Annotated in this window: 61 protein-coding genes and 1 tRNA gene (2 of these 62 cut by a window edge); 23 read left to right on the plus strand and 39 right to left on the minus strand. The window is 69.3% G+C overall.

The window, feature by feature from the left end:
- The 6 genes from J2Y58_RS11965 to J2Y58_RS11990 form a co-directional block, all read right to left on the minus strand.
- Positions 1-109 carry the 5' end (the start) of a helicase HerA domain-containing protein gene (locus J2Y58_RS11965; protein ID WP_310103348.1) on the minus strand. Its footprint begins 1565 nt before the window's first position, so only the first 109 of its 1674 coding nucleotides appear in the window; it begins with the start codon at positions 107-109; its stop codon lies off the left edge, out of view.
- 106 nt (positions 110-215) lie between these two features.
- A complete protein-coding gene (locus J2Y58_RS11970; protein ID WP_310103521.1) occupies positions 216-932 on the minus strand; it encodes a TIGR02186 family protein in 717 nt (238 codons plus the stop codon).
- Positions 933-973: 41 nt separating this feature from the next.
- The gene (locus tag J2Y58_RS11975; RefSeq protein ID WP_310103351.1) at positions 974-1888 is read right to left on the minus strand and encodes a sulfite exporter TauE/SafE family protein; all 915 of its coding nucleotides are present in this window, start codon (positions 1886-1888) and stop codon (positions 974-976) included.
- A gap of 204 nt (positions 1889-2092) precedes the next feature.
- Entirely contained in the window at positions 2093-3139 is a 1047-nt protein-coding gene (locus tag J2Y58_RS11980; protein WP_310103354.1) for a hypothetical protein, read from the minus strand.
- Complete coding sequence (locus J2Y58_RS11985) at positions 3136-4497, minus strand: glycosyl transferase family protein (RefSeq protein WP_310103357.1); 1362 nt, start codon at positions 4495-4497, stop codon at positions 3136-3138. The genes J2Y58_RS11980 and J2Y58_RS11985 overlap by 4 nt, the downstream gene beginning before the upstream one ends.
- Positions 4498-4722: 225 nt before the next feature.
- Positions 4723-5190: an outer membrane protein assembly factor BamE gene (locus J2Y58_RS11990; protein ID WP_310103360.1), complete on the minus strand. Its 468-nt coding sequence runs from the start codon at positions 5188-5190 to the stop codon at positions 4723-4725.
- Positions 5191-5310: 120 nt separating this feature from the next.
- Here J2Y58_RS11990 and J2Y58_RS11995 point away from each other — a divergent pair, with 120 nt between their 5' ends.
- Positions 5311-5820, plus strand: coding sequence for a ubiquinol-cytochrome C chaperone family protein (locus J2Y58_RS11995; RefSeq protein WP_310103363.1), 510 nt, complete (start codon positions 5311-5313; stop codon positions 5818-5820).
- Positions 5817-6338 (plus strand): DUF177 domain-containing protein, encoded by a 522-nt coding sequence (locus J2Y58_RS12000; protein ID WP_310103366.1) that lies wholly within the window; start codon positions 5817-5819, stop codon positions 6336-6338. The genes J2Y58_RS11995 and J2Y58_RS12000 overlap by 4 nt, the downstream gene beginning before the upstream one ends.
- A 10-nt stretch (positions 6339-6348) precedes the next feature.
- Here J2Y58_RS12000 and J2Y58_RS12005 read toward each other — a convergent pair whose 3' ends face one another.
- From J2Y58_RS12005 to ftsE, 4 genes are read right to left on the minus strand one after another with little or no spacing between them, the layout of a single operon-like run.
- Positions 6349-7041, minus strand: a complete 693-nt coding sequence (locus tag J2Y58_RS12005) for a lysophospholipid acyltransferase family protein (protein WP_310103368.1) — start codon at positions 7039-7041, stop codon at positions 6349-6351.
- Positions 7038-7574, minus strand: a complete 537-nt coding sequence (locus J2Y58_RS12010) for a YdcF family protein (protein WP_310103371.1) — start codon at positions 7572-7574, stop codon at positions 7038-7040. The genes J2Y58_RS12005 and J2Y58_RS12010 overlap by 4 nt, the downstream gene beginning before the upstream one ends.
- Positions 7571-8443: an FtsX-like permease family protein gene (locus tag J2Y58_RS12015; RefSeq protein ID WP_310103374.1), complete on the minus strand. Its 873-nt coding sequence runs from the start codon at positions 8441-8443 to the stop codon at positions 7571-7573. The genes J2Y58_RS12010 and J2Y58_RS12015 overlap by 4 nt, the downstream gene beginning before the upstream one ends.
- Positions 8440-9123 (minus strand): cell division ATP-binding protein FtsE, encoded by a 684-nt coding sequence (ftsE, locus tag J2Y58_RS12020; protein ID WP_310103522.1) that lies wholly within the window; start codon positions 9121-9123, stop codon positions 8440-8442. The genes J2Y58_RS12015 and ftsE overlap by 4 nt, the downstream gene beginning before the upstream one ends.
- A gap of 114 nt (positions 9124-9237) precedes the next feature.
- Here ftsE and J2Y58_RS12025 point away from each other — a divergent pair, with 114 nt between their 5' ends.
- The 3 genes from J2Y58_RS12025 (at position 9238) to J2Y58_RS12035 (ending at position 12388) form a co-directional block, all read left to right on the plus strand.
- Complete coding sequence (locus J2Y58_RS12025; RefSeq protein ID WP_310103377.1) at positions 9238-9981, plus strand: MJ0042-type zinc finger domain-containing protein; 744 nt, start codon at positions 9238-9240, stop codon at positions 9979-9981.
- An 81-nt stretch (positions 9982-10062) separates the two neighbouring features.
- Positions 10063-10149 (plus strand) — tRNA-Leu (locus J2Y58_RS12030).
- 94 nt (positions 10150-10243) lie between these two features.
- Positions 10244-12388, plus strand: coding sequence for a PBP1A family penicillin-binding protein (locus J2Y58_RS12035; RefSeq protein WP_310103380.1), 2145 nt, complete (start codon positions 10244-10246; stop codon positions 12386-12388).
- Here the strand turns inward: J2Y58_RS12035 and J2Y58_RS12040 are convergent.
- From J2Y58_RS12040 to J2Y58_RS12050, 3 genes are read right to left on the minus strand one after another with little or no spacing between them, the layout of a single operon-like run.
- Positions 12358-13038 (minus strand): YgjP-like metallopeptidase domain-containing protein, encoded by a 681-nt coding sequence (locus J2Y58_RS12040; RefSeq protein ID WP_310103383.1) that lies wholly within the window; start codon positions 13036-13038, stop codon positions 12358-12360. The two genes, J2Y58_RS12035 and J2Y58_RS12040, sit on opposite strands and share 31 nt — an antisense overlap.
- On the minus strand, positions 13035-13478 hold the full coding sequence (locus J2Y58_RS12045; protein ID WP_310103388.1) for a YcgN family cysteine cluster protein: 444 nt from the start codon (positions 13476-13478) through the stop codon (positions 13035-13037). The genes J2Y58_RS12040 and J2Y58_RS12045 overlap by 4 nt, the downstream gene beginning before the upstream one ends.
- A complete protein-coding gene (locus tag J2Y58_RS12050; RefSeq protein ID WP_310103391.1) occupies positions 13466-14053 on the minus strand; it encodes an SCO family protein in 588 nt (195 codons plus the stop codon). The genes J2Y58_RS12045 and J2Y58_RS12050 overlap by 13 nt, the downstream gene beginning before the upstream one ends.
- Positions 14054-14121: 68 nt before the next feature.
- Here J2Y58_RS12050 and J2Y58_RS12055 point away from each other — a divergent pair, with 68 nt between their 5' ends.
- Complete coding sequence (locus J2Y58_RS12055) at positions 14122-14733, plus strand: ankyrin repeat domain-containing protein (protein WP_310103394.1); 612 nt, start codon at positions 14122-14124, stop codon at positions 14731-14733.
- Positions 14734-14740: 7 nt separating this feature from the next.
- Here J2Y58_RS12055 and J2Y58_RS12060 read toward each other — a convergent pair whose 3' ends face one another.
- The 11 genes from J2Y58_RS12060 to J2Y58_RS12110 form a co-directional block, all read right to left on the minus strand.
- Positions 14741-15232: an MmcB family DNA repair protein gene (locus J2Y58_RS12060; RefSeq protein WP_310103397.1), complete on the minus strand. Its 492-nt coding sequence runs from the start codon at positions 15230-15232 to the stop codon at positions 14741-14743.
- A 59-nt stretch (positions 15233-15291) separates the two neighbouring features.
- Positions 15292-15732, minus strand: coding sequence for a cell wall hydrolase (locus J2Y58_RS12065; RefSeq protein ID WP_310103399.1), 441 nt, complete (start codon positions 15730-15732; stop codon positions 15292-15294).
- Positions 15733-16098: 366 nt separating this feature from the next.
- Complete coding sequence (locus J2Y58_RS12070; protein ID WP_310103403.1) at positions 16099-16428, minus strand: DUF1491 family protein; 330 nt, start codon at positions 16426-16428, stop codon at positions 16099-16101.
- Positions 16425-16877 carry a PaaI family thioesterase gene (locus J2Y58_RS12075; RefSeq protein ID WP_310103406.1) on the minus strand — a complete coding sequence of 151 codons (453 nt, stop codon included), beginning with the start codon at positions 16875-16877 and terminating at the stop codon, positions 16425-16427. Before J2Y58_RS12075 ends, J2Y58_RS12070 begins: the two co-directional genes overlap by 4 nt.
- The gene (locus J2Y58_RS12080) at positions 16867-17337 is read right to left on the minus strand and encodes a PTS sugar transporter subunit IIA (RefSeq protein ID WP_310103409.1); all 471 of its coding nucleotides are present in this window, start codon (positions 17335-17337) and stop codon (positions 16867-16869) included. Before J2Y58_RS12080 ends, J2Y58_RS12075 begins: the two co-directional genes overlap by 11 nt.
- Positions 17337-17927, minus strand: a complete 591-nt coding sequence (gene hpf, locus J2Y58_RS12085; RefSeq protein WP_310103411.1) for a ribosome hibernation-promoting factor, HPF/YfiA family — start codon at positions 17925-17927, stop codon at positions 17337-17339. The genes J2Y58_RS12080 and hpf overlap by 1 nt, the downstream gene beginning before the upstream one ends.
- A 55-nt stretch (positions 17928-17982) precedes the next feature.
- The gene (gene dnaQ / locus J2Y58_RS12090) at positions 17983-18672 is read right to left on the minus strand and encodes a DNA polymerase III subunit epsilon (RefSeq protein WP_310103414.1); all 690 of its coding nucleotides are present in this window, start codon (positions 18670-18672) and stop codon (positions 17983-17985) included.
- Between the two features lie 10 nt (positions 18673-18682).
- The gene (gene coaE, locus J2Y58_RS12095) at positions 18683-19276 is read right to left on the minus strand and encodes a dephospho-CoA kinase (protein WP_310103417.1); all 594 of its coding nucleotides are present in this window, start codon (positions 19274-19276) and stop codon (positions 18683-18685) included.
- Positions 19273-20082, minus strand: a complete 810-nt coding sequence (locus J2Y58_RS12100; protein WP_310103420.1) for a shikimate dehydrogenase — start codon at positions 20080-20082, stop codon at positions 19273-19275. Before J2Y58_RS12100 ends, coaE begins: the two co-directional genes overlap by 4 nt.
- A complete protein-coding gene (locus J2Y58_RS12105) occupies positions 20079-20666 on the minus strand; it encodes a nucleoside triphosphate pyrophosphatase (RefSeq protein WP_310103422.1) in 588 nt (195 codons plus the stop codon). Before J2Y58_RS12105 ends, J2Y58_RS12100 begins: the two co-directional genes overlap by 4 nt.
- Before the next feature lie 10 nt (positions 20667-20676).
- A complete protein-coding gene (locus tag J2Y58_RS12110; protein ID WP_310103425.1) occupies positions 20677-21507 on the minus strand; it encodes a pyruvate, water dikinase regulatory protein in 831 nt (276 codons plus the stop codon).
- 323 nt (positions 21508-21830) lie between these two features.
- On the opposite strand from J2Y58_RS12110, the gene hemE reads away from it, so the two are divergent.
- The 7 genes from hemE to ribA all read left to right on the plus strand — a co-directional run bounded on the left by hemE (position 21831) and on the right by ribA (position 28701).
- Positions 21831-22853 carry a uroporphyrinogen decarboxylase gene (hemE, locus tag J2Y58_RS12115; protein WP_310103428.1) on the plus strand — a complete coding sequence of 341 codons (1023 nt, stop codon included), beginning with the start codon at positions 21831-21833 and terminating at the stop codon, positions 22851-22853.
- Positions 22853-23308 (plus strand): CopD family protein, encoded by a 456-nt coding sequence (locus tag J2Y58_RS12120; protein WP_310103431.1) that lies wholly within the window; start codon positions 22853-22855, stop codon positions 23306-23308. The genes hemE and J2Y58_RS12120 overlap by 1 nt, the downstream gene beginning before the upstream one ends.
- 268 nt (positions 23309-23576) lie before the next feature.
- Entirely contained in the window at positions 23577-24833 is a 1257-nt protein-coding gene (rho, locus tag J2Y58_RS12125) for a transcription termination factor Rho (RefSeq protein ID WP_058754510.1), read from the plus strand.
- A gap of 292 nt (positions 24834-25125) precedes the next feature.
- Complete coding sequence (locus J2Y58_RS12130; RefSeq protein WP_310103433.1) at positions 25126-25857, plus strand: TerC family protein; 732 nt, start codon at positions 25126-25128, stop codon at positions 25855-25857.
- Between the two features lie 64 nt (positions 25858-25921).
- Positions 25922-26545: an outer-membrane lipoprotein carrier protein LolA gene (locus tag J2Y58_RS12135; protein ID WP_310103436.1), complete on the plus strand. Its 624-nt coding sequence runs from the start codon at positions 25922-25924 to the stop codon at positions 26543-26545.
- A gap of 306 nt (positions 26546-26851) precedes the next feature.
- Positions 26852-27634 (plus strand): exodeoxyribonuclease III, encoded by a 783-nt coding sequence (locus J2Y58_RS12140; protein WP_310103439.1) that lies wholly within the window; start codon positions 26852-26854, stop codon positions 27632-27634.
- Positions 27635-27678: 44 nt separating this feature from the next.
- On the plus strand, positions 27679-28701 hold the full coding sequence (gene ribA, locus J2Y58_RS12145) for a GTP cyclohydrolase II (protein WP_310103524.1): 1023 nt from the start codon (positions 27679-27681) through the stop codon (positions 28699-28701).
- 2 nt (positions 28702-28703) lie between these two features.
- On the opposite strand, the gene J2Y58_RS12150 is transcribed toward ribA, so the two are convergent.
- Both J2Y58_RS12150 and J2Y58_RS12155 read right to left on the minus strand, forming a co-directional pair.
- Complete coding sequence (locus J2Y58_RS12150) at positions 28704-29369, minus strand: HAD family phosphatase (RefSeq protein WP_310103442.1); 666 nt, start codon at positions 29367-29369, stop codon at positions 28704-28706.
- The gene (locus J2Y58_RS12155) at positions 29366-30025 is read right to left on the minus strand and encodes a YggS family pyridoxal phosphate-dependent enzyme (RefSeq protein ID WP_310103445.1); all 660 of its coding nucleotides are present in this window, start codon (positions 30023-30025) and stop codon (positions 29366-29368) included. The genes J2Y58_RS12150 and J2Y58_RS12155 overlap by 4 nt, the downstream gene beginning before the upstream one ends.
- A gap of 22 nt (positions 30026-30047) precedes the next feature.
- Here J2Y58_RS12155 and J2Y58_RS12160 point away from each other — a divergent pair, with 22 nt between their 5' ends.
- Positions 30048-30560 carry a thiamine phosphate synthase gene (locus J2Y58_RS12160; RefSeq protein WP_310103448.1) on the plus strand — a complete coding sequence of 171 codons (513 nt, stop codon included), beginning with the start codon at positions 30048-30050 and terminating at the stop codon, positions 30558-30560.
- A gap of 73 nt (positions 30561-30633) precedes the next feature.
- Here J2Y58_RS12160 and J2Y58_RS12165 read toward each other — a convergent pair whose 3' ends face one another.
- Positions 30634-31347 (minus strand): hypothetical protein, encoded by a 714-nt coding sequence (locus J2Y58_RS12165; RefSeq protein WP_310103453.1) that lies wholly within the window; start codon positions 31345-31347, stop codon positions 30634-30636.
- Between the two features lie 216 nt (positions 31348-31563).
- Between J2Y58_RS12165 and J2Y58_RS12170 the strand changes: the two genes are divergently transcribed.
- Genes J2Y58_RS12170 through holA form a run of 4 tightly spaced genes read left to right on the plus strand, consistent with a single transcriptional unit; the run spans position 31564 to position 36080 of the window.
- On the plus strand, positions 31564-32010 hold the full coding sequence (locus J2Y58_RS12170; RefSeq protein ID WP_310103456.1) for a DUF3576 domain-containing protein: 447 nt from the start codon (positions 31564-31566) through the stop codon (positions 32008-32010).
- Between the two features lie 16 nt (positions 32011-32026).
- Entirely contained in the window at positions 32027-34567 is a 2541-nt protein-coding gene (leuS, locus tag J2Y58_RS12175; protein ID WP_310103459.1) for a leucine--tRNA ligase, read from the plus strand.
- A gap of 2 nt (positions 34568-34569) precedes the next feature.
- The gene (gene lptE, locus J2Y58_RS12180) at positions 34570-35073 is read left to right on the plus strand and encodes an LPS assembly lipoprotein LptE (protein WP_310103526.1); all 504 of its coding nucleotides are present in this window, start codon (positions 34570-34572) and stop codon (positions 35071-35073) included.
- Positions 35070-36080, plus strand: coding sequence for a DNA polymerase III subunit delta (holA, locus tag J2Y58_RS12185; protein ID WP_310103462.1), 1011 nt, complete (start codon positions 35070-35072; stop codon positions 36078-36080). The genes lptE and holA overlap by 4 nt, the downstream gene beginning before the upstream one ends.
- Here the strand turns inward: holA and J2Y58_RS12190 are convergent.
- Genes J2Y58_RS12190 through J2Y58_RS12215 form a run of 6 tightly spaced genes read right to left on the minus strand, consistent with a single transcriptional unit; the run spans position 36077 to position 41610 of the window.
- Positions 36077-36997 (minus strand): ParB/RepB/Spo0J family partition protein, encoded by a 921-nt coding sequence (locus J2Y58_RS12190; RefSeq protein WP_310103463.1) that lies wholly within the window; start codon positions 36995-36997, stop codon positions 36077-36079. The genes holA and J2Y58_RS12190 overlap by 4 nt on opposite strands.
- Entirely contained in the window at positions 36994-37776 is a 783-nt protein-coding gene (locus J2Y58_RS12195) for an AAA family ATPase (RefSeq protein WP_310103465.1), read from the minus strand. Before J2Y58_RS12195 ends, J2Y58_RS12190 begins: the two co-directional genes overlap by 4 nt.
- Positions 37776-38384: a 16S rRNA (guanine(527)-N(7))-methyltransferase RsmG gene (gene rsmG, locus J2Y58_RS12200; protein WP_310103466.1), complete on the minus strand. Its 609-nt coding sequence runs from the start codon at positions 38382-38384 to the stop codon at positions 37776-37778. Before rsmG ends, J2Y58_RS12195 begins: the two co-directional genes overlap by 1 nt.
- Positions 38381-40093, minus strand: coding sequence for a tRNA uridine-5-carboxymethylaminomethyl(34) synthesis enzyme MnmG (gene mnmG / locus J2Y58_RS12205; RefSeq protein WP_310103468.1), 1713 nt, complete (start codon positions 40091-40093; stop codon positions 38381-38383). The genes rsmG and mnmG overlap by 4 nt, the downstream gene beginning before the upstream one ends.
- Before the next feature lie 9 nt (positions 40094-40102).
- Complete coding sequence (mnmE, locus tag J2Y58_RS12210; protein WP_310103470.1) at positions 40103-41377, minus strand: tRNA uridine-5-carboxymethylaminomethyl(34) synthesis GTPase MnmE; 1275 nt, start codon at positions 41375-41377, stop codon at positions 40103-40105.
- The gene (locus tag J2Y58_RS12215; protein ID WP_310103472.1) at positions 41374-41610 is read right to left on the minus strand and encodes a DUF6489 family protein; all 237 of its coding nucleotides are present in this window, start codon (positions 41608-41610) and stop codon (positions 41374-41376) included. The genes mnmE and J2Y58_RS12215 overlap by 4 nt, the downstream gene beginning before the upstream one ends.
- 143 nt (positions 41611-41753) lie before the next feature.
- On the opposite strand from J2Y58_RS12215, the gene J2Y58_RS12220 reads away from it, so the two are divergent.
- Positions 41754-42446, plus strand: coding sequence for a dienelactone hydrolase family protein (locus J2Y58_RS12220; RefSeq protein ID WP_310103474.1), 693 nt, complete (start codon positions 41754-41756; stop codon positions 42444-42446).
- A gap of 37 nt (positions 42447-42483) precedes the next feature.
- On the opposite strand, the gene J2Y58_RS12225 is transcribed toward J2Y58_RS12220, so the two are convergent.
- Positions 42484-44814 (minus strand): DNA translocase FtsK 4TM domain-containing protein, encoded by a 2331-nt coding sequence (locus J2Y58_RS12225; protein ID WP_310103476.1) that lies wholly within the window; start codon positions 44812-44814, stop codon positions 42484-42486.
- A 131-nt stretch (positions 44815-44945) separates the two neighbouring features.
- Here J2Y58_RS12225 and J2Y58_RS12230 point away from each other — a divergent pair, with 131 nt between their 5' ends.
- Entirely contained in the window at positions 44946-46190 is a 1245-nt protein-coding gene (locus J2Y58_RS12230) for a UbiH/UbiF/VisC/COQ6 family ubiquinone biosynthesis hydroxylase (RefSeq protein ID WP_310103478.1), read from the plus strand.
- Positions 46190-46885: an aspartate/glutamate racemase family protein gene (locus J2Y58_RS12235; protein ID WP_310103480.1), complete on the plus strand. Its 696-nt coding sequence runs from the start codon at positions 46190-46192 to the stop codon at positions 46883-46885. Before J2Y58_RS12230 ends, J2Y58_RS12235 begins: the two co-directional genes overlap by 1 nt.
- A gap of 102 nt (positions 46886-46987) precedes the next feature.
- Here J2Y58_RS12235 and pdeM read toward each other — a convergent pair whose 3' ends face one another.
- The 5 genes from pdeM to J2Y58_RS12260 form a co-directional block, all read right to left on the minus strand.
- Entirely contained in the window at positions 46988-47665 is a 678-nt protein-coding gene (gene pdeM / locus J2Y58_RS12240; protein WP_310103482.1) for a ligase-associated DNA damage response endonuclease PdeM, read from the minus strand.
- Between the two features lie 41 nt (positions 47666-47706).
- Positions 47707-49098 (minus strand): M20/M25/M40 family metallo-hydrolase, encoded by a 1392-nt coding sequence (locus tag J2Y58_RS12245; RefSeq protein WP_310103484.1) that lies wholly within the window; start codon positions 49096-49098, stop codon positions 47707-47709.
- 51 nt (positions 49099-49149) lie between these two features.
- On the minus strand, positions 49150-50076 hold the full coding sequence (locus tag J2Y58_RS12250; RefSeq protein WP_310103486.1) for an aspartyl protease family protein: 927 nt from the start codon (positions 50074-50076) through the stop codon (positions 49150-49152).
- Between the two features lie 32 nt (positions 50077-50108).
- Positions 50109-52517 (minus strand): ligase-associated DNA damage response DEXH box helicase, encoded by a 2409-nt coding sequence (locus tag J2Y58_RS12255; protein ID WP_310103488.1) that lies wholly within the window; start codon positions 52515-52517, stop codon positions 50109-50111.
- 186 nt (positions 52518-52703) lie between these two features.
- Positions 52704-52886, minus strand: a complete 183-nt coding sequence (locus J2Y58_RS12260; RefSeq protein WP_310103490.1) for a hypothetical protein — start codon at positions 52884-52886, stop codon at positions 52704-52706.
- 72 nt (positions 52887-52958) lie between these two features.
- On the opposite strand from J2Y58_RS12260, the gene J2Y58_RS12265 reads away from it, so the two are divergent.
- Together J2Y58_RS12265 and J2Y58_RS12270 are read left to right on the plus strand one after the other, a co-directional pair.
- Positions 52959-53957 carry a ligase-associated DNA damage response exonuclease gene (locus J2Y58_RS12265; RefSeq protein ID WP_310103492.1) on the plus strand — a complete coding sequence of 333 codons (999 nt, stop codon included), beginning with the start codon at positions 52959-52961 and terminating at the stop codon, positions 53955-53957.
- A 199-nt stretch (positions 53958-54156) separates the two neighbouring features.
- Positions 54157-54682 carry the 5' end (the start) of a S10 family serine carboxypeptidase-like protein gene (locus J2Y58_RS12270; protein WP_310103493.1) on the plus strand. It continues 1112 nt past the right edge of the window, so the window shows 526 of its 1638 coding nt (coding positions 1-526); it begins with the start codon at positions 54157-54159; the stop codon falls past the right edge of the window.

Below are 54682 nucleotides of genomic sequence, written 5' to 3' on the forward strand. Positions count from 1 at the left end.
TCTCGCGGACATAGCCGATGGCCAGCGCGGAGTCGTGCCGAGAGGCAGGACCCGCAAAGGCCGCGGCAATCGCGGCGTCGAAGGCGTACGCACCGGTCAGATCGTTCATGACCGACAGCGATAGCGCCGCTTCGTAAAGATCGGGTGCAGCCGCTTGACCGCGCTTCTCGAATGGCGATGCGCGGCCCGCGCCGCCGCGTTCACCGACAATGGCGTCAGCGCCGCGCGAACCGCCCCGCCCCCCAGCCGAGCGCGACCGACAGCAGCACCGCCGCCCCGCCGTAGAGCCATTCGTGCCGATCCGCGGCCTGCGCGACGAATCGCTCGAAGCCGGATTTGCGGATGTCGATCTCGCGCACCGCCACCGCCAACACGCGCCCGTCGCGGATCAGGAACGTCTCCGCGGTGAACCGCCCGACCGGCACCCGCGCCGGGATCGAGATGCGGGCGCGATACAGCACGCCATCGGTGATCTCGACCGCGCGGGGCGCTTCGTAGAACAATCCGGTGCGCGTCCGCTGCTCGACCAGCCCGCGCGTGAAGCGGTTCTGCACTGCCGAGGGAGCGGCGGAGGCGGGCGACAGTTGCAGGCTGTCCAGCCCCAGTTCGTAGATCGCGCGCGTCCGTTCGTCGACCAGCGACGCCAGCGGCCGCGACGAGGCGACCGCATAGAAGGACGGCGCCGAGCGATAGCGCAGCTGCCCCGCATTGACCCAGATGCCGGCGACCTTTTCCTTCTCGCGGATCACGATCGGCTGCGTCGGGCCCTTCACCACCACCACCACGTCGGTGCGCTTGTCGCCGACCGGCAACCGCCCGCCGGGATAGATGATCGCGCCGAACAGCAGCAGCTCGGCACCGGTGAAGCTGTAGGCGATATCGATCCGGCGCTGCGACACGTCGGGCACCAGCACCGGCTTGGCCTGCGCCATCATCACCGGCGCGGCGAGCGCCAGCAGCCACCGCGCCGTCGTCACGACACCTCGACCGTGTAGAGTTCGTCGGGCCGCCAGCCGAGCCCGAGCGCGATCCGCCCCGCGACCAGCAGCACCATGATCGCCAGCGCGAGGCGCAGATATTCCGGCTTGGCCCTCGCCGCGAATCGCGCCCCCACCTGCGCACCCGCCACCGACCCGATCAGCAGCAACCCGGCCAGCACGATATCGACCGCCTTGGTGGTCGTGGCGTGGACCAACGTGGCGGCGGCGGTGACGAACAGGATCTGGAACAGGCTGGTCCCGACCACCACCGTCGTCGACATGCCGAGCAGGAAGATCATCGCCGGCACCAGCACGAACCCGCCGCCGACGCCGAGCAGGATCGTCAGGATGCCGGTGAAGAAGCCGAGCAACAGCGGCGCGAGCGGCGAGATATACAGCCCCGAGGCATAGAAGCGCGTGCGCAGCGGCAGGCTGGCGACGAGCGGATGGTGCCGCCGCCGCCGCGCGCGCGCGGTCCGGCGCCCGCGTGCGACCAGGATCGCCTCGACCGCTTCCTTCAGCATCATCGCCCCGATCGAGCCGAGCAGCAGGACATAGGTGATCGCGATCGTCGTATCGATCTGCCCCCATTGCTGGAGCAGCCGGAACAGCCAGGCGCCGAACAGCGAGCCGAGCACGCCGCCGATCACCAGCACCGTGCCCATCTTGGTATCGACGCCCTTGCGTCGGAAATGCGCGAACACCCCCGACACGCTCGCCCCGGTCACCTGGCTGGCGGCCGAGGCGGCAGCGACGGTCGGCGGAATGCCGTAGACGATCAGCAGCGGCGTGGTCAGGAACCCGCCGCCGACCCCGAACATCCCCGACAGCAGACCGACGCCCGCGCCCAGCGCGATCATCACCAGCGCGTTCACCGACAGGTTCGCGATCGGCAGATAGATGTCCATGACGGCTCCGACCGCTACCCGCTTCGCGCCCGCGATGCCATCGCTAGTCGCGGGCGGAATCGCGCCGTTGGCCATGGCAACCGCCCGCTCCCGCGCAAGCCCGCGGGTTTGATCCGTGGACGTCCCGTGCACTCCCCTGACCGTTCGTGCCGAGCTTGTTGAAGCACGTGCCATGAGGCGTCACCCTCTGCGACGAAGACACCATCAGAAATCGGTCCCGATCGACAGCGCCGGTCCCGATGCCGGCCGCGCATCGCCCGCCACCCGCCTCCGCCATTCCAGCGCGACCCGCACGCGCGGCACAGCGCCGGTCGGCACCTCGATCGTCGCCGACGGCCCGACGTCCAGCCGCGCCGCCCCGCGCTGCGCCGCGCCCCACAGGCCGACGCCCAGCGCGATCGCCACGCCGCCGGACCGGCCGAGCACCGGCCGCGCGACCTGCACCGCGCCATCGGCATAGCCCTCGACGTCATCACGCACGACCGCACCGGCCTGCGCATAGCCGTCGAGGCGGAAGCCGGCCGGCAGCGCCCGGTCGCTCACCCCGCCGACCAGCCCCACCGCCGTGCCGTCGCGCTGGTTCGCCACGCCGAACCGGCGTTCGGCGACGACGCGGACCGGCAATGCCAGCGGCCGCCACTCGATGCCGACCGCCGCCTCCTGCTGGCGCGTACCGAGTGCCGCGGCGAACCGTCCCGCGATCGCGAAGCGTCCCGCCGGGTCGAGCGTTCGCGCGATCCGCACCCCTGCCTGCGCGCCGCCGAGCTGCGGTGTCGCCACCCCCGCCCCGAACTCGGGCACGCCCGACGCACGGACAATCGTCCACGCACTCGCCGACCAGCGGCGCGCGGTCGGCGTCGGCGGCGCGGGCGTGCCGTAGCGGACCATGCCCAGAAGCCCCATCACGAACGCCGGCGTTTCCTCGACTGGCGTGGCAGCAGCGACCGGGACCTCGGGCGAGTCCACGGGAATCGCGCGCATCTGCCCCATCCGGCCACCGTCACCGATCGAGCTTCCGATCGCGGGTGCTGCTTGAGCGGCCGACGCCATCCTCGGCGCGGGTGCCGCGACCGACGCCGCTCTGTCGATGGCTGGCACGGCCGGCGCGCTCGCGTGCGCCATCACCCGTCTGACGGCATCGCGGGCGGCGGGCGGCACCGGCGGCTCGGGCCACAGCTGCCACGTCCGCAGGCCGATCCACGCGCCCAGCACCAGCAACAGGAATCGCAGCGGCCGACCCGCGCCGGTCACCGCGCGGCCGGCAGGATCTCGGGAAAACGGTGCGCGGTCTTGTCCCAGCGCGGCGCCGCGCCCAGCAGCGTCGCGACATAGCGCGTCACCGCCCGGCGTGCGGCGAGCATCGCGATTCCGTTGGCGACCAGCGCACGCGGGACCGACCGGCGTGCCTCGCGCCAGCCATGCTCGGCGGCGGTGTGCATCGCGCGCGCCGCCAGTCGCCAGCACAGCAGACCGGCATTGAGCATCAGGAGCGCGCGCAGCCCCGTTCCCGCCGGCGCCAGGACGCTGCCCCCCCACGCATGCGCCAGCGCCGACACGCTCCACCCCACCAGCGCGGCATAGGCGGCGAGCAGCGCCAGCACTGCGAGCAGCCCGCGCCGATCACGCATCCGCATCCAATATTCGGCGACGTCGCGCCGCGTGCCCCAGCCGGTACGGTCCCATCCCGACAGCGCGATCCCCGTGACCCAGCGCGCCTTCTGCCGGACCGCGGTGTCGATCGTGTCGGGAAAAAAGGCGCGCGTCGCGATCAGCGCGCCGCCTTTGCGCTCACGCCAGCGAACGAATCGCGCCGGCAGACCCAGTGCCGCGACGCGCAGCCCCAGTTCGTAATCCTCGGTCAGGCTCTGCGGCTCGAAGGGCGTGCCGCGCCCGTCGTCGAGCCGCTCGAGCGCGTCACGCCGGATCGCGCACCCGACCCCCGCGAGCGGCAGCGCCGCACCAAGTGCCGAGCGCACCACCAGGTCGCGGCGGTGCGCCTCGGCGAACTCGTCGGCATAATGGCCGGACACCCAATGCCGTCGCGGGTCGATCAACGGGACGACCGGCAGCTGCACCAGCGCCGCGTCGCGCAGGTGATCGTCGAACACGCGCAGCTCGGCCGGATGCACGACGTCCTCGGCATCGTGCAGGACGATCGCCGCGCTGCGATGCCCGACGGCGGCATCGTCGTCGCGCAGGGCGCGCCACAGGTGGTTGAGGCAGTCGGCCTTGGTCGTCGGCCCGTCATGCGCCACGGTCACGACCCGGACCCGCGCATCGCCTGCCGCCACCGCCTGCGCTGCGGCCAGCGTTCCGGGGTCGTTGGGGTAGCATCCGACATAGATGCGATAATCGGGATGGTCGTAGCGCGCGAGCGTCGCCGACAGCATCGCGCCGATCACCCGCTGCTCGTCCCAGGCGGGTACGAACACCGCCAGCGACAAAGCCGGGGCAGGCGGCACGTCGCCGCGCACCGGTTCATCGCGTCGGACGCGCCACCAGACCAGATCCATCAGCAGGTCGTCGATGCCGCCGATCAGGATAACGGTCGCGGCAAACAGCGCGAGCTCCGCCAATCCGCGATCGAACGCACCTAATGCGCCTGTCATGCCCCGTTTCGCGCCATGCCGCGGCCCCCTGCCTGCTATTTCGTGGCGAAACTGTGGCCCGGGCGCAACGCCTCGCAACAACCGTTGTCCCGAAACGAACCGAATGGGGGCGAAAGCGTTGGCGCTGCGGTCCCTTTGTTCCCCTTTCCGGGACCGGTGCCGACCCAAGCCGGTACCGGCCGCGCCGTCGGGTGTCAGGCGGCGCGGCCGAAGCGGTACCGGGCTTTACTGTCCGTTGCGCCCGGTCGGCCCGGCGCCGCTCGGCCCGCCTGCGGCACCGACCGCGCCGATGTTGCCGAACAGGTCCTGGAAGAACCCGCGTTCGCGCCCCAGCGTCGGCGTCGTCTTGCCGTACGGCTTCAGGCTGACGACCTGCTCGACCCCTGATTTGCGGATCGCGCTGACGTTCCCCGCCTGGTCGAAGCTGATCTGCAGCGTCAACTGGTCGCGCGGGCGCGGCGCATTGAAGGCATAATTGCGGCTGTCGCGCGCGATATAATACCAGTCACCCTGGTTGAACTGCGCCGCGAAGCTGGGGGTGCCCAGCGTCGCGAGCACCGACTGGCGGTTGTCCACCCCCGGCTGGATGGCATTCACCAGATCGGCGTCGACGATATAGCCCTGGTGCGAACGCAGCGGAGCACAGCCCGCGGCAAGGGCGCCGGCCAGGGCGAGGAAGATCAGCGGGCGCATCGATACTCCGGTCACAGGCACGCGTGGACTTTGCGGCCGTCCGCCTCAATATGCCGAGCGGCGGAGCGAAACAAGCGTACCCGCCACGCGCGTGACCGCGCAGGCAGAAGGATAACGACGTTGGGCTGGTTGACGAAGGTGCTGGGGGGTCGCGACCGTAACGCGGCACTGCCGCTGTACGATGCGGTGGTCGCCCGCGCACGGTCGCCGCACTGGTATGTGGACGGCGCGGTGCCCGACACGCTCGACGGCCGGTTCGACATGGTCGCGGCGGTACTGGCGATGGTGCTGTTGCGGCTGGAGGACGATCCGCACGGCGCGGAGCCGATCGCACGGCTGACCGAGCGCTTCGTCGACGACATGGACGCGCAGGTACGCCAAATCGGTTTCGGCGACATGGTGGTGGGCAAGCATGTCGGACGAATGATGGGGATGCTCGGCGGACGCTTGGGCGCCTATCGCGACGGCCTGTCGGACGGTGATCTCGACGCGGCGCTGGTGCGCAACCTGTATCGCGGCATCGCGCCCGATCCTGCGGCGGTGGCGCACGTCCGCGACGGGCTGATCGCGCTGCGTCGCGCGCTCGGCGACGTGCCGCTGCCGCACTTGATGGAAGGACGAATGCCATGAGCGAATTTGCGCGCGTCGAGCGGCTCGACACGATCGGCGGCGAGGAACGGCAGGTCGCGATCGCGGCCGACGAGAGCGAACGGCTGGCGCTCGCGCGGCGCTTTCGGCTGATGGCGGTCGAGCGGCTGGAGGCGACGTTCGCGATCCGACGCGAGGCCGGCGGCGTCGCGGCGCGCGGCCGGGTCGCGGCGGACGTCGTTCAGGCGTGCGCGGTGACGGGCGACCCGGTTTCCGCCACCGTCGACGAGGAGGTCGACTTGCGCTTCGTCGAACCCGCCGGCCGCGGCGGGGACGAGGAAGTCGAGCTGTCGGGCGACGCTCTGGACACGATCGAGATCGAGGGCGGCGGGATCGATCTGGGCGAGGCGGCGGCCGAGACGATGGCGCTCGCGCTCGATCCCTTCCCGCGCAGCCCGCAGGCTGCCGACGCGCTGAAACAGGCCGGCGTGCTCAGCGAGGAAGAAGCGGGCGCCTTCGGTGCGCTGGCGGAGCTCAAGGCGAAGCTCGAGAAGAAATAGCCGGTCCCGCCTATCCCGCGGGCGTGTTCAGTTCGTTGATCGCGGCATGGACGCGCGTCTCGACCTCCCGCCGCGGCAGCCCGGGCGGTATCGGTGTGCCGATACGAATGGTGACGACACCGGGCCGCTTGGCGCCACGCTTCGGCAACAAGCGTCCGCTGTCGAGCGCGATGGGGACCACCGGCAGGTCGAGCGCCTTGTAGAGCCCCGCGAACCCCGACCGGAGCGGGGGATGCTCGCCATGCGGCACGCGCGTCCCCTCGGCATAGACGATCACCGAGCGTCCTGTCGCGCGCACCGCCGCGCCCTCGCGCATCATCGTGCGCAGCGCCTTGGACGACGCCTCGCGGTCGACCACCAGCGCGCCATATTTGACCGCCGCCCAGCCCCAGAGCGGGATCCGCATCAGCTCGCGCTTCAACACCATCGCGGGCGAGCCGAGCAGCAGTTGCAGCTCCAGCGTCTCGTACATCGCCTCATGTTTGGCGACGAAAAGGAATTGTCCCGGCGGCACCGCACCCTCGACACGCGGCGTGATGCCCAGGATCAGCCGCATCAGAATGCGGTGCAGCCGCGACCAGCGGTCGGCATGCGCGATCAGGACACGCTGCCCGAACAGCACCGCGATCGGCGTTGTCAGCACGATCGGCACCGACAGCAGGTAGAAGATCGTCCGAAACAGGATCGTACGTACCCAGTTCAACGCCACCTCTCCCCCCACAGCACCACGCGCCGCAGCAGCAGCTTGTTGTATTCGTTGAAGGCCTGCGCCAGCGTCGGCTGCGCCGGCACCCCGTCGACCAGCACCTCGACGCCAGCGTCCAGCGCCGGGCCGAGCTCCAGCGCGGCACGGCGCGCATGCCAATTGGAGGTGACGAGCCGGATCGAGCGATAGCCGCGCGCCCGCACCCAGGCGGCGGTCTCCTCGGCATTGCTGCGCGTGTCGACCGCCTCGGCTCCCAAGTCGACGCAGCAGGCGATCGTCGCCTCGTGCCCGGCGACGCGCGCGAGATCGGCGCGCGTGACGCCCGGCGCCGTGCCGGTTACCAGCATCCGGCGCGCGCGGCCATGTTCCAGCAGGTCCAGCCCGCGCGCGATCCGCCCCGCCGCCCCGGTCGGCACGACGATGCCATCGGTGCGACGCGCCGGATCGGCAGGGTCGGGCAGAGCCAGCATGAAGGCCGCGAAGCCGAGCAACCACGCGAGCAGCGCAAGCGCGACCAGCCGCTTCGTCACGCCAGCCGCCCCAGGACGCGCAGCACCGCGCCATAGGCCACGAGCGCGGCGACGATGACGAAGACGAACGGCAACGCCACGATCGCGATCCACCCGCCCTCGCCGAGCGTCACGCCCCCCAGCAACTGCGACCCGACGCCCTGCGTAAGGCGGCCTAACAGCAGGATCACTCCCCAAGCTGCAACGCCGCCGATCACGGCCCCGGCGGCAGCGTCACGCGCGATGCGCCGCCGGAACAGCCCCCCGACCTGCGCATCGGTGGCGCCAAGTGCGTGCATGATCTCGATCGTCCCGCGATGCGCGGCCAGCCCGGAGCGGATCGCCAGCAGCACGATCGCGATGCTGGCGCCGATCATCAGCAGCACGATCGCCGCCGCCACCGCGACGATCGCCGCGAGCAGCGTCCCCGTGCCGCCCAGCGCCGCGACATGCGCATCGACCTGCGCGTCCGGCGCGACGCGCCGCACCACGGCATGCAATCGCGCCAGCGCGCCGGGCACGGGGGCAAGCGTCACGTCGATCAACGCCGGGACCGGAAGGTCGGTGTCCGCCGCCGCCTCGCCCAGCCACGGCCCCAGCAACCGCGCGAGATCGGCACGCGGGACGAGCGCGGCGCGCCGCACCGCGGGCGAGGTGCGCAGCGCCGTCAGCACCGCTTCCGCCCGTCGCGCGCGTATGCCGGCATCGCCGGAGACGATCTGCACCGTCGCCTCGCCGGATAGCGCCGCGCGCAGCGCCAGCGCCGCCCGCGCCGCCCCGATGCCCCCCGCCGCCGCCAACACGGTCAGGAACAGCGTGATCGCCAGCACGCCCGCCATCGTGCGGCCTTCGCGCGCGGTGTCGAGGATGCGGGCGGTCGCGGCGCTCATGCGCGCTGCACCCGCGGCGCGGTCACGTGCCCCGCGGCGATCCGCATCATCTGCGCGCCAGGCACGCGCGCGATCAATTGCGCGTCGTGCGTGGCGACCACCACGGTCGTGCCGAGGCGGTTGAGCGACGCGAACAGCTGGACCAGTCGGTCGGCCATGGCATCGTCGACGTTGCCGGTAGGTTCGTCGGCCAGCAGGATGTCGGGACGCGCGATGACCGCGCGGGCGATCGCCACGCGCTGCTGTTCGCCACCCGACAGCGTCGCGGGCCGCGCCTGCGCACGATGCGTGAGCCCGACCCAGGCCAGCATCTCGCCGACCGCTTCGGCCACGTCCGCCTCGGCCGCATCCGCGATGCGCAGCGGCAGCGCGATATTGTCCGCCACCGACAGATGCGGGATCAGCCGGAAGTCCTGATAGACCACTCCGACCCGTCGGCGGATCGACGGCGCCTGCGCCCGCGGCAGCGTCAGCATGTCGATGCCGAACAGCCGCATCACGCCGCGGCTCGGGCGCTGCGCAAGGTACAGAAGCCGCAGCAGCGAGGTCTTTCCGGCGCCGCTCGCCCCGGTCAGGAAGCAGAAGGCGCCGGGCGCGAGCGCGAAGCTGACGTCGCGCAGCACCTCCTCGCCGTGCCCGTAGCGCAGGCCCACGTTCTCGAACTGCACGATCGCCGCCATCTGTGGCAGCCATTGCACGGCGGATGCAACGGCTTCAAGCACGGCGACTCCGCTTGCGTTCGACAGGGTGCGCGTGTTTAGATTCGGCTCGTTCGTCCTCCCGGTGCCGCGCCCATGATCCTCGATTGTCCCGAATGCCGCGCCCGCTACATGGTGCCGGACCATGCCATCGCATCGCCGGGACGCACGGTACGCTGCGCCAATTGCGGGCACAGCTGGTATCAGGACGTCGCCTACGCCGACGAGCCGGAGGAAGCGGAGCCCGACGACGCCCCGCCACCCCCCGCCGCCGACCCGGCCGTCGAGGATGTGCCCGCCCCGCCGCCCCCGGCAGGTCTGCCGTTGCAGGCCGCGCCGGCCGTGGCCGCGCCACCCGTCGAGCCGGTCGCCTACGACGCCTTCGCGCATCGCCCGCCCTTCCGCGCACCGGCGCGCGCCAGCGGGCGCATCCGTACGATCGCCAGCCTCGCCGCCGGGTTGCTGATGCTGGCGGCAGTTGCCGTGATCCTGTGGACGACGGCGCCGGGGCTGGCGCAGCAGATCGGGCTGTCGATCGGGCCGGAAGAGCTGCCGCTGCGGATCGCCGACAATCCGATCGAGCGCCGCAAGATGGCCAACGGATCGGAGCTGTTCGCCGTCAGCGGCCGGATCACCAATCCGTCGTCGACGCGCCAGCGCGTGCCCGACATCCGCGCCGACCTGCGCGATTCGGAGAACCGCATCGTCTTCAGCTGGACGATTACCCCGCAGCAGCGGACGTTGCTTCCGGGCGGCGCGATCGACTTCAACTCGGCGCAGGTCGACGTCCCGGCCAGCTCCAAGCGGCTCGACCTCAGCTTCGTCGGAGAGGCGAGCTGATAAAGAGCGTTGCCACCCGGCGCGTGCTTTGCTAGGGGCGCTCGCCTACCAGACGCCGGGCCCGCCCGGTGGACAACACGTGCGGTCGTGGCGGAATTGGTAGACGCGCAACGTTGAGGTCGTTGTGTCCGAAAGGACGTGGAAGTTCGAGTCTTCTCGACCGCACCAATCTCCCGCTGCCACGCGGTGATCATTGCCCGGCGGGGCTGTCCAAATATCTTGTTAAGGTCCGCTCAAGCCTATATCCGCCACCGGCTGACCCATGGCCCGCGCCCGCACCTCCCGCTCCGCCCCGTCCAGGACCCGATCGCCGTGGCGGCGACGGATCGGACTTGCCGTCAAGCTGGCGCTCGCCGCGGCCGTGCTTGCGTTCGCCGCGCTGCTGACGGCGGTCTATATCGCGCGCTCGCAACTGCCGAGCTTCGAATCGCTGAAGTCGTCGCCCAACGGCCAGATGATCCGTGTCCATGCCGCGGACGGGTCGGTGCTGGTGTCGCTCGGGCCGAGCTACGGCGAATGGCTGTCCTACGATCGCATTCCGGCCGTGATGCGCGACGCGACGATCGCGGTCGAGGACCGCCGCTTCAACAGTCATGTCGGCGTCGACCCGGTCGGGATCGTGCGCTCGCTCTACGTCAATTACGAGCGCGGGCGGCGCGTACAGGGCGCGTCCACGATCACGCAGCAGCTGGCGCGCAACATCTTCCTGAACAATCAGAAGAAGTTCGGACGCAAGTTCCGTGAGGGCATCCTCGCGCTGGCACTGGAGCGCAAGTTTTCCAAGGAGCAGATCCTCGAGCTGTACCTCAACAAGGTCTATTACGGCGGCGGGGCGTACGGAATCGATGCGGCGAGCCGCAAGTTCTTCGGGCATGGCGCCGATCGCCTGACGCTGCCCGAGGCGGCGGTGATCGCCGGGCTCGTCAAGGCGCCCTCCAACTACTCGCCCACCGCCGACGCTCAGGCGGCGGTGGGCCGGGCGGGCGTGGTCATCCAGCAGATGGTGCGCAACGGCTTCATCTCGGCCGCAGAAGCGCGCGAGGCCAATGACGTCGGCGTGAAGCTGGCCCCCGCGCCGCGCCAGAACAGCGTCCGCTACTTCACCGACTGGGCGTTGCCGCAGCTCGACCTGCTGATCGACGAAACCGAAAAACCGCTGGAGGTGTGGACGACGCTCGACCCCGCGATGCAGCGGCAGGCCGATGCGGCCGTGCGCGCCAATGTGCCGAAGGGGGCGCAGGGCGCGATGGTGGCGATCGACCGGGACGGCTCGGTGCGCGCGATGGTGGGCGGCACGGATTACGTCAGCTCCATCTACAACCGCGCGACGCAGGCGCAGCGGCAGCCGGGGTCGGCGTTCAAGCTGTTCGTCTATCTGGCCGCGCTCGAATCGGGCAAGACGCCCGAGGATCGCGAGCTGGATGCGCCGGTGACGATCGACGGGTGGAGCCCGCGCAACGATTCGCGGCGCTTCTCGGGCGAGGTGACGCTGCGCACCGCCTTCGCCTATTCGCTCAACACGATCGCGGCGAAGCTGGGGCAGGCGGTCGGCTTCCAGACCGTCGCCGACATGGCGCGGCGCTTCGGGATCAGCACACCGGTCAACACGCATCCGTCGATGGTGCTCGGCACCTCCGACGTGCGGCTGATCGACATGACGCGCGCCTTCGCCAGCGTCGGCAACAAGGGGGTCGCGGTCACCCCCTTCGGGATCACGCGCGTCACCCCCGAGGGTGAGGAGATCTACCGTCACGAGGTCGATCGCAGCCAGGTGCTGGTCGCGCCCAACGTCGCTGCCGAGATGACCGACCTGTTGCAGACCGCCGTCAACACCGGCACCGGCCGCGCCGCTCAGATCGGGCGCCCGGTCGCAGGCAAGACGGGTACGACGACCAGCAGCAAGGACGGCTGGTTCCTTGGCTTTTCGTCGGGGTTGACCACCGGCGTGTGGATGGGGCGCGACGACGCCCGTCCGATCGCCGGGCTCCACGGCGGCACCGCGCCGGCGCGCGCCTTCCACGACTTCATGATCAAGGCAGTGGCCAATCGCCCGATCGAGCAGTTCGAAACTGCGGTGACGCTGCCCGAGGCACAGCTGGAGCCGGACGCCGAAAGCTATTACGGCGCGCCCGACAATTCGACCTTCGTGGACGAGGCCGGCTATGGCCCCGACGCGCCGCAGCAGGCCGCACCGCAGGATCAGACGCCGACGTTCGGGCCGGAGCGCCCCGTGGTCCAGCCGTTGCCGCCGCGCAGCGACGACGAGCAGCCGCGTCCCGACGAGCGGCTCGACCAGGACTGGCTCGACCGCGTGACCAACCAGCCGCGTCGCGACGCGGTCCGGACCCCGCCGCCACCACGCGGTGCGCCCCCGGCTCAGCCGCCCGGCGAGCGCCCGAACCAGTGAAGCGCGGCGCCGTGCGTGCGTAACCACGCGCGTTCGGCCGCCGGCTCGCGACCGAATAGCTGCGCGACCACCGCGTGGAACGCGGGGGAATGGTCCATGTGGACCCGGTGCGCGACCTCGTGTGCGGCGGTGGCACGGCGTACCTCGGGCGGGGCAAGGACCAACCGCCAGCTGTAGCGGATCGCACCATGGTGCGCGCAACTGCCCCAGCGGCCGCGCGGGTCGCCAACGGACACCCCAGTGACGACAACCCCGGCCCGTGCGGCATAGAAAGCGGTTTCGCGTTCCAGCAGCGCCAGCGCCTGCCGGCGAAGCCAGGCCTCGACGCGGCGCGCGACCATCTCGGGCGCGCCGCCGAGCAGCAGCCGGTCACCATCGATCCTGGGCAGACGCGCCGCCTCCGCCCGCCAGTCGATCGTCAGCGCCCGACCGTCGACGGGCAGCACGGCCCCCGCCACGAACGGTCGTGCCTGCGGCAAGCGATCACGCTGAAGCGCAATCCACGCATCCTGCGACCGCGCCCACGCCAGAGCCTTGGCGGCCGAGGCGCGCGGCGGCAGCGTCAGCCGCGCGCGCCCGGTGACCGGATCGAACGACAGGCGCGTGCGGCGGGCGCGCGCGTTGCGGACGACCAGGATGTCGTCGGTCACAACTGGCGGTCGACCATGTGGTTCTCGAGGTCGCCGGCATCATCCTCGCTGATCGTCCACCCGCGCACCGACTCGCCCGCGCGGTGCACCGCCTCCCGGTCGCCCGAGACGAGATAGTGCCAGTCGGGCAACGGCTGGCCGGCGGCGCGCAGCCGATAGGCGCAGGTCGACGGCAGCCAGTCGATCGCATGGACGTTGCCCATCGTCAGCCGCACGCACTCGCTGACATAGGCACGGCGGTGACGGTAGTTCGAACATTGTCCGCTACGCCGGTCGAGCAGGCGGCACGCGACGTTGGTCGCGATCAGCTCGCCCGTGTCCTCGTCCTCCAGCTTGTGGAGGCAGCATTTGCCGCATCCGTCGCACAAGGCCTCCCATTGCGCACGGTCGAGCTTGTCGAGCGGGGTCGATTCCCAGAAGCGGCCGGTCAGCGCGCCCATCGGCGGACCTCCTTGGCGATCGCGTCCGGCGGCCCCTCGGGAAGCAGCGCGAGGGGGCGGCCATCGGGATCGAAGAGGTAGATCTGGCGGCTGTGATCCATCAGATAGCCGTCCGCCGTCCCTGCGCCCCGCGCGTAGTAGATGCCAAATTCCTTGGCGACCTTGGCGATCTGCTCCGGCGTGCCGGTAAGGCCGACCAGCCGCGGATGAAAGGCGGAGACGAAGCGCTTGAGCGCGGCGGGGGTATCGCGCGCCGGATCGACGGTGATGAAGATCGGTACGATCCGCTGCGCCAGGGCGGCGTCATCCCGCTCCAGCAGCTTGAGCGCGGCGGCGATGTTCTGCACGTCGGTCGGGCATACGTCGGGGCAGAAGGTATAGCCGAAATAGACGATCCGGTACTTCCCCGCGAAGTCGCGGTCGGTGACGGTCCGGCCGTCCTGATCGGTCAGCGAGAAGGCGCCGCCGATTCGCGCACCCGCCAGCGGCGGATCGCCCGCGGGTTCCTGCGCGCAGGCCCCGAGGGGCCCGGCGAGCAGCAGCGCGAGCGTGACGGCGGAACGGCGCATGTTCATGGTGACGGCAGATGTGATGGGTTATAGCGCGTGGCGCAACCCTTTGGCTGTCTGCGAGAACCGACCCGATGCTTCGCCGCCCGTTCCTGAATGCCGCGCTGCTTGCCGCGCTCTCTTTGACCGCCACCGCATTGCCCGCCGGCGCGCAGCAGCAGTCGCAACGCTACAAGTTCCTGGAGGCGGTGCGCAAAGGCGACGGCAATGCGGTGATCGCGATGCTCGATCAGCCGGGGCAGACGATCGTCAACGCGCGCGACGTGACGACCGGCGAGGGTGCGATCCATATCGTCGTGAAGCGCGGCGACGCCGCCTATCTGCGTTACTTGCTGGCCAAGGGTGCCGACCCGAACCTGCGCGACGGGAACGGCGAGACGCCGATGATGCTGGCGGTGCAGGCGGGGCAGCCCGACCTGATCCAGATCCTGGCGGGCTCCAAGGCGAACGCGAACCTGGGCAACAACGCCGGCGAGACGCCGCTGATCCGCGCGGTGCAGCGCCGCGACCTGTCGCTGGTGCGCGCGGTACTGGCCGCGGGCGGCAACCCCGACCAGACAGACAATGTCGCCGGCATGTCGGCACGCGACTATGCAAAGCGCGACACGCGGTCGCTGGCGATCCTCAAGACGCTGGAGGACACACCGGTGAAGGCGCCCCGCGCGGTGGCGGGTCCGAAGTTCTAGGCGCCGGCTACCACCCCTGGCCGGCATCGGGATCGTGCGCGGCGATGACGCGGCGCGCGGCCCGACGCGCAAAGGCGAGCGTGCAGCGCTTGCGGGTCGGGGCAGGCAACGGATCGGTCCGCGCCTCGCGCACGATCGCCGCGTCGTAGCGGTCGGCGACGATCAGCCCGGTCCGCTCGGGCAGGAACGCTTCGCCCGAGATCGGCGAGGCATCGAACCCTGCCGGCACCGCCCAGTAAAAGCGGTCGCAATGTGCCAGATAATCCTGCCACTTGCCGTCACCGAGCAGGTCGGCGCGCGACACCTTGATCTCGACGATCACCAGCTGCCCACGCGGATCGATCGCCATCAGATCGGCACGGCGCCCGCCGTCGAGCGGCACCTCGGCAAGGGCGGTGAGGTCGTGGCGGAGCAGCATCCGCGTGACCCCGCGCGCCACGTCGGCGGCGCACAGGGCTGCGGTATCATCGCTGTGGCAGGTATCGGGCGTCGTCAGCATCGCCCGGTGGAATAGAACATCTGGCGAACGAAAGCCAAGCCTGCGTTCGCGTGGCGCGATCAGCGGTAGAAAATGTGATTGCCGATCGACGCGACGCGCACGCCGTTGCCGCGGCCGGCGCTGCGGTGGTTGAAGTACAGCGCGTTCGAGGCATTGCTTTCCCACGCGTCCTTCATCGCCACCTTGGCGACCGCCATCGCGGTGCGCCAGTCGTCGTTGCTGGGTGCGTCGGGCATCCGACCGCTGCGCACGAACGAGAACTGGCCCTTCTGCGTCACCACGTCGCACACGCTGCCGCCGAAGCGGCGCGAACGGGTACGGTTCAGGATCACCTCGGCGACGGCCAGCTGACCCGCGAGCGGCTCGCCCCGCGACTCGAAATAGATCGCGCCGGCCAGGCAGCGCATGTCCTCGTCGGCGTCCGAGCGGATCGACTGATCGGCGACGGCAGCGGCGAGCGTCGGGTAGGCGATCTGCTCTTCGACCTGTTGCGGGGTCACGGTGGGTTCCTGGATCGTCGGCGCGGCGGGGGCGACGGTCGGAACCTGGGCGGGAAGCGCGAGTTGAATCGCGGTGGATGCGGCGGGAACAGCCGGTAGATCAGCAGCCAGTCCGGGGGCGCTCTGTGCTACGAGAGCTAGGACCGAGAGAGTAAGCGTCGCGAAGGTCGCGATGCGTGAGCTGAACGGCATTCCACATCATTTTTGTGCGGTGGGTGCGCGGATACGATCGCTGAACCAGCGTTGCTGACTCTGACCGTCCGGGTCCCCCCCGACTGCGTCACCGTTCGAGATCGCACCCCGCATCGGCACAACGCACGTTGTCGATGCCGTCGGGCTACGGCCGAGAGGTTAACAGGGTCAATCTTACAGGATCGTTTCAGCGACGAACCGTTCGGCGTGCGGGACGTCCAGTTCAATCACCCACAAGTCGGGATCGCGCGCACGGCGCTTCTGCCAATATTGCTCCAGCATTGCTGTCTGATCGGAGTCAGGGCCGGCAGGGACCAATGTGTCGCGGTCGTCCAACCCGCGCATCCGCTCCACCGCGCGCAGACATCGACCCTCGGCGATGAGGACCAGCAATGCCCCGCCCTGCGGTTCGCCGCGTGCGCGGACGACCGCAAGGCCGCCCGAGTCGTTCACCCGCTGCAACAACGCGCTGACCGCCAGATGCGTCGGCAGCCGCGCACTCATGGCGCCGCATAGCCCGGCAGCGAAGCAAGCGCGATCCGCGAACGCATGAAGGTACCGGTGCCCCGCGCCACCTCCTCTCCGTCGGCCGTCACCAGCCGCGCCTCGGCGACGAACACGCGGCGTTGACCGCTGATCCACTTGCCCTCTGCGACCACCGGACCTTCGCCGAGCGGACGGGTGAGCAGCAGGCTGAACTGCGTGGTCAGCAGGAAGCGATCGGTCACCAGGCTGTTGCAGGCGTAAAAGGCCGCATCGTCCAGCATCTTGAAATAGCTGGTGCCATGCGCCGCGCCGGCGGCGTGGAAGTGCCGCCGGTCGACGTGGAAGTGAATCCGCGACTCGCCCGCCGCGGTCACCTCCAGCCGCGACTCGAAGAATCGGTTGATGGGCGCCGCCGCGTAGAGCGATTCGAGCGCGCGATAATGCGCCGCCGCGCCTTCAGGCGGCATCGCGAACGCCATGATCGGTCAGCAGCGCGTAGATCGCATCGGGCGACCCGGCGCCGCGCAGCTTGGCCACGAGCGGCCGGTCGCGAAGCCGTCGTGCGACCCGCGCTAGCGCCTTGAGATGCTCGCCGCCCGCTTGCGGGGGCGAGAACATCGCCGCGACGACGTCGACCGGCGCATCGTCGACCGCGCCATAGTCGAGCGGGTGCGTCAATCGCGCGACCGCAAGCGCGACGCGCCGCAGCCCGGCGATCCGCGCATGCGGGATCGCCACGCCGCCGCCGAAGCCGGTCGAGCCTTCCTTTTCGCGCGTCGTGAGTGCCTCCGCCACGACACGGCCATCGATCCCCAGCGCCGGCGCGACGAGCGTGCCGAGCTGCGCGAACAGGGTCTTCTTCGAAGCGGCGGTCATGCCGACCACGATCAGTTCGGGGACGAGCAGATCGCTGAGATCAGTCGCCATCAGCCGCCACGCTGCGGTTCCACCCAGCCGATCGTGCCGTCACCGCGGCGATAGACCATGTTGTACGATCCCGTGCCCGCGTTCTTGAATAGCAGCGCCTGCGTGTTGCGCAGGTCGAGCATCATCACCGCATCGGACACGCTGGCATCGGGCACGTCGACGCGCGTTTCGGCGATGACCAGCGGTGCATCGCCAGCCTCGTCCTCGCCGATCTGCTCGGCGAACAGGGTGTAGCCGGCATTGTCGTAACCGGTACGCTCCTGCGTCTCCTCGGTCGCGGCGTGTGCGGCATGACGATCCTTGAGGCGGCGGACGTAGCGGCGCAGCTGCTTCTCGATCTTCTCCGCCGCGCCATCGAACACCAGATGCGCGTCATGCGCGTCGTGGCGTCCCTTCAGGATCAGCCCGCGGGTCACGTGCGCGACGATGTCGCAAGTGAAGCCGTTATCGTGCGGCCCCTTGCCGAACGTCACTTCCGCCGAAATGGCGCGCGCGAAATATTTGTCGGCGATACCCTGGAGCCGGTCCTGCACATGGGCCTTCAGCGCGTCGCCGATCGCCACCTGATGACCTGAAATCCGGATATCCATATTTTTCCTCCATCTCGCGCCGGTCCGCCCCCCTGCGGCCCGGCCGTCTGTCGCGTCATTCGGACGCGGCGACCTCCCACAACGGTTCTTTGACCTTCTTAAGAAACGCAGCATGCGCCGCCAGTTCCGCCGGATGAGGCGAAAACACCCGTAGCGGGCGGGCGCGCACCGGCGCCGCGGCGACCTGCTCGACGACGATCGGCGCCGCCTCGCTCACCAGCCCTAGCCCGATCTGACGCCCGCCCATCAGCTCGACATAGACCTGCGCCAGCAGCTGCGCGTCGAGTAGCGCCCCGTGCAGCACCCGGTGCGAGCGGTCGATGCCGTAGCGGCTGCACAGCCCGTCCAGCGTGTGCTTGGCGCCGGGGTGACGCGTCCGCGCGATCGCCAGCGTGTCGACCATCCGCGACCGGCACACCGCTGCCTGGCCGCAGCGCTCCAGCTCGCCGTTCAGGAACGAGAAGTCGAACCCCGCATTGTGCGCGACCAGCGGAGCATCGCCGATGAAGTCGAGCAGCGCCGCGACCCCGGCGGCGAACACCGGATGCTTCGACAGGAAGGTGGCGGACAGGCCGTGGACGCGCTCCGCCTCGGCGGGCATGTCTCGCTCGGGATGAAAGTAGGCGTGAAAGGTGCGGCCGGTCTCGACGCGGTTGACCAATTCGACGCACCCGATCTCCACCATGCGGTCGCCGCCGACAAAGCTCAAACCGGTGGTCTCGGTATCGAAGACGATCTCACGCATGATCGCGCCACTATCGGCGCTGCGCGGCGCGGGTGCAAGCGATGACGCGGGCGACCTGTGCGCGCGTGTCGTCCAGCGATACGTCGGTCGGGATCACCCAATCGGCCCGTGCGCGCTTTTCAGCGTCTGGCATCTGACGGGCGAGGATCGCGTCGAACTTCTCCGGGGTCATGCCGGGGCGGGCGAGCGTGCGGGCCCGCTGCACCTCGGGGCGCGCGGAGACGACCACCACCTGATCGACCGCGCGCTTCCCGCCGGTCTCGAACAGCAACGGGATGTCGAAGACGACCAGCGGTGCATCGGCATGCCGATCCAGAAAGGCCGCGCGCTCGGCGCGGACCGCGGGGTGAACGATCGCCTCCAGCGCACGCATCGCCGCGTCATCGCCGAGCACGACCCGTCCCAGTGCGGCGCGATCGACGCCCTCCACGCCGGTGGTGCCGGGGAAACGCGCCTCGATCGCGACGAGCAACGCACCGCCCGGCCCTTGCAGCTGATGGACGGTCGCATCGGCATCGAACACCGGCACGCCCGCATCGGCGAACATCGCCGCTACGGTCGACTTGCCCATCCCGATCGAGCCGGTCAGTCCGAGGATGGTCATGCCAGCAGGCGCGCGCGCAGTTCCTCGTCATGCTCGCGCGGTGGGACGGCCCCGAAGAACAGCTCGAACGCGACCGCCGCCTGCCCGACCAGCATTTCCAGCCCGTCCACCGTGTCCAGATCGCGCGCGCGCGCGGCCCTGAGCAGCGCGGTTTCCAGCGGTGCGTAGACGATGTCGTACACGACGGCATCCTCCGGAAGCGGGGCGAGGTCGAGCTCGAGCGGCGGCTGCCCGATCATTCCCAGCACGCTGGTGTTGACGAGCAGCGCCGCGGCCGGGAGTTTGGCCCCGAGCGGCAGCGCGTCGCCCTTCAATCCGAACTGCGCGAGCAGTGCTGCCCCTTTCAGCGGCGTCCGGTTGAGGATCGTCACCTTCCCCACGCCGCTGCGGGCCAGCGCGAACAGCACCGCTCGCGCCGCGCCCCCCGCGCCGACCACCGCCACCGCGCGACCGGACAGGTCGAGGTCGGCGATCGGCGACAGGAAGCCCGCCGCATCGGTATTGGTCGCGATCAGCGCGCCGCCCTCGCCACGAAAGACGGTGTTGGCGGCGCCGATCAGGCTTCGGACGTCGCCGGGATCGGGAACATGGTCGAGCACCGCCAGCTTGTGCGGTACCGTGACGTTGCACCCGCGCCATGCCGGATCGCCGATGCGGCGCGCGAAGAAGTCGGCGAGGTCGCTGCCCTTGACCTCGGCCGCGCGGTAATCGCCCGCGATCTCGAGCTTCTCCAGCCAGAAACGGTGAATCAGCGGCGACTTGGAATGCGCGATCGGCTCGCCGATCACTTCGGCGTAAGGGGTCATGCGGGCAACACCTGTCGGACACGCAGATAATCAAGCACGGGGAGCAACGGCATCCCCAGGACGGTGAACTGGCTGCCGTCGATCCGCGCGAAGAGCTGCGCGCCCGGCCCCTCGATGCGGTAGCAGCCGACGCACCCGGCGATCGCGGGCCATTCGGCGTCCAGATAGGTCTCGATGAACGCGGGCGAGAGCGGGCGGACGAACATCTTGGCCTTGTCGACGATGCGCCACACCGGACGGCCGTTCTCGGCGATCACCGCCGCGCTGACCAGATCGTGGCGCTTGCCGGACATGCGCGTCAGGTGATCGCGGGCCTCGTCGCGGCTGGTGGGCTTGTCGAGGATCGTGCCGTCGTCCAGCACCGCCAGGCTGTCGGAACCCAGCACCAGATGGCCCGGGTGGCGCGCGGACACCTTGAGCGCCTTCAGTTCCGCCAGCGCATCGGCCACGTCGCGCGGATGGCGACCGGCCATCGCGGCCTTCAGTGCGGCCTCGTCGGCATAGGCGGGTTCGGCGGTGAAGGGCACCCCCGCCGCGGCCAGCATGGTGGTGCGCGAGGCGCTTTGCGAGGCCAGTATCAACATGGGATCAGCATCAGTCGGTGTTCCGGGCGGCCAGGCCGCGGCGTTCGTTGACCAGCGCGATGATCGCGGCGGCGGTTTCCTCGATCGAACGGCGCGTCACGTCGATCACCGGCCAGCCGTGGTCGGCGAACATCCGGCGCGCATAGGCGATCTCGCGCGCGACGGCGTCCTGGTCGACGTAATTGGTTTCGGTCGCCTGGTTCAGCGACAGCAGCCGGTTGCGGCGGATCTGGATCAGCCGGTCGGTGCTGGTGGTCAGCCCGACGACCAGCGGGTTCTTCAACCCGAACAACGCCCTGGGCGGCGGGCTCTCGACGACGATCGGGATGTTCGCGGTCTTGAACCCGCGGTTGGCGAGATAGATCGAGGTCGGGGTCTTCGACGAGCGGCTGACCCCGGCGAGCACGATGTCGGCCTCTTCCCACTCCTCGTGCGCGATGCCGTCGTCGTGCGCGATCGTGAACTGGATCGCATCGACGCGCGCGAAATAGGCGGCGTCCAGGACGTGCTGACGGCCCGGCCGCGCCTTTGCCTGCTGGCCGAGCAGCATCGACAGCGCATCGTTGACGGGATCGAGCGGGGCGACGGTCGGCAGGCCAAGCGCCTTGCAACGCGTCTCCAGCGCCGCGCGCGTAACCGGATTCACGAGCGTGAAGATCACAAGCCCCGGATTTTGCGCGATTTCCTGAAGGATGCGGTCGAGGTGCGTCTCGGTGCGCACCATCGGCCAGAAGTGCCGGACGGTCTCCACATCGTCATATTGCGCCAGCGCTGCCTTGGCGATGTTCTCCAGCGTCTCGCCGGTCGAATCCGACAGCAGGTGGAGATGGAGGCGGAGCATCAGAAGGCGAACATCCGAAAGGGGGCCGATCTGTTGATAAGTCGTGGACAGCCGCTAGACTAACTCGTCCCCGTCGCCAAGCGCGACCCGGATCGGTGGAAAACTCGGATTCCATCCACAGCGCGATCCCCAGCGGTGCTTTTTATCCACAGCCTGTGAGTCCTGTGGATCACGGTGGCCGACTCCCGCGGCACCCGGCGCGACCCATGAGTCAAGCTGTTGGCAATTCCGGTGACGACGCATAAGTCCCCGCGACCAACGCGCCTACCGCATCAACAACCAGACTCTCTGAATCTTCCTAGAAGGTAGAAGGATCGCACGTGATGGTTAACAAACCCCTGTTGCGAGTCCTGAAGGGCGAGCGTGCCGCGCGACCCCCGACGTGGCTGATGCGCCAGGCCGGGCGTTACCTGCCCGAATACAGGGCGTTACGTGCGGAGAAGGGCGGTTTCCTCGCGCTCGCGACCGACCCGGAGGCGGCGGCGGAGGTGACGTTGCAGCCGATCCGACGCTTCGGATTCGACGGCGCGATTCTCTTCTCCGACATCCTGATGGTGCCATGGGCGCTGGGCCAGGAGCTGACGTTCGGGGCGGGCGAGGGGCCGCGGCTGGCGCCGGCGCTGGTCGATAGTGCACTGGAATCGTTGAGTCCGGACGTGACGCGGCTCGATCCGGTCTATGCGACGGTGCGGCGGGTGGCGGCGGCGCTACCGGCGCAGACGACGTTCCTGGGGTTCGCCGGGTCGCCGTGGACGGTGGCGACGTACATGGTGGCGGGGCAGGGAAGTCGCGATCAGGAAGCGACGCGGCGCTACGCTTATGCCGATCCGGTCGCGTTCGGTGCCATCATCGACGCGATAATAACAACGACGGTGCACTATCTGATCGCGCAGATCGACGCCGGAGTCGCGGCGGTGCAGATTTTCGACAGCTGGGCGGGCAGCCTGTCGCCCGAGCAGTTCGAGCGCTGGGTGATCGCCCCCAATCGCGCGATCGTCGACCGCGTGCGCGCCCGCTGCCCGGACACGCCGATCATCGGCTTTCCGAAAGGCGCAGGCGGGAAGCTGGCCGCCTATGCCGCGGGGACCGCGGTCGATGCGATCGGGCTGGACGAGACGGTCGATCCGCATTGGGCAAACGCGGTCCTGCCGCCCGAACTGCCGGTGCAGGGCAATCTCGACCCGCTCGCGCTGCTGACCGGCGGGGCGGCACTGGACGCAGGGATCGACCGCGTGCTGGCGGCGTTCCCGGAGCGGCCGCATATCTTCAACCTCGGCCACGGGATCGGGCAGCACACACCGATCGCGCATGTCGAGCAACTGCTGCAACGGGTAAGGGGTGAATGATGGTCGGGTTCCTCGGCGCGACCTATGACTGGGTGAAGGCCGCGCACGTCATCTTCGTGATCTTCTGGATGGCGGGGTTGTTCATGCTGCCGCGCTACCTGGTCTATCATCAGGAGGGGCTGGCCGACCCCGCCGAGGCGGCGCGCTGGGTCGAGCGCGAGACCAAGCTGCGCGGCATCATCCTGACCCCGGCGATGATCGTCGTGTGGGTGCTGGGCATCGCGCTGGCGCTCAACGCCGGGATCGCGGACGGCGTGCCGGGGCTGGGATGGCTGCATGCCAAGCTGGCGATCGTGCTGCTGCTGAGCGGCTATCACGGCTGGGCGGTCGGCTATGCCAGGAAGCTGGCGAAGGGACGCGCGTCGGTGTCGAACAGGGCGCTCCGGATGATGAACGAGGTGCCGGCGCTGGCGGCGACGCTGATCGTGATCCTCGTGATCGTGAAGCCGTTCTGATCCGGCGCGCCGTCATTCCCGCGGAGGCGGGAATCCAGAACCTCTGACGTGTCGCCCCTTGCGATGACCTGCGCGTCTGGATTCCCGCGTGCGCGGGAATGACGGGGTGGCCACGTCGGCGCTTGACTAACCCGGATGCGAATCATACCTCGCGCTCGTGACGTCGCCGGTCCTCGGTGCGCGCCGCATCCTCTACAGCTTCGTTTCTCGCGCGTTTTCCATCGCCGGCCGAGCTTTCCCCGACCCCCGATCACATCGGACTGACACAATGCATCTCAAGGATTTGAAGAAGAAGGCGCCCGCCGAGCTGGTGCAGCTTGCCGAGGAGCTGGGCGTCGAGGGCGCCTCGACGCTGCGCAAGCAGGACCTGATGTTCGCGATCCTGAAGGTGCAGGCCGAGAACGGCGAGCAGATCATGGGCGAGGGCACGATCGAGGTGCTGCCCGACGGCTTCGGCTTCCTGCGCTCGGCACAGGCGAATTACCTCGCCGGGCCGGACGACATCTATGTCAGCCCGAATCAGGTCCGCAAGCACGGGCTGCGCACCGGCGACACGGTCGAGGGCGAGATCCGCGGGCCGAAGGACGGCGAACGCTATTTCGCGCTGGTGAAGATCACGCAGGTCAATTTCGAGGAGCCCGAGCGCGTCCGCCAGCGCGTGAACTTCGACAATCTGACGCCGCTGTACCCGGATGAGCGGCTGAAGATGGAAATCGAGGATCCGACCATCAAGGACAAGTCGGGCCGCGTGCTCGACGTGGTCGCGCCGATCGGCAAGGGCCAGCGCTGCCTGATCGTCGCACCGCCGCGCGTCGGCAAGACGATCATGATGCAGAACATCGCGCGCGCGATCAGCCACAACCACCCGGAGGTGTTCCTGCTGGTGCTGCTGATCGACGAGCGGCCCGAGGAAGTCACCGACATGCAGCGCACGGTGAACGGCGAGGTGGTCAGCTCCACGTTCGACGAACCCGCGACGCGCCACGTCCAGGTCGCCGAGATGGTGATCGAAAAGGCCAAGCGGCTGGTCGAGCACAAGAAGGACGTGGTGATCCTGCTCGACAACATCACCCGCCTGGGCCGCGCCTACAACACCGTCGTCCCTTCGTCGGGCAAGGTGCTGACCGGCGGTGTCGACGCCAATGCGCTCCAGCGGCCGAAGCGCTTCTTCGGCGCGGCGCGCAACATCGAGGAGGGCGGGTCGCTGACGATCATCTCGACCTCGCTGATCGACACCGGCAGCCGCATGGACGAGGTGATCTTCGAGGAGTTCAAGGGCACCGGCAACGCCGAGATCGTGCTGGACCGCAAGGTGGCCGACAAGCGCATCTTCCCGGCGATCGACGTCGGCAAGAGCGGCACGCGCAAGGAAGAGCTGCTGGTCGAGAAGGGCCAGCTGTCGAAGATGTGGGTGCTGCGCCGGATCCTGATGCAGATGGGCACCGTCGACGCGATGGAGTTCCTGCTGGGCAAGATGAAGGATTCGAAGACCAACGACGATTTCTTCGATTCGATGAATCAATAACGAGCGTGGTCGGCGGGTGCGCGGGCAAGCGCACCCGGCCGACGACGCGGGCTTTGCCTGCGGTGACTGTCGAACCGTAAACCATCCCGTCGGTGCTGAGCCTGTCGAAGCACGTGCGCCAGCCGCCGCGCTCGGGACACGCGCTTCGACAGGCTCAGTGCGAACGGTGCGGGGTCGTTCTTCACGTCACCGCAGCGCACACCATCATCACCTCCCAATCGCATGGTATTCCCCGCCCGGAACGTTATGTCGGCCAGCATCATTGGTGCGGTCAGACGGGGAGTGACCTAATTTGAGCCTTATCGCCACGCTTGCCGCCGCGGCTGCTGCCGCGCCCATCCAGGGTCCGGGATCGCTGGGCGATATCTGGCAGCATATCGTCGCCGATTTCTCGAACCTGTCCGATCCGGCGGCGCTGGCGGCGTTCGGGTCGGTGCTGATGATCGACCTGGTGCTGGCGGGCGACAATGCGATCGTCGTCGGTGCGCTGGCCGCCGGGCTCCCCTCCGAGCAGCGCAAGAAGGTGATCCTGATCGGCATCGGCGCGGCGCTGGTGCTGCGGATCTTCTTCGCGTTGATCGTGACGTGGCTGATGGGGATCGTCGGGTTGATCTTCGCCGGCGGGCTGCTGCTGCTATGGGTCAGCTGGAAGTTCTGGCGCGAGATCCGCAGCGGCGGTCATTCGGAGCTTCCGGCCGAGAACGAGGCCGAGACGGTTCGCCCCGCCAAGAGCTTTGCGGCCGCCGCCTGGGCGGTGGCGGTCGCCGATGTGTCGATGAGCCTCGACAACGTGCTCGCGGTGGCGGGCGCGGCGCGCGAGCATCCCGGCATCCTCGTCATCGGGCTGTTGCTGTCGGTGGCGCTGATGGGGCTGGCCGCGAACTTCATCGCGCGGATCATCGATCGCTATCGCTGGATCGCCTATGTCGGGCTGGCGGTGATCCTCTTCGTCGCGATCCGCATGATCTACGAGGGCTGGGTCGGGGCCGAGAACACGCCGGGGCTGGTGACGCTGTTCACCTGACGGGTTCACGGCCGGTTCAATGCGGCGGCGATAGGTCCGCGCTTCGTATCTGTCGGGAGACATCATGTCGAAATACCTCCTGCCGCTGGCCGTGCTGGTGACGGCAGCGCCCGTGATGGCGGCCCCCGCCGCGGTACAGGGCAATGCCGATCTGGCCGCGGTGCAGCGATCGATCGGCGCGACCGAGACGATGACCGCGGCGTTCAGCCAGACCGATCGCAACGGCCAGGTGCTGAACGGCACGCTGACGCTGAAGAAGCCGGGCAAGATCCGCTTCCAATATCAGAAGGGCGTGCCGTTGCTGATCGTCGGCGATGGCAAGGCGCTGACCTTCGTCGATTATTCGGTCAAGCAGGTGCAGCGTTGGCCGATCGGCAATTCGCCGCTGGGGGTGTTGCTCGATCCGTCGCGCGACATCTCGCGCTATGCCAGGGTGGTGCCGTCGCCCAACCCCGCGGTGCTGTCGGTCGAGGCCTATGATCCGAAGCACCCCGAATACGGGCGGATCACGCTCGTCTTCGCACGGCGCGGCGATGCGCCGGCCGGGTTGATGCTGCAAGGCTGGGCGGCGCTCGACAGCCAGGGGAATCGCACGACGATCCGGTTGAGCGACCAGCGCTTCAACGTGCCGGTGGCGGATTCGACGTTTCGCTGGACCGATCCGCGGCGGCAGGGCCGCGCAGGCTGATCGCGGCGTTTTTGTCCAATTCGTTCATCTTCGCGAAAGGCTTGGGGTCGTAGAGACATCAGCACGGTCGGTGGGCCACTGGGATTTTCCCCCTGTTGCTCGGTTTCCTGCCTACCGCTTGCGTGACGAACGCTGAGTCGGCCCTCGCTCCATGCCCCCGGAGCGGGGGCCTTTCTGCGCAGGGCGGCGGGGCGCCCAGACGCCCAAGCACGGCCGGCGGGCCAACCGGCCCGTCCGACGCAGGCTCCGCCCGCGGCGCGCCCCGACAGCTTGTGGTGACTGACGCACACAGCTACCTCCACCCCCGTGAAGATCGTCTCCTGGAACATCAATTCGGTGCGATTCCGCATCGAGATCGTCGAGCAATTCCTGCGCGAGGTTCAGCCGGACGTGCTGTGCCTTCAGGAAACGAAGGTCGTCGATGCCGACTTCCCCGTCGAGGCGTTCCGCGCGCTTGGCTATGAGCATGTGCTGCTGCACGGACAGCGGATGCACCACGGCGTCGCCGTGATCTCGCGCGTACCGGTCGAGGAGGACGATCGGCTGGACTGGCAGGCCAATCGCGAGGCGCGCCACCTGGGGGTGCGATTGCCGGGCGGCGTGCGGCTGGAGAACGTCTACGTCCCCGCCGGGGGCGACGTGCCGGATCGGGAGGTGAACGCCAAGTTCGGGCAGAAGCTGGATTTCGTCGAACGCATGACGCGCTGGTCCGCGGCGCTCAGCGTGCCGACGATCCTGACCGGCGACTTCAACATCGCACCGCTGCCCAGCGACGTGTGGAGTCACAAGGCGCTGCTGAAGGTGGTCAGCCATACGCCGGTCGAGGTCGAGGCGCTCGACCGGCTGAAGGCGTCGAACGACTGGGTCGATCTCGGGCGGCATTTCCACCCGGCCCCGGCGCGGCTGCATACCTGGTGGAGCTATCGCTCCCCCGACTGGACGAAGAACGACCGCGGGCGGCGGCTCGACCATATGTGGGCGACCGGCGATGTCGCGACGACCGCGGTGTCGCACACCGTGTTCGAGGCGTGCCGCAGCTGGCTGAAGCCGTCCGACCATGTGCCGATCATGACCGAGTTCGCGTGGTGACGTCGGCGGCCTCCGGGCGCGATGCGGCGCGCGCGATCGACGCGATGCGGCGCGGCTGGCCGATCACGGTGGTGGCCGAAGGAGAGCCGCCGCTGACGCTGCTGGCGATCGAGACCGGGGATGCCGAGCGGCTGGTGCGGTTCGCGGGCGACGCGCGCTGGGACGTGCTGCTGTCGAGCGGGCGGGCGGAGACGCTGAAGCTGACCAACCAGCGCGATGCGGCGGTGCCCGACCGGCCGGTGGTGGTCGAACATGCGCCGTGGTTCGACATGGCGCTGGCGACCGCGCTGGCCGATCCGCAGCTGGATCTGGCGACACCGCTGAAGGGGCCGTTCCGCACGATCGCGGCGGGGTCGCCGCACGCGGCGGCCGCGGCGCTGCGGCTGGCGCGGATCGCGGGGCTGCTGCCGGCCTTCGTCATCGGCGAGGGCGCGGCGGAGGAGACGGTGCGCGTTGCGGACATCGACGCGCACGAGGATGCGCGACGGTTGCAGATCGCGGTGCGGGCGCGGTTGCCGGTGGCGGGGGCGGAACAGGCCGAGATCGTCGCGTTCCGCTCTCCCGAGAGCGCCGACGAGCACGTCGCGCTGCTGATCGGAACGCCGAACGGCGCGCCGCCGCTCGTGCGGCTGCACAGCGAATGCCTGACCGGCGACGTGCTGGGCAGCCTGAAGTGCGATTGCGGGCCGCAGCTCGATGCGGCGATCCAGGCGATCGCCGCGGCGGGGTGGGGCGTGCTGCTTTACCTGCGCCAGGAGGGACGCGGGATCGGGCTGGTCAACAAGCTGCGCGCCTATGCGCTGCAGGATCAGGGGTTCGACACCGTCGACGCCAACACGCGGCTGGGATTTGCAATTGATGCGCGGGACTTCGGGGTAGCGGCGCGGATGTTGCGGCTGCTGGGACAGGACCGGGTGCGATTGCTGACCAACAACCCCGCCAAGGTCGCGGGGCTGGAGGCCGAAGGGGTGAAGGTGGTCGAGCGGGTGCCGCACAAGTTGCCGGCCAATCCGCACAACGAACGCTATCTGGCCACCAAGCGCGACCGGACGGGCCACCAGCTCTGATTTTAGTGCAGGAGCGCGGCGACCTCCGCGAAGTCGCGCGCTACGGCATCCACGCCGATCGCGCGCAGGCGGTCGGCATGATCGGGCCCGCAATGGCCCCCGGCGACCAGCCCGATCACGAACGCGCCGCTCGCCACCGCGCCGGTCGCGCCGACGGGTGAATCCTCGATGATCGCGCAGCGTTCGATCGACACGCCCAGCTGTTCAGCGGCGTACAGGTAGAGATCGGGGGCGGGCTTGCCGTTGGCGACATGCTCGGCGCCGGAATAGAGATGCTCGCCGAACGCGTCGCGAAGCCCGAGATGGCCGAGATGGGTAGCGATCCAGCGGACGCGGCTCGACGAGACGACCGCGCGCGGCAGGGTGACGGGGAGCGAGCGGACGAAGGCGGTCGCGCCGGCGACCTCCACGATGCCTTCGCGCAGGCAGCGTTCGTCCTCGGCGCGGCGGGCGGCCTGGAAGTCGGGCGGGATCGGGGCGCCGATATGGGCCTCGATCGCCGAGAGAAAATCCTTGCCCGACAGGCCCATGAACTGCGCCATCGACTCCGCCGGCGTGGTGGGAAAGCCGGCGGCGGTGAGATAGTCGGCGATGTGGCGATTGCCGGTCGCCTCGCTTTCGATCAGGACGCCGTCGAAGTCGAAGAGAAGCGCGTCGAAGCGGGTCATGCGCGCGCTCCGAACAGGGCCGAGCCCACGCGGACGTGGGTGGCGCCGAGCATCACCGCCTGTTCGAGGTCGTCCGACATGCCCATGCTGAGCGCGAAAACACCGGAATCGCGGGCGATCCGGGCAAGCAACGCGAAATAGGGAGCGGGTTCGACGGCGGCGGGGGGCACGCACATCAATCCGGCGACCGGCAGGTCGGCAGCGCGGGCCTCGGCAAGCAGCGCGGGCAGGTCGGCGATCGCGCAGCCGCCCTTCTGCGGCTCGGCACCGATGTTGACCTGGACGAAGCAATCGGGGCGGCGGCCCTGCGCGTCCATCGCGCGGGCGAGCGCAGCGACCAGCGAGGGACGGTCGACGCTGTGGATCGCATCGGCGAGCGCAACCGCGTCGGCGGCCTTGTTCGATTGCAGCTGCCCAACGAGGTGCAGCCGCGTGTCGGGAAATTCCTCCTGCAACTGCGGCCACTTGGCCTGTGCCTCCTGAACGCGGTTCTCGCCGAAGTCGCGGTGGCCGAGGCCGAGCAGCGGGCGGATCGCCTCGGCGGGATGGGTCTTGGACACCGCCACCAGCGTGACCTGGGCAGGGTCGCGCTGCGCCGGGCGGGCCGCGGCGGCGATGCGGGCGTGGATGGCGGCGAGACGGTCGTCGGGGGTCATCGCGTGCGCTATAGGCACCGCCATGCGCGCCCGCCACCCCAACCGCTGGCTGATGACCGACGAGCGGCAGGGGGCCGGGCTGTGGCGGGCGCTGGAGCGGCTGCCGCGCGGCGCGGGAGTGATCTTCCGGCACTATCGCCTGCCCGATCGCGAGCGGCGGGTGCTGTTCCGGGCGGTGCGGCGGGTCGCGCGGCGACGCGGGCTGGTGCTGATCGTCGCGGGCGGTGGCCATCTGGGACGCGCGGACGGCGTGCATGCGCGGCGTGGGCGCGGATTGGTGACGTGGCCGGCGCACGATCGCCGCGAAGCTATCGCCGCGGTGCGTGCGGGTGCGCAGATCGTGCTGATTTCACCAGTCCATGTGACACGATCGCACCCGAACACGCGCGCATTGGGGCCGCTGCGTGCCGCCGGCATCGCCAAGGGGCTACCCGTGACCAGAATCGCGCTCGGCGGGATGGACGAGCGGCGGTGGCGGCGGATCCGCGCGCTGGGCTTCGACGGTTATGCGGCGATCGATGCGTGGTCGGGGTAAAGGTCGACACCGCCGAACACGTCCTTCGACACGCTCAGGACGAACGGGGGAGAGTGGTACGGTGGTTTGTGCGTCAGAAGCGGAAGGCGGTGCCCACGTAGATCGCCTGACTGTCGCGGCGCTCGTCATCGACGCGGGTCAGGCGGTCGCGATCCGTCTTCAAGCGCATGCCCGCGGTCAGATCGAGGTTGCGGGTGATCGAATAGCTGCCGCCGACATCGATCGAATAGCTGTTCGGCTCCGCCAGCGAGCGCGGGGTGCCGGCCAACGGGCGGTCGGCGCTGGCGCCGACGCGGCCGCTCCACTTGTTGCCCGAGTAGCTGAACGCGACGTCCGCGCCCTCGCGGCTGCCGGGAAGGCCGGCGAGATCGACCTTGGCGACGTCGCCCGAGATCGCGAACCGCTTCCAGCCGACCGCCACGCCGAGATTGTAGGCGATCGGCGCCAAGCCGACCGTCGCCGGGGTCGCCGACGCATACCGCGACGAATCGCGCGCCGCGCTGGTCGAGCGCGCCCGGACCGCCACGGTCACCGCGCGGTTGCCGATCCGCGATTCGGACGGTGTGAAGCGAAAGCCGCTGGCGTCGAGACCGGCGCGCGCGAACAGCGCGGCCAGCTTCGGATCGGCGGCCGAGGGCGTGAACCCGCCGGCGATGCGCGGAGCGGCCGCCAGCTTGCGCGCGGTGCGCGGGGCGGAATCGGCCGCGCCGAGCGCGGGCACGGCCGCGACCGCAGCGGCCAGCGCGGCCCCCGCGATACAAGCAGCGATGCGGCGTCCTGCGGCCACGAGTCAGTCCATCCCCTTTTCGCCGGACGCTGTCGCCCGGGCTCTGTCAGCGGGCCTAACAGGAATCCGTTCCGAGTCCATGACCGCCCGACCCTTTTGTCAGACACCTGTTGCATCTTGTCCACAATGTGGCGTGCTTGCGGGGGGCAGACGGGGCGGGTAGAGCGGGCACGATCACCCGAATTAGCTTTCGTATTCCCTGTAAGGACGATGCCGATGTTCCGCCCCTCGCGCCTTGCGGCTGGCCTGTCCGCCGCTCTTGCCCTGTCGCTGACGCTGTCGGCGTGCGGGGGTCGCGGCGCCCGGCCCGAAGGCGACCTTGCCGCGTCGAAGGTCACCACGATCGGCGTCAACAGCTATCTGTGGCGGGCGACGCTGGACACGATCAGCTTCATGCCGCTGCTCCAGACCGATTCCAACGGCGGCGTCATTGTGACCGACTGGTACGTCAATCCGCAGACTCCGACCGAGCGGATGAAGCTGACCGTGTCGATCCTCGACCAGGACCTGCGCGCCGATGCGGTGCGCGTCGCGGCGCTGCGAGAGGTGAACCGCGGCGGGCAGTGGGTGGCGTCGCCGGTCGAGGCCGCGACGACGCAGAAGCTGGAGGACATCATCCTGACCCGTGCGCGCGACCTGCGCCGCGGCGCCGTGACCGGCTGAGGCGACGACCGACACGATGAACACCCGCTTCAATGCCCTGAAGGCCGACGCGCACTGGCAGCGCGTCTGGGACGAGCGCCAGACCTTCGCCGCGCGTGACGACAGCCCCAGGCCGAAGAGCTACGTGCTGGAGATGTTCCCCTATCCGTCGGGGAAGATCCACATGGGCCATGTCCGCAATTACACGATGGGCGACGTGCTGGCGCGCTATCGCCGGATGACCGGGCATGAAGTGCTTCATCCGATGGGGTGGGACGCGTTCGGGATGCCGGCCGAAAACGCGGCGATGGAGAAGGGCGTGCATCCGGGGAACTGGACGCGTGCCAATATCGCCACGATGAAGGCGCAGCTGAAGCGGCTGGGCTTCGCGCTCGACTGGACGCGTGAGCTGGCGACGTGCGACGCCGATTATTACGGGCACGAACAGGCGCTGTTCCTCGACTTCCTCAAGGCGGGGCTTGTCTATCGCAAGGAATCGGCGGTCAACTGGGATCCGGTCGACATGACCGTGCTGGCCAACGAGCAGGTGATCGACGGGCGCGGCTGGCGATCCGGCGCGCTGGTCGAGAAGCGCAAGCTGAGCCAGTGGTTCCTGAAGATCACGCAGTTCGCCGACGAGCTGATCGACGGGCTGGGCCGCCTCGAGCATTGGCCCGACAAGGTGCGGCTGATGCAGGAGAACTGGATCGGCAAGAGCCAGGGGCTGCAATTCCGCTTCACGCTGTCGGACGGCGGCAGCGTCGAGGTGTTCACGACCCGGCCCGACACGATGTTCGGCGCCAGCTTCGTCGCGGTGGCGGCGGATCATCCGATCGCGCAGGCACTGGCCGCGCGGGATGCGGCGGCTGCGGCGTTCGTCGAGCGCTGCAAGCAGGGCGGGACGACTGCCGCCGAACTGGAGACGCAGGAGAAGCTCGGCTACGACACCGGGCTGACCGCGACGCATCCGTTCGGGGCCGGCGAGCTGCCGGTCTATATCGCGAATTTCGTGCTGATGGACTATGGCACCGGCGCGGTGTTCGGGGTGCCGGCGCACGACCAGCGCGATTTCGATTTCGCGACCAAATATGCGCTGCCGATCCGCCGCGTGGTGGCGGACGGTGACAAGGTCGACGCCGGTTTCGATGAGGATGCCGCCTATACCGGACCCGGCAGGCTGGTGAACTCGCAGTTCCTCGACGGGATCGAGGTCGATGCCGCCAAGCGCGCGGTGATCGAACGGGCCGAGGCGGGCGGTTGGGGCAAGGGTACGACCGTGTACCGGCTGCGCGACTGGGGGGTGAGCCGGCAGCGTTATTGGGGCACGCCGATCCCGATCATCCATTGTGCGACGTGCGGCGAGGTGCCGGTGCCGCGCGAGCAGCTGCCGGTGACGCTGCCCGAGGACGTGACGTTCGACGTGCCGGGCAATCCGCTCGATCGCCATCCGACGTGGAAGCATGTCGCCTGCCCGGCGTGTGGGGCCGATGCGCTGCGCGATACCGACACGCTCGACACCTTCGCGGATTCGTCGTGGTATTTCATCCGCTTCGCCAGCCAGCCCGAGGATCGGCCCTTCGACCGCGCAGTGGCGGAGAGCTGGCTGCCGGTCGGGCAGTATATCGGCGGCGTCGAGCATGCGATCCTCCACCTGCTGTATGCGCGCTTCTGGACGCGCGCGCTGCGGCACGTCGGGCTGATCGACGTCGCCGAGCCGTTCACCGGGCTGTTCACGCAGGGCATGGTGACCCACGAGACGTATCAGCTCGACCTGCCCGACTACGACGGACCGCAAAGCGCCTTGTGGGTCTCGCCGGCCGACCTGACGGTGGGCGAGGAGGGCCGTTTGTTCTTCCGCGCGGAGGACGGGGCGATGATCCCGATCGTCCGCGGTCGCGTGGAGAAGATGTCCAAGTCCAAGAAGAACACCGTCGATCCCGAGCCGATCGTCGACCAATATGGCGCGGACGCGGTGCGGTGGTTCATGCTGTCCGACTCGCCACCCGAACGCGACCTGGAGTGGAGCGAGAACGGGATCGAGGGCGCGTGGCGCTTCGTCCAGCGGCTGTGGCGCTTGTTCGAGGGCGCGAAGGGCGGGGAGGGCGTGGATGCGGCGCTCGACCGCAAGCTGCACCGGACGATCGCCGACGTGGCCGCCGCGATCGAGGCGCTGTCGTTCAACAAGGCGGTCGCTAAGCTCTACGAACTGGTTGCCGCGATCGAGAAGGCGGCGCCGTCCGCGTCGCGCGATGCCGCGATCGCCACGCTGATGCGGCTGGTGGCACCGATGGCGCCGCATATCGCGGAGGAGGCATGGCGCGCGCAGGGCGGCGAGGGGCTGATCGCCGACGTGCCCTGGCCGGCGGTCGACGCGGCGTTGCTGGTCGAGGACGAGGTCACGATTGCGGTGCAGGTCAACGGCAAGCTGCGCGATACGCTGACGCTGCCCAAGGGGCTGGCGCGCGAGGATGCCGAAGCGGCGGCGCTGGCCTCGGAGAAGATCGTCCGGGCGCTGGAGGGCAAGACGCCGCGCAAGGTGATCGTGGTGCCCGACCGGCTCGTGAACGTGGTCGCGTGACGATGCGCGCCGGGCTGACGATCGCGCTGCTGCTCGCGGTACCGCTGGCGGGGTGCGGGCTGACTCCGCTCTATACGGGCGGCGGGCACGGTGCGGTCGCAGGGACGCTCGGCGCGGTCGAGGTCGTGCCAATCGAGGGCAAGGCCGGATGGCTGGTCAGCGGGGCGCTGCGCGAGCGGCTGTCGGCGCTGGGCGGCGGCGCGGCGCGGTATCGGCTGAACGTGCGGCTCGACGACCGCATCGTCGGCCTGGGTGCGCGCAGCGACGATTCGGTGGCGCGCGAGCGGCGGACCTTGCGCGCGCGCTATCAGCTGATCGATGCGGCGAGCGGATCGGTGGTGCTGGATGCGACCGCCGGCTCTGACGCGGGGATCGACGTGGTCGGATCGGAATATGCGACGATCGCGGCGGAGAGCACCGCGTTGGAGCGGCTGTCGGAGACGATCGCCGACCAGATCGTCGCGCGGCTGGCGCTCTATGCGCGGCGGACGCAGCCGGGGTCGTGAAGGCCACCGAGGCGCGGCTGATCGCGGCGCTGGACCGGCCGCCGGCGGATATCCGGTTGTTTCTCCTGCATGGACCCGACGAGGCGGTCGCGCAGGCGTTCGTCGCGCGGCTGGCGAAGGCGATGGGTGCGGAGGCGGAGCGCGTCGATCTCGACGGCGCGACGCTGCGCGGTGATCCGGCGCGGTTGAGCGATGAGGCGGCGGCGATCTCGCTGTTCGGGGGCGCGCGGTTCGTGCACGTGACCGGCGCGGGGGAGGAGTCGCTGGAGGCGGTGGAGGCGCTGTTGGCGGCGGAGCGGGCGGGCAACCCGGCGGTAATACTGGCGCCGTCCGTCAAGGCGAGCGGCAAGTTGGTGAAGGCTGCCATCGACTCGGATCGCGCGCTGGCGTTTGCGTGCTACCCGCCGGGCGCGCGCGATGCGGCGGCGATCGTCGCGGAGCTGGCGCGCGGTGCGGGGCTGCGGATGTCGCCGGCGGCGGTGCAGCGCGTTATCCGCGGGAGCGACGGCGACCGCGCGGTGATGATGCGCGAGGTGGAGAAGCTGGCGCTGTACCTCGATGCGGCACCCGAGCGGCCGGTCGATGCCGACGACGCGGCCCTGGAGGCGATCGGAGCGGAGATCGCGGAGGGCGAGATCGGCGAGATCGTGCTGGCGACGACCGCTGGCGAGGTCGCAGGGCTGGTAACCGCGCTGCGGCGCATGAGCGGCCCGGACGCGTCTCCGATTCCGGTGCTGCGCGCGCTGGGGCGGCGGCTGGTGATGCTGGCCGAGATGCGCGCGGCGGCCGATGCGGGGGAGGGGGTCGAGCAGGTGCTCAAGCGCCACCGCGTCTTCTGGAAGGAGGAGGCCGCCACCGCGGCGGCGGTGCGGCGCTGGACGCTGCCGATGCTCGCCGCCGCGCAGGCCGCCGCGCGGCGCGTGGAGCGCGACGTGATCGCTGCCGGCCCGGCCGGGCGCGTGGTGACGGATACGTTCCTGCTGCGGCTGGCGCGGTCGGTGCGCTAAATCCGTTCCCCGCTCAGCCGCTGGCACACCATGTCGAGCTGCTCGAGCGAGCTGTATTCGAGCGTGATCGCGCCACGGCCGTCGTCGTTGAAGGTGATGTGGACGCGGAGGCCGAGCAGGTCGGCGAGCTGACGTTCGAGCGCGTCGATGTCGGCGCTGCCGCCGCTTGGTGACGGCGCGGGGGCGGGGCGGTTCGCGGGCGTGCGCGACGTGGGTGCGCCGTGCTTGTCCTGGCTGGCGAGCCGTTCGGTCTGGCGGACCGACAGCCCCTGCGACAGAACCTGTTCGGCGAGTGCGACCGGATCGGCGGCACCCACCAGCGCGCGCGCATGGCCCATCGCCAGCTTCCCGTCGACGACCTGGGCCTGCACCTCGGGTGGCAGGTCGAGCAGCCGCAGCAGGTTGGTGACGTGGCTGCGCGACTTGTGGACCGCGCGGGCGAGCTCTTCCTGGGTGTGCCCGAATTCGTCGAGCAGCCGCTGGTAGGCGCGGGCTTCCTCGATCGCGTTGAGGTCCTGGCGCTGGATGTTCTCGAGCAGCGCGATCTGGAGCGTCTCGCTGTCGGAATAGTCGCGGACGACGACCGGCACCTCGTGGAGCCGGGCGCGCTGCGCCGCACGCCAGCGGCGCTCGCCGGCGACGATCTGGAAATCCTGCCCGTGCGGGCGGACGATGATCGGTTGGATCACGCCGCGCTGCGCGATGGACGCGGCGAGTTCGTCGAGCGCCGCTTCGTCGAAGTGACGGCGCGGCTGTTCGGGATGTGGGGCGATTGCCGAGACCGGGATCATCCGCACCGTGCCGCGTGCCGGACCGGTGTCGGCAGAGTCGCGTTGGTCCTGCGCAACGTCGCCGAGCAGGGCGTTCAGGCCGCGGCCGAGACCGCCTTTGGCGCGGCGGGTGGCGAAATCAGTCACGCTGCTTCATGCTCCATGTGCGGCAATCGCCGGATCAGTTCTCGGGCGAGCGCCATATATGCCTCCGACCCGCTGCACTTGTGATCGTAGATGAGCGCCGGTAGCCCGTGGCTGGGCGCCTCGGACAGCCGGACGTTGCGCGGGATCACCGTATCGAAGACGACCTGCCCTAGCACCGCGCGCACGTCGTTCGAAACCTGATCGGTGAGGCGGTTGCGACGGTCGAACATCGTCAGCGCGACACCCAGGATCGAGAGCGACGGGTTGAACCGCGACCGGATACGCTCGACGGTATTGAGCAATTGGCTGAGCCCCTCCAGTGCGAAGAACTCGCACTGCAACGGTACGAGCAAGGCATCGGCGGCCACCATCGCATTGATGGTCAAGAGGCCAAGTGACGGCGGGCAATCGATGAGGACGATATCCCACGCGCGGGTCGTGCGCTGAAAGGCGCGACGAAGCCGATGGGTGCGCTGCTCCAGCTCGACCAGTTCGATCTCGGCACCAGACAGGTCGACGGTGGCGGGCAGTACGTCGAGCAGCGGTATCTCGGTCGCGACCGCGGCTTCGGCGACACCGTCGCTGTCGATCAACACGTCGTAGCTAGACCGTTGACGTTGCGCCTGGTTGATCCCTAGTCCGGTGGAGGCGTTACCTTGGGGGTCGAGGTCCACCAGCAGGACCTTGTGACCGGACGCCGCCAAGGCGGTCGCGAGATTGATCGCGCTGGTGGTCTTCCCGACGCCGCCCTTCTGGTTTGCCACCGCGATGCAGAACATCAGGCCCTCACTCCATCAGCGATCACGATCACCGAGTCCGGGTCTGTGACGCTTTGTTCCACGTGAAACATGCGGCGTTGCGTGGCCGGCAGTTCTGCTACCTCCCTAGCACCATTCCGGCCGCGCGGAAGAATCAATCGCGTTTTTGCGTCGCGCAAATGGCCCGTCATGGCGAGGAGGCTGGGGATGCTCGCCACCGCTCGCGCACTGATGACGTCGAAGGTTCCGGTGATACCCTCTGCCTTGGCGCGCTGCACTGCGACGTGGCGCAAGCCCAGTCGCTCGGCAGCGTCGACCATAAACTGAACGCGGCGCGTGCGTGGTTCGACGAGTGTCACGGGAAGATCGCGCAGAATGGCAATGACGATACCGGGAAAGCCGGGCCCCGAACCGATGTCGAGCCACGACCGAGCAGCGGCGGGCATGTGATTGAGCAACTGCGCCGAATCGGCGATATGGCGCGACCAGATCAAGTCGCAGGTTGCGGGCGAGATCAGGTTCTGACGTTGGTTTTCGTCCACGACCAACGCGGCAAATCGATCGAGCAGTTGCATGCCGGTCGTGCTCGCGTGTGCGGCACACCAGCCCCGCGCATCATCCTCAGTCATGCGCGCCGCCGCGAGTGGAGCCATAATGCGGCGAGCGCGGCGGGGGTGACGCCACGAACGCGTGACGCTTCCCCCAGCGTTTTGGGCGCGGCAACGCCGAGACGCTCGACCATTTCGTTCGACAGCCCGGCGATGGTACGAAGGGCGTCATCGGAGGTATCGATTGGGACGGCCTCGTCGCGGCGCATGCGCTCGATCTCCTCACTCTGCCTGGCGAGGTAAGGCGCATACCGCTGATCCTCCTCCACCTCCCGGATAATATCAGGGTCGACATCTTCGGTACGCCCTTCGCGGGCCGCGTCGCGCATGGTCGTTCGACGATGGAGATGTGCCAGGCGATCCGGGCCAAGCGCGCCCAACTCGGCACCCCAGTGTGATAAGCGCGGCTCCGCGTTGTCTGCCCGCAGCGCCAGTCGGTATTCGGCGCGGGCGGTGAGCATGCGATAGGGCTCGCTGACCCCCTGAAGAACAAGATCGTCGATCATGACGCCGATATAGCCCTGCGCCCGATCGGTGATCGCCGGCGCCAGATCGCGGGCAAAGGCCGCAGCGTTAAGCCCGGCAACCAGGCCTTGTGCCGCCGCTTCTTCATACCCGGTCGTCCCGTTAAGTTGCCCGGCGCAGAAGATGCCGTCGATGGCATTCAGCGCAAGCCGATGGTCCAAGGCGCGCGGATCGATGTAGTCGTACTCGACGGCGTAGCCGAGTTGCGCGATCTCGGCGCGTTCCAGACCGGCGACCGACCGGATCATGCGCTCCTGAATATCGGGCGCGAGGGAGGTCGATACGCCGTTGGGATAGATTAGATGATCGTCGAGCCCCTCCGGCTCGAGAAAGATCTGGTGTCCGTCGCGATCGCCAAACCGGTGCACCTTATCCTCGATCGAAGGGCAGTATCGAGGACCGCCGCCCTCAATTGCGCCGGAAAAGAGCGGCGACGTCTTAAGGCCGGCACGAATGATGTCGTGGGTTGCTGAATTGGTCCGCGTGATGGCGCAGGCGAGTTGCGGCAGGCGTGGACCTCGCGTGATCGGCGACATGCGCCAGTCGTCGGCATCGGATGGCTGCGGTTCGAGACGGGCCCAGTCGATCGTTCGTCCGTCCAGCCGCGGCGGCGTGCCGGTCTTCAACCGACCCATCGGGAGCTGAAGCGCGCGAAGTTGCTCCCCGAGGCGGGTGGCAGGGCGCTCGCCCACGCGGCCGCCCGCCTCGCGATCGAGGCCGCGGAAGATGCGGCCGCCGAGGAAGGTGCCTGTCGCCAACACGACCGCCGCTCCATCGATGACCCGGCCCGTGGCCGTCTGAATGCCGGTCACCCGACCGCTTCGCACCTCAAGCGCGACAGCTTCATCTTCGATGCGGAAGAGGTGTGGGTAACCATCGAGCCGGGCGTGGATCGCAGCCCGATAGCGGCGTCGGTCGGCCTGAAGGCGCGGACCTTGGACCGCGAGCCCTTTCGAGCGATTGAGCATGCGATAGTGGATGCCGGCAGCATCCGCTGCACTACCCATCAACCCATCGAGCGCGTCGACTTCGCGCACCAGATGCCCTTTGCCCAATCCGCCGATCGATGGGTTGCACGACATCGTCCCGATCTGCGCAACCGACTGGCTGACGAGCGCAACCGTCGCGCCGCGTCGCGCCGCGGCAGCAGCCGCTTCGGTGCCGGCGTGCCCACCGCCGACGACGATCACATCAAAACGTTTCACGTGGAACACTCACTTGCCGAGGCAGAAGCGGCCAAAAAGCGCATCGAGCATCGCCTCTGTCGCGTTTCGCCCCAGTACCGCCGCAAGCGCACGGTTGGCAATCCGCACGTGCTCGGCATCAAGAAGGAGGTCGTCGTCACCGACCGTAGCGAGTGCCTTGGTCGCCTGGTCGATCAGGACGCGATGGCGCTGGTGGAGCATAAGCGTATCTCCAGCGCCAAGCAGTCCGCTCGCACGTTCGGCTATCGCCAACCATAAGGCGTCGATCGAGCGGGGGTCGTAGATCGAGGTGGTGAGATCGACGGCTTCATCTTGCGCAGCACGATCGTCGCGCCGCGCTCCGACGCGGATCGCGCCGGCCGGGGCTTCGGCGGGGTTGCCCAGCCATAGCAGCAGGTCCGCTGTCTCCAGCAACGCCCGTGCGCGCTCGATACCGATGGCTTCGACAACGTCCGGCGTTTCGTCGATCAGTCCGGCCGTATCGACCAGTCGATAGGGGATACCGGCGCGCGTGACAGGTGCTTCGATGACGTCACGCGTCGTGCCGGCAATGTCGGTAACGATCGCGGCGTCACGGCCGAGCAGCGCGTTGAAGAGCGACGACTTGCCGGCGTTGCGCGGGCCGGCGAGCACCACGACGATGCCGTCGCGGAGCCGCTCGACCGGCGGGCAGGCCAGCATCTCAGTCATCTCGGCGAGCAGCGGCGCGACCACGGCCGTGACGTCGAACGCCGTCGCTCCCGCAACATCGTCCTCATCCGCGAAGTCCAGTTCGGCCTCGATCCGCGCCGCGATCATGCTCAACTGTGCCATCCACGCCTCGACGTGCCGGCTGAATCCGCCTTCAGCAATCGCGAGCGCCGCGCGGCGCTGCAGGTCGGTCTCGGCCTCGAGAAGATCGGCGAGCCCTTCGGTCTGCGCCAGGTCGAGGCGGTTGTTGAGCAGCGCGCGGCGGGTGAACTCGCCCGGCTGTGCGGGGACGAGGCCGGGTTGGGCTGCGAGTGCCTGTTCGACAGCGGCGATCACGGCGCGGCCGCCATGCAGATGAAATTCGACGAGATCCTCGCCCGTCGCCGTGGCTGGGCCGGGGAAGAACAGCACCAGCGCCTGGTCGAGCGTGTCCCCGCTGGCGTCGCGCAGCCGGCGAAGGGCGGCGCAGCGGGGCGGCGGTAGCGTGCCGGCGAGCGCCGTACCGGCCGCTCGGGCAGCAGGACCGCTGATCCGGATCACCGCGATCGCCGCCGGCGGGCGGCCGCTGGACAGCGCGAAGATCGTCGGGGTCATGCGCCCGGCTTGATACCGCGCGCGAACAATTGCCGCCAGAAGTCCATGCCCGCATCGCCGACCGGAGCCCAACTGCGCAACATCGCGCCGATCAGCTCGGGGGAGGGCGCCTGGCCGTCGATCGTCTCGCGCATGCGGGCGAGATAATGGTCGTGGAGCGGGGTGAGATCGGGGAGTCCCATCATGCGGCGCGCCTCCTCGGGCGTGCAGTCGACTTCGATCGTGACCTTCATGATGCGCTCCTTGCCGCGACGCCGCCCCGCGTGCGAACGTCAGTCCGGTCTATGCCCGCTAAGCACGACCGGCCGCAACGCGCTTGGCACGTTGCGCATGGTCGTGCGCCGGGGCGGGACGCCATTACAGGAGTGACTGCACGATGACGGACATGCTCTCGATCCCGACGCTCGACGGTGCGTCGATGCCGGCCTATCGCGCCGCACCGGCGGGCACGCCGACCGCGGCGATCGTCGTGATCCAGGAGATCTTCGGCGTGAACGCGGGCATCCGCCGCAAGTGCGACACGCTCGCGGAGGCGGGATATCTGGCGATCGCACCGGACCTGTTCTGGCGGATCACGCCGGGGATCGAGCTCGACCCGGACGTCGAGCCGGAGATGCAGCGCGCGCTGAATCTGATGGGCCAGTTCGACCAGGATCAGGGCATCCGCGATATCGAGGCGGCGATCCGTATCGCGCGCGGCGAGGGCGTCGCGAAGGTCGGGGCGGTCGGCTACTGTCTTGGCGGGCGGCTGGCGTATATGACCGCAGCGCGGACCGATGTGGATGCCAGCGTCGGCTATTATGCGGTCGGCATCGACGGGCTGCTGGGCGAGAAGCATGCCATCGCCAAGCCGCTGCTGCTGCACATCGCAGGCGACGACGGGTTCGTCGACAAGGACACGCAGGCGGCGATGCACGCCGGGCTCGACGATCATCCGAAGGTGACGCTGGAGGACTATCCGGGCGAGGACCACGGTTTCGCGACCGAGTTCGGGAAGCGGCGGTCGGACGCGGCGGCGGCGCTGGCGGATCGGCGGACCGCGGCGTTCTTCGCCGAGCATCTCGGCTGACCGGGGCGGGGCGCGCGGGTCGCCGCGCGCCCCTGGCTCACACCGGGTTGCCGTCGGTGTCGCGCAGTACCTCGCGGCGGCCGACATGGTCGGGGCGGCTGACGACGCCTTCCTTCTCCATCCGCTCGATCAGTCGCGCCGCGCTGTTGTAGCCGATGCGCAGCTGGCGCTGGAGCCATGAGGTCGACGCCTTCTGGCTGCCGCAGACGATCGCCACCGCCGAGCGATATTGCTGGTCTTCGGCCGAATCCTCGCCCGTCGGCGCGCCTTCCAGCGCGAAGCTCTCGGCCGGCTCCTCGGTGACCGACTCGATGTAGTCCGGCTGGCCCTGCGCGCGCCAATGATCGGTGACCGCGCGCACCTCGTCGTCGCTGACGAACGGGCCGTGGACACGGACGATGCCCTTGCCGCCGGGCATGTAGAGCATGTCGCCGCGCCCCAGCAGTTGCTCGGCGCCCTGTTCGCCCAGGATGGTGCGCGAGTCGATCTTGCTGGTGACGTGGAAGCTGATGCGGGTCGGCAAATTGGCCTTGATCACGCCGGTGATGACGTCGACCGACGGGCGCTGCGTCGCCATGATGAGGTGGATGCCCGCCGCGCGCGCCTTTTGCGCGAGGCGCTGGATCAGGAATTCGACCTCCTTGCCGGCGGTCATCATCAGGTCGGCGAGCTCGTCGACGATGACGACGATCTGCGGCAGCACGTCGTAGTCGAGCTGCTCCTCCTCGTAGATCGGCTGTCCATTCTCGCCATAGCCGGTCTGCACGCGGCGGCCGAGCGGCGTGCCCTTGGCGCGTGCGGCACGCACCTTGTCGTTGAAGCTGGCGAGGCTGCGGACGCCGACCGAGGACATCTGGCGATAGCGATCCTCCATCGTCTCGACCGCCCATTTCAGCGCGCGAACCGCCTTGGCGGGGTCGGTCACGACGGGCGAGAGCAGGTGCGGAATGTCGTCGTACATGCTCAGTTCGAGCATCTTTGGATCGATCATGATCATCCGGCACTGGTCCGGGGTCAGCCGGTAGAGCAGCGACAGGATCATGCCGTTGAGACCGACCGACTTGCCCGACCCGGTGGTGCCGGCGACGAGCAGGTGCGGCATCGGCGCGAGATCGGCGATGACCGGGTCGCCGGCGATGTTCTTGCCGAGGATGACGGGAAGCTGTGCGGTCTGGTCCTCGAACGCCTGGCTGGCGACGAGTTCGTGGAGCGAGACGGTCTCGCGCTTGGTGTTGGGCAGTTCGATGCCGATCACCGAGCGGCCGGGGATCGTCGCGACGCGTGCCGAGATCGCGGACATGTTGCGCGCGATGTCGTCCGCGAGCGCGATGACGCGGTTCGCCTTGGTACCGGGCGCGGGCTCCAGCTCGTACATCGTCACGACCGGGCCGGGGCGGACCTCGGTAATCGCGCCCTGCACCTTGAAGTCGTCGAGTACGGTTTCGAGGAGGCGCGCGTTACGCTCCAGCCCGGCCTTGTCGACCGGGCCGCCCTGGTTGGCGGGGGCGGGGGTGAGCAGGTCGAGCCCGGGGAGCACGAAGCTGTCGCGCAGGTCGAGCCGCTGCTGCGGCTTCGCGGGGGCCGCCGAGGGCGCGAGCGCGCGGTCGCTGATGACCGGGGCGGGTCGATTGTCGGGCTGCGCGACCGCGCGCGGCGCCGGCGTGCGCGACAGGGCGAAGGGGGCGTCATCCTCGTCGTCGTCGGCGAACGCGGCGTCGTCCCCGTCGTCGAAGTCCGCCTCGACCCCGTCGGCGCGCGGGCGACGGCGCAGCAGGCGCGGCGAGGGGGTAAAGCGCGCGAGGTCGATCTCAAGGCTGCGCCCCCAGACAATCGCGCCCGCGATCCCGGTGACCAGCCCGAGCGCCACGACGCTCCACCACGTCACCAGCGGCTGGCCGAACAGCGCGACGCCGGAGCGGAACGCACCGACAACCCCCGAGCCCACCGCGCCGCCCCAGCCGAACGGCAGCGCCGGAACCGCGCCGGGCGCGACGCACGCCAGCGTCACCGCCATCAGCGCGACGCCCGCGGCGGTGTTGCGAAGCATCCGCGCGCCTTCGCCAGTCGGCTGCCCGCGCCAGAGCCGCAAGCCGACGATCGGCGCCACCGGCAGCAGCAGCGCCACCGCCGGGCCGAACAAGGTGAGCGCCAGATCGGCGAACCATGCGCCGGCCGACCCGAGCAGGTTGCCGGTCACCCCTGCCGCAGCGGTGTTGAGCGCCGCGTCACCGGGACGGTAGGTGACGAGCGCCACCGCCATCGCGACCGTCAGCACGAACAGCGCGGTCGCGACGATCAACGCCCCGCTGCGCAACGCTCCGGCCTTGACCGTCTCGCGCCACAGCGGCGCGTCAGCCCGGCTTGCCATCCACAACCCCCAACGATGTCAGAAAATACCGCCATATTGTCCGCCCGCGCGCGTTGTACGTCAAGATGGCGGCGGAGACCGGCAGCGCGCCCGGCATTGGCTTCGCGGGTGAGTGGGGATAGGGCAGTATCATGGACAATGCAGATGCGCAGAGGGCAGATGCCCGGGCCGATGTGCTCATCCTCGGCGGTGGGCTGGTCGGCAGCGCGCTGAGCGTCGCGCTCGACCGGCACGGGTTGTCGTCGATCGTCGTCGATCCCGCCGATCCGGCGGTGATGCTGGCGGCCGGGTTCGACGGGCGCGCGTCCGCGGTGGCGAGCGCCAGCCACAAGATGCTCGACGCCATCGGGGTCGGCGACGCGCTGCGGGGGGCCGGTTGCGAGATCCGGCAGATTCGGGTGAGCGACGGACTGGCGCCGGGCAAGCTCGACTTCATCCCGGCCGCCGACGATGCCGCACTGGGGACGATGTACGAGAACCGCCTGCTGCGGCGCGCGCTGTACGATGCGGCTGCGGCGGCGGAGCGTGTCGACCTGCGGATGCGAACGCGTGCGACGTCGATCCGACGCGACGCGGACGGCGTGCGCGCGACCTTGTCGTCGGGGGCGACCGTGGCCGCCGACCTGCTGGTCGCCGCCGAGGGGCGGCAATCGCCGACCCGCGCGGCCGCGGGGATCAACGTCGCGCGCTGGCAATATGATCATGCCGCGATCATCGGGGCGTTCCATCACGAACGTAGCCACGAGAACGTGGCCTACGAGATCTTCTATTCGGCCGGGCCGTTCGCGTTGCTGCCGCTGCCCGACGACGAGATCGGGCATCGCTCGGCGATCGTGTGGACGGTGGCGAGCGACCATGCCGCGGGGATGCTGAAGCTGGGCGATCGCGGCTTCCTGGCCGAGGTGGAGCAGCGGATGGGCGGGTTCCTCGGCACATTGTCGCACGCCAGCCCGCGCGCCAGTTATCCGCTCGGCTTCCACCATGCGGCGCGCGTCACCGACACGCGGCTGGTGCTGGTCGGCGATGCCGCGCACGGCATCCATCCGATTGCGGGGCAGGGGGTGAACCTCGGCTATCGCGACGTGGCGGCGCTGGTCGAGGTGCTGGTCGAAGGGCGGCGGCTGGGGCTGGATGCGGGCGACGCGCAATTGCTCAAGCGGTACGAGGCGTGGCGCGGGCTCGATACGTTCATGGTCGCCGCCGCCACCGACACGCTGACGCGGCTGTTCGGCGTGCCCGGCAAGGCCGCCAGCGCGGTGCGCCGCTTCGGGATCTCGGCGGTCGACCGGATCGCACCGCTCAAGGATCGCTTCATGGCCGAGGCGCGCGGCGAAAGCGGCGATCTGCCACGGCTGCTGATGGGAACGCTGGCCTGATGCGGACGATCGGGCTCCTCGGCGGCATGAGCTGGGAGAGTTCGGCGCATTACTACCGCCTGATCAACGAGGGCGTGCGCGCACGGAGGGGCGGAACGCATTCCGCGCCGCTGGTGATGGTGTCGGTCGATTTCGCCGAGATCGCCGCGCTCCAGCATGCGGGTGACTGGGCGGCGCTGGGCGAGCGGATGGCGGCGGCGGCGCGAACGCTGTCCGACGCGGGGGCCGAGGCGATCGTGCTGTGCACCAATACCATGCACAAGCTGGCCGCCAAGATCGAGCGCGCGCAGCCGCGGCCGTTGCTGCACATCGCCGATGCCGCGGGCACGGCGCTCGTCGCGGCGGGCCACAGGCGCGTCGGGTTGCTCGGGACCGCGTTCACGATGGAGCAGCCTTTCTATCGCGAGCGATTGGCCGAGCGATACGGGCTGGAGGTGATCGTGCCCGGCCCGCCCGATCGCGCCGAGGTGCACCGCATCATCTACGACGAACTGGTGCGCGGCGTGGTGCACGAGGAATCGCGCGCGCGCTACCGCGCGGTGATCACCGCCCTTATCGCGGAGGGCGCGGAGGCGATCGTGCTGGGGTGTACCGAGATCATGCTGCTGGTCGATGCGGGCGATTCGGCCGTACCGCTGTTCGACACGACCGCGCTGCATGCGGCGGCGGCGGTGGCGTTCGCCGTCTCGGGGTGAGTTGATCCCTCCGCCCCGTTCGTGCCGAGCCTGTCGAAGCACGTGAACCGGACGGAGCGCTTGGAACACGCACTTCGACAGGCTTAGTGCGAACGGGTTTGCTTATGCGGCCAGCGGGAAGCGCAGCAGCCGGTCCGGCAGCGGCACCAGCGCCTCCGCTCCCGCGCCGGTCGCGCGTGCGATTTCGGGATGGGTAACGTCGAGCCCGCCGGTCAGCGCGCCGAACGCAGGAAAGATCAGCTTGGTCGCGGTCGCCACGAAGCAGCGGCGCGCGACCAGCTTTCCGCGCACGCGCACGCGCAGCTTGGGGTGGAAATGCCCCGACAGCTCGGGACGCGGCTCGCGCGGATCGGCTTCGTGGCGCAGCACCACGCCTTCGACACAGGCCTCGTCGGCCACGGCGCCGCCGCAGCGATCGACGTAGCTGCGGTCGTGGTTGCCGCTGATCCACGTCCAGCGTGCCGCCGCGGTCAGCGCCGACAGTCGCGCGCGCGCTTCCGCGGGCAGCCGGTCGCAGCCTTCGATATCGTGGAAGCTGTCGCCTAGGCACCAGATCTCCTCCGCGCCCGTCGCCGCGACGGTCGCGCCCAGCGCGGTCAGCGTCGCGATCGAATCGTACGGCGGCAGCATCTGCCCGCCGCGCGCATACCAGCTCGCCTTTTCGAGATGGAGGTCCGCGACCAGCAACGCGCGGCGCGCCGGCCAGAACAGCGCGCCCTCGGGCAGCGCGTGCCAGACGTGCCCGGCGAAACGAAGCTCGGCGAACGGAACGGGAACCATGCCGTCCGCCTTAGCCGCATCGCGCCGCGGCGATCAACCGCTTAGCCGGCGTAGGCCTTCACCAGATCGACCATATAGTCGCGTGCATCGTACAGGTCCTTGACCCCGATCCGCTCGTTGAGGCCGTGGATGCCGCTGGTCGCCGGATCGATGAACGTGCCGGGCACGCCGTAGACCGGGATGCCGATCGCCTCCAGGAACACGCCGTCGGTCGCGCCGGTCGACATCATCGGCAGCAGCGGAAGACCGGGAAAGTGCTTCGCCGCCACGCGCTTCATCGGGTCGATCACCTGGGGATCGAGCGTCGGGGGCACGGCGGTGGGGCGGACCGGCTGGTTGGCGGTGACGGTCACCTTCGCGCCGGCGAGCTTCTGGAGCGTTGCCAAGGTGCCGTCGACCGTCTCGCCGGGGAAGATCCGGCAATTGACGTTGGCGGTCGCGCGCTGCGGCAGCGCGTTTTCGGCATGGCCGGCGTTCAGCAGCGTCGCGACGCAGGTGGTGCGCAGTGTCGAATGCAGCACCTTGTCGCGGCTGACGATCGCGTCGGCGGCGGAGTCGTTCGGGTTCGCCAGCAGCCGGCGGATCGCGTCGCCCAGCTCACCGCCGGCGCGCTCGCCGGTGGCGGTGAAATAGGCGCGGGTGGTGTCGGTGAAGCGCACCGGGAACTCATGGCCCTGCACCGCGCGGATCGCGTCGGCCAGTTCGTAGATCGCGTTGTCGGGGGTCGGGACCGAGCTGTGCCCGCCGGGGTTGGTGGCGACGAGCGTGTAGTTCTGCGCCGCTTTCTCCCCGACCTGCACCGCCAGCAGCTGCCGCTTGCCCTGCGCGTCGAGGCGGCCGCCGCCGCCCTCGTTCAGCGCGAACTCGGCCGCGATCAGATCGGGACGGTTCTGCGCCAGCCACTGCGCGCCGTTGAAGGCGAAGGTCGTTTCCTCGCCGCAGGTCAGCGCGAGCTTGATCGTGCGCTTCGGATGATAGCCTTGCTGGCGGAACCGGACCATCGCGTCGGCCCAGATCGCGGCCATCGCCTTGTCGTCGACCGAACCGCGCGCGTAATAATAGCCGCCTTCCTCGATCAGCTTGAACGGATCGCGCTCCCAATCCTCGCGCTTGGCGGCGACCACGTCGAGGTGCGCGAGCAGCAGGATCGGCTTGGCCGTCGCGTCGCTGCCCTTCAATACTGCGACCAGCCCGCCGTCCCTGGGATGATCGGGGACCGAGAAATACGTGATGTCGCTGTCGGAATAGCCGGCCCCCTTCAACCGTGTGCCGACCTGCGCCGCAGCCTGGGTGCAGCTGCCGACGTTCACCACCGTGTTGGTCTCGACCATCTCCTTGTAGAGATCGAAGAACGCCTTCTGATCGGGGCGCGATTGCGCGATCGCCGGAGCGGTGGTGGCCAGCAGGGCGGCCAGGATCGTTACGTTGCGCATCGCGTCCCCTTTATGTCGTCGGCGCCTGCGTTGCAGGTGAGGACGCGCGTGTCAAAACACGCCGGCCCTCCGCAGGTCGCGCGGCAGGAGCATCCGCAACTCGCGCCGGGCGAAGTCGATGTAGACGCGCCTGAACAGCCGCAGCGCATCCATGCCGAGCAGCAGCGCCGGGCGCTCGGCCAGCCCGAAGGCGGCAAAGGGCGGCGCGTCGGCAAAGGCGACGGGCAGCGAACGGATCGACGCGGTGCCCAGCGTCATGACCGGAAGCAGGGCGTATTCGGTCGTGATCTGGTCGCCGAGCACGCTGGTGAAGATCGCGGGTTCGCCGCCGCGCTTGCGGCTGAGCAGGCGGCGCAGCGCGAGGTTGCCGAGGCTGACGCTGGTGCCCGTGTCGAGCACCACGCGCACGCGGCGCCCGGCGACGGTCGCGTCGGTGACGACCAGTTGCCCAAACAGGCTGCGCGCGCGCACCACGATCTCGCCCGCCTCGCGTGGCGGCGGCTTGTGGCCTTTCGCGGGCGTGACCGTCATGCGCTGCCGATCGAAGTCGATGGTCAGCGCATGGTCCTGCAACGTGTCGATGCCGAGGATGCCGAGCGCGCCCAGGTTGCGCGCGTCGAGCGCCGGCGCCTCGACGCGCCGCGCGCCGAGCGTGCTGACCGACAGCGACGGGACCACGACCGTGTCGACCGCGCTGGTGCCGGTGATCGCGGTCAGCCGCACGCGCGGGCCGGGGGGCAGGCCGAGCTGGCGCGCGAGTTGTTGCGAGATGACGCTGCGCTGCGCGCCGGTATCGATGATGAATGCGAACGGGCCGGCGCCGGCGATCGCGACCGGCACGGTCATGCGATCCTCGTGATCGAGGAAGGCGAGGTCGTCGCCCGCGGGGTCGGCGCCAGGCGGGGCGGCGGGGACGCCGTCCTGCGCCGACGCAGGCACCGCTGCGCACGCCAGCATCAGCGCGAACCACCTCTCCATGTCCGGCACGCTACGCCGCTGACGAAGCGCGATCAATCCACGCGCATCGCCTCGGCCGCCAGCGCTTCGGCCTCGATCAGCAAAGCGTCGTCGGCGGTGCCGGTCGCCACCTTTTCGCGCCCGATCAGCGTCAGGACCGGCACGGCAAGCGGGGTGACGCGCGGCAGGTCGACATGCACCATCGTGTCGGCGGCACGATCGAGCAGGTCGGCGAGCCGTCCGACATCGGTCATCCGCGCGCGCGCATCCGCCCATGCAGCCTGGAGCAGCACGTGGCCGGGCTCGTACTGGCGCAGCACGTCGTAGATCAGGTCGGTGGAGAAGGTCACCTGCCGCCCGGTCTTGCGCTTGCCGGGATGCTGGCGCTCGACCAGCCCGCCGATCACCGCGACCTCCCGGAACGCGCGCTTGAGCAGATGCGAACGCTCGACCCATTCGACGAACTCGTGTTCGAGGATGTCGGCGCTGAACAACGCGGCCGGGTCGGTCACCTTCTCCAGCCCGTAGCAGGCGATCGCATAATCGTTGGCGACGAAACCCAGCGGCTTGAGCCCCAGCGTCTCCATGCGTTTGGTCACCAGCATGCCGAGCGACTGGTGCGCGTTCCAGCCCTCGAAGCTGTAGGCGACCATGTAATGTCGCCCTTCGCGCGGGAAGGTCTCGACCAGCAATTGGTCGGGATGCGGCAGGGTCGAGCGGCGCTGCTGAATTTCCAGCCATTCGCGCACGTCGTCGGGAAAGCGGTGCCATTCGGCAGGCGTGTCGAGGAAGCGGCGGACGCGGTTGGCGAGGTTCGTCGACAGCGGCATCCGGCTGCCGCCATAGGTCGGGATGCGCGCCGGGCGGCTGGTGGCGCGGACGATCAGATCCTCGGTGTCGATCTTCTCGACCTCCAGGCTGAGCCCCGCGAAGAAGAAGGTGTCGCCATGGCTGAGCGTCGCCGCGAAGCCTTCCTCGACCTTGCCGAGCGCGCGGCCGTTGCGGAAGCGGACCCTGAGCATCGTCGCCTCGACGATGATCCCGGCATTCAGGCGATGCTGCGCGACGAACTTCGGATGGCTGACGCGCCACAAGCCGTCGCCATCCTGCGTCAGCCGCTTGAAGCGATCGTAGGCGCGCAAGCTGTAGCCGCCATCGCGGATGAAGCCGAGCACGCGCTCGAACAGTTCGTCGGTCAGCGCCGAATAGGGGAGCGCGGAGCGGATCTCCGCCAGCAGCGCCGCCTGGTCGAACGGCGCGGCGCACGCGCAGGCCATGACGTGCTGTGCCAGCACGTCGAGCGCGCCCATGCGGAACACGTCGGTGTCGAGTTCGCCCGCCTCGACCGCGTCGAGCGCGGCGCGCGCCTCCAGATATTCGAAGCGGTTGCCCGGCACGACGATTGCTTCGCTCGCCTGGTCGAGCCGGTGGTTCGACCGCCCGATCCGCTGGAGGAGGCGCGACGATCCCTTCGGCGCGCCCATCTGGATCACGCAATCCACGTCGCCCCAGTCGACGCCCAGGTCGAGGCTGGCGGTGGCGACCAACGCGCGCAGCCGTCCGTCGGCCATCGCGCCCTCCACCTTGCGGCGTGCTTCCTTCTCCAGGCTGCCGTGGTGGATGCCGATCGGCAGCTGCATCGCATTGGCCTTCCACAGATCCTGGAAGATCAGCTCGGCGAGGCTGCGGGTGTTGCAGAAGACGATCGAAGTCTTGTGCGTCTCGATCTCGGCCATCACCTGTTCGGCGGCGTAGCGGCCCGAATGGCCGGCCCAGGGCACGCGACCCTCGGGCAGCAGGATCGCGATGTCGGGATCGACCCCGGCATCGCCGTGGACCAGCGACACCGCGTCGATATCACCATCGGGGGCCAGCCACGCGCGATAGCCGTCGGGGTCGGCGACCGTCGCCGACAGCGCGACGCGCCGGCAAGCGGGTGCGATCCGCTGCAACCGCGCCATGCACAGGTTGAGCAGGTCGCCGCGCTTGCCGGTGGCGAAGGCGTGCACCTCGTCGACCACGATCGTCTTGAGGTTGGCGAACATCGCGAAGCTGTCGGGATAGCTGAGCAGCAGCGACAGCGATTCGGGCGTGGTCAGCAGGACCTGCGGCGGTTTCACCCGCTGCCGCGCCTTGCGGTCGGAGGGGGTGTCGCCGGTGCGCGTCTCGACCCGGATATCGACGCCCATCTCCTCGATCGGCGCGAGCAGGTTGCGCTGGATATCGACCGCGAGCGCCTTGAGCGGCGAGACGTAGAGCGTGTGGAGGCCGTCGGTCGGTTGCTCGATCAGGTCGGCGAGCGTGGGCAGGAAGCCGGCGAGCGTCTTGCCCGCGCCGGTGGCGGCGATCAACAGCGCGTGATGCCCGGCGCGCGCCTCGTCCAGCATCGCCATCTGGTGCCGCCGCGGCTGCCAGCAGCGACGCGCGAACCAGTCGGCGAGGACGGTGGGGAGGGCGGTCAATCGCGGGTCCAGATGGGCATGGACATGATGTAGGCGATGCGGCTCCGTGCGCTACCCTGCTCGCACGCTATACTCGCCCCCACGTCATCCCCGCGCAGGCGGGGATCCAGAACCTCTAACGTCGTGCCTCTTTCGACAGGTCTTCGCGTCTGGATGCCCGCCTGCGCGGGAATGACGGCAGCGGACTCACGGCGTCCGCTTGCGATCCTCGGCCGACTGCTGCTTGTACAGATCGCGCGTCGCCTCCTCGGTCCGCTGCTCCTCGCGGGGCGAGCGGCGGTTGCGCAGCATCGCGAACAGCAACGCCGCCACCAGCACGATCGGCCCCGCGATCACCACGAAGCTCCATAACCCGTCGCCGACCATCATCCTGCCTCCTTTGACGTTTTCCGATCAACGACAGGCGCGTGAACTTCGATCCGCATCGCCGGTTGTTGCGGGATGGCGACCTTGGGCGACTGGCTGGAACCGCATCCGCACGGGATCTACGTACGCCCCGCCGATGCATGGGTCGATCCGTCGATCCCGGTCGCGCAGGCGCTGGTGACGCACGGCCATGCCGACCATGCGCGCGGCGGGCACGGCGCGGTGTGGGCGACACCCGAGACGCTGGCGATCATGGACGCGCGCTACGGTGCCCAAGAGGCGCGCCCGGTCGCCTATGGCGACAGCGTGCGGCTGGGCGAGGTGCAGGTCGGCTATGTCCCCGCCGGTCATGTGCTCGGCTCGGCGCAGATCGTGCTCGATTATCGCGGCGAGCGGATCGTGGTGTCGGGCGACTACAAGCGCCGCCCCGACCCGACCTGCACCCCGTTCCAGCCGGTGAAGTGCGACGTGTTCATCACCGAGGCGACGTTCGGGCTGCCGGTGTTCCGCCACCCCGGCACCGGCGACGAGATCGACAAGCTGATCGCGCGGCTCCACGCCAATCCGGATCGCTGCATCGTCGTCGGTGCCTATGCGCTCGGCAAGGCGCAGCGCGTGATCGCGGAATTGCGGACGCGCGGTCACGGCGCGCCGATCTACATTCACGGCGCGTTGCAGCGGTTGTGCGACCTGTATGCCGCGCATGGCGTGCCGCTCGGCGAGCTGCGCCCGGCGACCGGCGTGGCGAAGGCGGAGATGGCGGGACATGTCGTGATGTGCCCGCCCTCGGCGCTCAACGATCGCTGGTCCCGCCGGCTGCCAGATCCGATCACCGCGATGGCCAGCGGGTGGATGCGGGTGCGGCAGCGCGCGCGGCAGAAGAACGTCGAACTGCCGCTGATCCTGTCCGACCATGCCGACTGGGACGAGCTGACGACCACGCTGACCGAGATTTCGCCGCGCGAGGTGTGGGTGACCCACGGTCGCGAGGAGGCGCTGGTCCACTGGTGCATGACGCGGCAGATCAAGGCGCGCGCGCTGGCGCTGGTGGGGTTCGAGGACGAGGACGATTGAGGCGGCCGGCCAGATCGTCATTCCCTGCCTTTCTGCCGTCATTCCGGCGCAGGGAGGAAACCAGAACCTCTGACGTCCCGCTTCTATCGCCGAACCTGCGCGTCTGGATTCCCGCCTGCGCGGGAATGACGAAGCGCCGCTTGCATCGTTTCCGCCGTGACGATTACACCATGCCCCTGACATAAAAGGGGATCGCCTGATGCGCTTCGGATACGCCGCCCTCCTGCTCGCCGCCGCGACGATGCCGGTGATGGCGCAGGGGCAGGACAAGGGAGGGGACAAGCGACCGGCGAAGAGCAACGCCGAGATGCAGAAGGAAGAGGCCGAGGCCGCGACCGCCAACGCGCCGGTCGAGGAGCGCGAGGAACGCTCGAAGGGTGCGGTGACGGTGGCGGGCAAGCGGCTGGCCTATACCGCGAACGCCGGCACGCTGACGATCCGCGACCTCGAGGGGAAGCCGACCGCCTCGATGTTCTACACCGCTTATACGCTCGACGGCACGAAGCCGGGCACGAAACGCCCGATCACCTACTTCTATAACGGCGGCCCCGGCAGCCCGACGTTCTGGCTGCACATGGGATCGTTCGCGCCCGTGCGGCTCCAGACCGGCAGCCCGGAGTTCATCCGCCCCGCGCCGTACGACTTCGGGCCGAACCCGTACACGCTGCTCGACAAGACCGACATGGTATTCCTCGACGCGATCGGTGCCGGCTATTCGCGGCCGC

The organism is Sphingomonas sp. BE138 (genome assembly GCF_031456125.1).
Lineage (GTDB): Bacteria > Pseudomonadota > Alphaproteobacteria > Sphingomonadales > Sphingomonadaceae > Sphingomonas.

Bases quoted from the DNA above. Each gene is read 5' to 3' on its own strand.
- rho (WP_058754510.1), top strand. From the start codon at position 23,577: ATGCATCTCAAGGATTTGAAGAAGAAGGCGCCCGCCGAGCTGGTGCAG.
- J2Y58_RS11985 (WP_310103357.1), bottom strand. From the start codon at position 4,497: ATGACAGGCGCATTAGGTGCGTTCGATCGCGGATTGGCGGAGCTCGCG.
- J2Y58_RS12050 (WP_310103391.1), bottom strand. From the start codon at position 14,053: ATGAACATGCGCCGTTCCGCCGTCACGCTCGCGCTGCTGCTCGCCGGG.
- J2Y58_RS12045 (WP_310103388.1), bottom strand. From the start codon at position 13,478: ATGGGCGCGCTGACCGGCCGCTTCTGGGAATCGACCCCGCTCGACAAG.
- J2Y58_RS12080 (WP_310103409.1), bottom strand. From the start codon at position 17,337: ATGGCGACTGATCTCAGCGATCTGCTCGTCCCCGAACTGATCGTGGTC.
- J2Y58_RS12070 (WP_310103403.1), bottom strand. From the start codon at position 16,428: ATGAGTGCGCGGCTGCCGACGCATCTGGCGGTCAGCGCGTTGTTGCAG.
- J2Y58_RS12260 (WP_310103490.1), bottom strand. From the start codon at position 52,886: ATGATGGTCGGCGACGGGTTATGGAGCTTCGTGGTGATCGCGGGGCCG.
- mnmE (WP_310103470.1), bottom strand. From the start codon at position 41,377: ATGACCCCGACGATCTTCGCGCTGTCCAGCGGCCGCCCGCCGGCGGCG.
- J2Y58_RS12120 (WP_310103431.1), top strand. From the start codon at position 22,853: ATGGTCGGGTTCCTCGGCGCGACCTATGACTGGGTGAAGGCCGCGCAC.
- J2Y58_RS12135 (WP_310103436.1), top strand. From the start codon at position 25,922: ATGTCGAAATACCTCCTGCCGCTGGCCGTGCTGGTGACGGCAGCGCCC.
- J2Y58_RS12170 (WP_310103456.1), top strand. From the start codon at position 31,564: ATGTTCCGCCCCTCGCGCCTTGCGGCTGGCCTGTCCGCCGCTCTTGCC.
- J2Y58_RS12015 (WP_310103374.1), bottom strand. From the start codon at position 8,443: ATGAGCGCCGCGACCGCCCGCATCCTCGACACCGCGCGCGAAGGCCGC.
- J2Y58_RS12000 (WP_310103366.1), top strand. From the start codon at position 5,817: ATGAGCGAATTTGCGCGCGTCGAGCGGCTCGACACGATCGGCGGCGAG.
- J2Y58_RS12220 (WP_310103474.1), top strand. From the start codon at position 41,754: ATGACGGACATGCTCTCGATCCCGACGCTCGACGGTGCGTCGATGCCG.
- coaE (WP_310103417.1), bottom strand. From the start codon at position 19,276: ATGACCATCCTCGGACTGACCGGCTCGATCGGGATGGGCAAGTCGACC.
- rsmG (WP_310103466.1), bottom strand. From the start codon at position 38,384: ATGACTGAGGATGATGCGCGGGGCTGGTGTGCCGCACACGCGAGCACG.
- J2Y58_RS12110 (WP_310103425.1), bottom strand. From the start codon at position 21,507: ATGCTCCGCCTCCATCTCCACCTGCTGTCGGATTCGACCGGCGAGACG.
- J2Y58_RS12250 (WP_310103486.1), bottom strand. From the start codon at position 50,076: ATGGAGAGGTGGTTCGCGCTGATGCTGGCGTGCGCAGCGGTGCCTGCG.
- ribA (WP_310103524.1), top strand. From the start codon at position 27,679: ATGCGGCGCGGCTGGCCGATCACGGTGGTGGCCGAAGGAGAGCCGCCG.
- J2Y58_RS12245 (WP_310103484.1), bottom strand. From the start codon at position 49,098: ATGCGCAACGTAACGATCCTGGCCGCCCTGCTGGCCACCACCGCTCCG.
- J2Y58_RS12105 (WP_310103422.1), bottom strand. From the start codon at position 20,666: ATGTTGATACTGGCCTCGCAAAGCGCCTCGCGCACCACCATGCTGGCC.
- pdeM (WP_310103482.1), bottom strand. From the start codon at position 47,665: ATGGTTCCCGTTCCGTTCGCCGAGCTTCGTTTCGCCGGGCACGTCTGG.
- dnaQ (WP_310103414.1), bottom strand. From the start codon at position 18,672: ATGCGTGAGATCGTCTTCGATACCGAGACCACCGGTTTGAGCTTTGTC.
- J2Y58_RS12195 (WP_310103465.1), bottom strand. From the start codon at position 37,776: ATGTTCTGCATCGCGGTGGCAAACCAGAAGGGCGGCGTCGGGAAGACC.
- ftsE (WP_310103522.1), bottom strand. From the start codon at position 9,123: ATGGCGGCGATCGTGCAGTTCGAGAACGTGGGCCTGCGCTACGGGCAC.
- J2Y58_RS12265 (WP_310103492.1), top strand. From the start codon at position 52,959: ATGGCGACCTTGGGCGACTGGCTGGAACCGCATCCGCACGGGATCTAC.
- lptE (WP_310103526.1), top strand. From the start codon at position 34,570: ATGCGCGCCGGGCTGACGATCGCGCTGCTGCTCGCGGTACCGCTGGCG.
- hemE (WP_310103428.1), top strand. From the start codon at position 21,831: ATGGTTAACAAACCCCTGTTGCGAGTCCTGAAGGGCGAGCGTGCCGCG.
- J2Y58_RS12100 (WP_310103420.1), bottom strand. From the start codon at position 20,082: ATGACCCCTTACGCCGAAGTGATCGGCGAGCCGATCGCGCATTCCAAG.
- J2Y58_RS12055 (WP_310103394.1), top strand. From the start codon at position 14,122: ATGCTTCGCCGCCCGTTCCTGAATGCCGCGCTGCTTGCCGCGCTCTCT.
- J2Y58_RS12025 (WP_310103377.1), top strand. From the start codon at position 9,238: ATGATCCTCGATTGTCCCGAATGCCGCGCCCGCTACATGGTGCCGGAC.
- J2Y58_RS12160 (WP_310103448.1), top strand. From the start codon at position 30,048: ATGCGCGCCCGCCACCCCAACCGCTGGCTGATGACCGACGAGCGGCAG.
- J2Y58_RS12035 (WP_310103380.1), top strand. From the start codon at position 10,244: ATGGCCCGCGCCCGCACCTCCCGCTCCGCCCCGTCCAGGACCCGATCG.
- leuS (WP_310103459.1), top strand. From the start codon at position 32,027: ATGAACACCCGCTTCAATGCCCTGAAGGCCGACGCGCACTGGCAGCGC.
- J2Y58_RS11970 (WP_310103521.1), bottom strand. From the start codon at position 932: ATGGCGCAGGCCAAGCCGGTGCTGGTGCCCGACGTGTCGCAGCGCCGG.
- J2Y58_RS12230 (WP_310103478.1), top strand. From the start codon at position 44,946: ATGGACAATGCAGATGCGCAGAGGGCAGATGCCCGGGCCGATGTGCTC.
- J2Y58_RS12215 (WP_310103472.1), bottom strand. From the start codon at position 41,610: ATGAAGGTCACGATCGAAGTCGACTGCACGCCCGAGGAGGCGCGCCGC.
- J2Y58_RS12235 (WP_310103480.1), top strand. From the start codon at position 46,190: ATGCGGACGATCGGGCTCCTCGGCGGCATGAGCTGGGAGAGTTCGGCG.
- J2Y58_RS12225 (WP_310103476.1), bottom strand. From the start codon at position 44,814: ATGGCAAGCCGGGCTGACGCGCCGCTGTGGCGCGAGACGGTCAAGGCC.
- J2Y58_RS11975 (WP_310103351.1), bottom strand. From the start codon at position 1,888: ATGGACATCTATCTGCCGATCGCGAACCTGTCGGTGAACGCGCTGGTG.
- J2Y58_RS12150 (WP_310103442.1), bottom strand. From the start codon at position 29,369: ATGACCCGCTTCGACGCGCTTCTCTTCGACTTCGACGGCGTCCTGATC.
- J2Y58_RS12060 (WP_310103397.1), bottom strand. From the start codon at position 15,232: ATGCTGACGACGCCCGATACCTGCCACAGCGATGATACCGCAGCCCTG.
- hpf (WP_310103411.1), bottom strand. From the start codon at position 17,927: ATGGATATCCGGATTTCAGGTCATCAGGTGGCGATCGGCGACGCGCTG.
- J2Y58_RS11990 (WP_310103360.1), bottom strand. From the start codon at position 5,190: ATGCGCCCGCTGATCTTCCTCGCCCTGGCCGGCGCCCTTGCCGCGGGC.
- J2Y58_RS12155 (WP_310103445.1), bottom strand. From the start codon at position 30,025: ATGACCCCCGACGACCGTCTCGCCGCCATCCACGCCCGCATCGCCGCC.
- J2Y58_RS12075 (WP_310103406.1), bottom strand. From the start codon at position 16,877: ATGCCGCCTGAAGGCGCGGCGGCGCATTATCGCGCGCTCGAATCGCTC.